This is a genomic window from Metabacillus malikii, assembly GCF_030813355.1.
Classification (GTDB): Bacteria; Bacillota; Bacilli; order Bacillales; family Bacillaceae; genus Metabacillus; species Metabacillus malikii.
Genome location: NZ_JAUSUD010000002.1, coordinates 173,015 through 230,685 on the forward strand (window position 1 = coordinate 173,015; position 57,671 = coordinate 230,685).

Annotated in this window: 50 protein-coding genes, 1 other RNA gene and 2 riboswitches (2 of these 53 running past the window's edge); of the genes, 33 read left to right on the top strand and 18 right to left on the bottom strand. The window is 35.6% G+C overall.

All coding sequences use genetic code 11. The annotated features are described in order from the left end of the window. The 7 genes from araB to ssrS all read left to right on the top strand — a co-directional run. Positions 1 to 96 carry the 3' portion of a ribulokinase gene (gene araB / locus J2S19_RS03055; protein WP_307337032.1) on the top strand. The gene continues 1,575 nt to the left of window position 1, outside the view, so 96 of the gene's 1,671 nt are visible here — the last part of the coding sequence; its start codon lies beyond the left edge, outside the window; the stop codon is at positions 94 to 96. A 55-nt stretch (positions 97 to 151) separates the two neighbouring features. Then, positions 152 to 853: an L-ribulose-5-phosphate 4-epimerase gene (gene araD, locus J2S19_RS03060; RefSeq protein ID WP_307337034.1), complete on the top strand. Its 702-nt coding sequence runs from the start codon at positions 152 to 154 to the stop codon at positions 851 to 853. 40 nt (positions 854 to 893) lie between these two features. Further along, entirely contained in the window at positions 894 to 2,378 is a 1,485-nt protein-coding gene (gene araA / locus J2S19_RS03065) for an L-arabinose isomerase (protein ID WP_307337036.1), read from the top strand. Positions 2,379 to 2,539: 161 nt separating this feature from the next. Further along, a complete protein-coding gene (locus J2S19_RS03070; protein WP_307337039.1) occupies positions 2,540 to 4,027 on the top strand; it encodes an alpha-N-arabinofuranosidase in 1,488 nt (495 codons plus the stop codon). A 20-nt stretch (positions 4,028 to 4,047) separates the two neighbouring features. Then, positions 4,048 to 4,305, top strand: a complete 258-nt coding sequence (locus J2S19_RS03075) for a DUF6171 family protein (RefSeq protein WP_307337042.1) — start codon at positions 4,048 to 4,050, stop codon at positions 4,303 to 4,305. Positions 4,306 to 4,810: 505 nt separating this feature from the next. After that, positions 4,811 to 5,764, top strand: coding sequence for an arabinan endo-1,5-alpha-L-arabinosidase AbnA (gene abnA / locus J2S19_RS03080; protein ID WP_370875043.1), 954 nt, complete (start codon positions 4,811 to 4,813; stop codon positions 5,762 to 5,764). 51 nt (positions 5,765 to 5,815) lie between these two features. Next, a non-coding RNA gene (ssrS, locus tag J2S19_RS03085) (6S RNA) lies at positions 5,816 to 6,003 on the top strand. 296 nt (positions 6,004 to 6,299) lie between these two features. Here ssrS and J2S19_RS03090 read toward each other — a convergent pair. After that, complete coding sequence (locus J2S19_RS03090; RefSeq protein ID WP_307337048.1) at positions 6,300 to 7,163, bottom strand: YitT family protein; 864 nt, start codon at positions 7,161 to 7,163, stop codon at positions 6,300 to 6,302. Positions 7,164 to 7,987: 824 nt separating this feature from the next. After that, positions 7,988 to 9,151 (bottom strand): ROK family transcriptional regulator, encoded by a 1,164-nt coding sequence (locus tag J2S19_RS03095; RefSeq protein ID WP_307337051.1) that lies wholly within the window; start codon positions 9,149 to 9,151, stop codon positions 7,988 to 7,990. A 351-nt stretch (positions 9,152 to 9,502) separates the two neighbouring features. Between J2S19_RS03095 and J2S19_RS03100 the strand changes: the two genes are divergently transcribed. The 3 genes from J2S19_RS03100 (at position 9,503) to J2S19_RS03110 (ending at position 12,516) form a co-directional block, all read left to right on the top strand. Next, positions 9,503 to 9,724, top strand: coding sequence for a hypothetical protein (locus J2S19_RS03100; protein ID WP_307337054.1), 222 nt, complete (start codon positions 9,503 to 9,505; stop codon positions 9,722 to 9,724). 277 nt (positions 9,725 to 10,001) lie between these two features. Further along, positions 10,002 to 11,501, top strand: coding sequence for a xylulokinase (gene xylB / locus J2S19_RS03105; RefSeq protein ID WP_307337057.1), 1,500 nt, complete (start codon positions 10,002 to 10,004; stop codon positions 11,499 to 11,501). Positions 11,502 to 11,523: 22 nt separating this feature from the next. Beyond that, positions 11,524 to 12,516 carry a Gfo/Idh/MocA family protein gene (locus J2S19_RS03110; RefSeq protein ID WP_307337060.1) on the top strand — a complete coding sequence of 331 codons (993 nt, stop codon included), beginning with the start codon at positions 11,524 to 11,526 and terminating at the stop codon, positions 12,514 to 12,516. A 110-nt stretch (positions 12,517 to 12,626) separates the two neighbouring features. On the opposite strand, the gene J2S19_RS03115 is transcribed toward J2S19_RS03110, so the two are convergent. Beyond that, entirely contained in the window at positions 12,627 to 13,484 is an 858-nt protein-coding gene (locus J2S19_RS03115) for a VanW family protein (RefSeq protein ID WP_307337064.1), read from the bottom strand. A gap of 786 nt (positions 13,485 to 14,270) precedes the next feature. Here J2S19_RS03115 and J2S19_RS03120 point away from each other — a divergent pair. The 7 genes from J2S19_RS03120 to J2S19_RS03150 all read left to right on the top strand — a co-directional run bounded on the left by J2S19_RS03120 (position 14,271) and on the right by J2S19_RS03150 (position 20,945). Next, a complete protein-coding gene (locus J2S19_RS03120) occupies positions 14,271 to 15,251 on the top strand; it encodes a bile acid:sodium symporter family protein (protein ID WP_307337067.1) in 981 nt (326 codons plus the stop codon). Between the two features lie 168 nt (positions 15,252 to 15,419). Next, a riboswitch (TPP riboswitch) is annotated at positions 15,420 to 15,522 on the top strand. Between the two features lie 169 nt (positions 15,523 to 15,691). Next, a complete protein-coding gene (locus J2S19_RS03125; protein WP_370875044.1) occupies positions 15,692 to 16,945 on the top strand; it encodes an acetylornithine deacetylase in 1,254 nt (417 codons plus the stop codon). A gap of 25 nt (positions 16,946 to 16,970) precedes the next feature. Then, positions 16,971 to 17,645: a thiaminase II gene (gene tenA, locus J2S19_RS03130; protein WP_307337069.1), complete on the top strand. Its 675-nt coding sequence runs from the start codon at positions 16,971 to 16,973 to the stop codon at positions 17,643 to 17,645. Beyond that, positions 17,638 to 18,408, top strand: a complete 771-nt coding sequence (locus tag J2S19_RS03135) for an ABC transporter ATP-binding protein (RefSeq protein ID WP_307337072.1) — start codon at positions 17,638 to 17,640, stop codon at positions 18,406 to 18,408. Before tenA ends, J2S19_RS03135 begins: the two co-directional genes overlap by 8 nt. Continuing rightward, the gene (locus tag J2S19_RS03140; protein ID WP_307337075.1) at positions 18,405 to 19,157 is read left to right on the top strand and encodes an ABC transporter permease; all 753 of its coding nucleotides are present in this window, start codon (positions 18,405 to 18,407) and stop codon (positions 19,155 to 19,157) included. Before J2S19_RS03135 ends, J2S19_RS03140 begins: the two co-directional genes overlap by 4 nt. Beyond that, positions 19,154 to 20,170: an ABC transporter substrate-binding protein gene (locus J2S19_RS03145; protein ID WP_307337078.1), complete on the top strand. Its 1,017-nt coding sequence runs from the start codon at positions 19,154 to 19,156 to the stop codon at positions 20,168 to 20,170. The genes J2S19_RS03140 and J2S19_RS03145 overlap by 4 nt, the downstream gene beginning before the upstream one ends. 97 nt (positions 20,171 to 20,267) lie before the next feature. Beyond that, entirely contained in the window at positions 20,268 to 20,945 is a 678-nt protein-coding gene (locus J2S19_RS03150) for an SAM-dependent methyltransferase (RefSeq protein WP_307337524.1), read from the top strand. Positions 20,946 to 21,054: 109 nt separating this feature from the next. On the opposite strand, the gene J2S19_RS03155 is transcribed toward J2S19_RS03150, so the two are convergent. Beyond that, positions 21,055 to 21,819: a SurA N-terminal domain-containing protein gene (locus J2S19_RS03155; RefSeq protein WP_307337082.1), complete on the bottom strand. Its 765-nt coding sequence runs from the start codon at positions 21,817 to 21,819 to the stop codon at positions 21,055 to 21,057. Positions 21,820 to 22,592: 773 nt separating this feature from the next. Between J2S19_RS03155 and proC the strand changes: the two genes are divergently transcribed. The 3 genes from proC to J2S19_RS03170 all read left to right on the top strand — a co-directional run bounded on the left by proC (position 22,593) and on the right by J2S19_RS03170 (position 25,914). After that, entirely contained in the window at positions 22,593 to 23,444 is an 852-nt protein-coding gene (gene proC / locus J2S19_RS03160) for a pyrroline-5-carboxylate reductase (RefSeq protein ID WP_307337084.1), read from the top strand. 61 nt (positions 23,445 to 23,505) lie between these two features. Beyond that, on the top strand, positions 23,506 to 24,636 hold the full coding sequence (proB, locus tag J2S19_RS03165) for a glutamate 5-kinase (RefSeq protein ID WP_307337087.1): 1,131 nt from the start codon (positions 23,506 to 23,508) through the stop codon (positions 24,634 to 24,636). A gap of 15 nt (positions 24,637 to 24,651) precedes the next feature. Next, positions 24,652 to 25,914 carry a glutamate-5-semialdehyde dehydrogenase gene (locus J2S19_RS03170; protein WP_307337090.1) on the top strand — a complete coding sequence of 421 codons (1,263 nt, stop codon included), beginning with the start codon at positions 24,652 to 24,654 and terminating at the stop codon, positions 25,912 to 25,914. A gap of 109 nt (positions 25,915 to 26,023) precedes the next feature. Here the strand turns inward: J2S19_RS03170 and bcaP are convergent, their stop codons facing one another. Next, positions 26,024 to 27,409: a branched-chain amino acid transporter BcaP gene (gene bcaP / locus J2S19_RS03175; protein WP_307337093.1), complete on the bottom strand. Its 1,386-nt coding sequence runs from the start codon at positions 27,407 to 27,409 to the stop codon at positions 26,024 to 26,026. Positions 27,410 to 28,351: 942 nt separating this feature from the next. Here bcaP and J2S19_RS03180 point away from each other — a divergent pair. Continuing rightward, on the top strand, positions 28,352 to 29,005 hold the full coding sequence (locus tag J2S19_RS03180) for an SGNH/GDSL hydrolase family protein (RefSeq protein WP_307337096.1): 654 nt from the start codon (positions 28,352 to 28,354) through the stop codon (positions 29,003 to 29,005). A 217-nt stretch (positions 29,006 to 29,222) separates the two neighbouring features. Here J2S19_RS03180 and J2S19_RS03185 read toward each other — a convergent pair whose 3' ends face one another. Together J2S19_RS03185 and J2S19_RS03190 are read right to left on the bottom strand one after the other, a co-directional pair. Beyond that, positions 29,223 to 30,305 carry a CopD family protein gene (locus J2S19_RS03185; RefSeq protein WP_307337099.1) on the bottom strand — a complete coding sequence of 361 codons (1,083 nt, stop codon included), beginning with the start codon at positions 30,303 to 30,305 and terminating at the stop codon, positions 29,223 to 29,225. A gap of 3 nt (positions 30,306 to 30,308) precedes the next feature. Then, on the bottom strand, positions 30,309 to 30,899 hold the full coding sequence (locus J2S19_RS03190) for a copper resistance CopC family protein (RefSeq protein WP_307337101.1): 591 nt from the start codon (positions 30,897 to 30,899) through the stop codon (positions 30,309 to 30,311). A gap of 221 nt (positions 30,900 to 31,120) precedes the next feature. On the opposite strand from J2S19_RS03190, the gene J2S19_RS03195 reads away from it, so the two are divergent. From J2S19_RS03195 to J2S19_RS03205, 3 genes are all read left to right on the top strand, one after another. Then, positions 31,121 to 31,219 (top strand): YjcZ family sporulation protein, encoded by a 99-nt coding sequence (locus J2S19_RS03195; protein WP_307337104.1) that lies wholly within the window; start codon positions 31,121 to 31,123, stop codon positions 31,217 to 31,219. 70 nt (positions 31,220 to 31,289) lie between these two features. Next, positions 31,290 to 31,448, top strand: coding sequence for a YjcZ family sporulation protein (locus J2S19_RS03200; protein ID WP_370875032.1), 159 nt, complete (start codon positions 31,290 to 31,292; stop codon positions 31,446 to 31,448). A 327-nt stretch (positions 31,449 to 31,775) separates the two neighbouring features. Further along, on the top strand, positions 31,776 to 32,201 hold the full coding sequence (locus J2S19_RS03205; RefSeq protein ID WP_307337110.1) for a GreA/GreB family elongation factor: 426 nt from the start codon (positions 31,776 to 31,778) through the stop codon (positions 32,199 to 32,201). Between the two features lie 182 nt (positions 32,202 to 32,383). On the opposite strand, the gene J2S19_RS03210 is transcribed toward J2S19_RS03205, so the two are convergent. Continuing rightward, positions 32,384 to 32,605 carry a hypothetical protein gene (locus J2S19_RS03210; protein ID WP_307337113.1) on the bottom strand — a complete coding sequence of 74 codons (222 nt, stop codon included), beginning with the start codon at positions 32,603 to 32,605 and terminating at the stop codon, positions 32,384 to 32,386. Between the two features lie 324 nt (positions 32,606 to 32,929). Here J2S19_RS03210 and J2S19_RS03215 point away from each other — a divergent pair, with 324 nt between their 5' ends. Then, the gene (locus J2S19_RS03215; protein ID WP_307337116.1) at positions 32,930 to 33,724 is read left to right on the top strand and encodes a tyrosine-protein phosphatase; all 795 of its coding nucleotides are present in this window, start codon (positions 32,930 to 32,932) and stop codon (positions 33,722 to 33,724) included. A 33-nt stretch (positions 33,725 to 33,757) separates the two neighbouring features. After that, positions 33,758 to 34,810: a M42 family metallopeptidase gene (locus J2S19_RS03220; RefSeq protein ID WP_307337119.1), complete on the top strand. Its 1,053-nt coding sequence runs from the start codon at positions 33,758 to 33,760 to the stop codon at positions 34,808 to 34,810. A gap of 180 nt (positions 34,811 to 34,990) precedes the next feature. Here the strand turns inward: J2S19_RS03220 and J2S19_RS03225 are convergent, their stop codons facing one another. From J2S19_RS03225 to J2S19_RS03235, 3 genes are all read right to left on the bottom strand, one after another. Continuing rightward, positions 34,991 to 35,161, bottom strand: coding sequence for a hypothetical protein (locus J2S19_RS03225; RefSeq protein WP_307337122.1), 171 nt, complete (start codon positions 35,159 to 35,161; stop codon positions 34,991 to 34,993). 82 nt (positions 35,162 to 35,243) lie between these two features. Next, complete coding sequence (locus J2S19_RS03230; protein WP_307337126.1) at positions 35,244 to 35,534, bottom strand: YxcD family protein; 291 nt, start codon at positions 35,532 to 35,534, stop codon at positions 35,244 to 35,246. Then, a complete protein-coding gene (locus J2S19_RS03235) occupies positions 35,522 to 35,959 on the bottom strand; it encodes a hypothetical protein (protein WP_307337129.1) in 438 nt (145 codons plus the stop codon). The genes J2S19_RS03230 and J2S19_RS03235 overlap by 13 nt, the downstream gene beginning before the upstream one ends. 550 nt (positions 35,960 to 36,509) lie before the next feature. On the opposite strand from J2S19_RS03235, the gene J2S19_RS03240 reads away from it, so the two are divergent. The 3 genes from J2S19_RS03240 to J2S19_RS03250 all read left to right on the top strand — a co-directional run bounded on the left by J2S19_RS03240 (position 36,510) and on the right by J2S19_RS03250 (position 41,557). After that, positions 36,510 to 39,302 carry a bifunctional diguanylate cyclase/phosphodiesterase gene (locus J2S19_RS03240; RefSeq protein ID WP_307337132.1) on the top strand — a complete coding sequence of 931 codons (2,793 nt, stop codon included), beginning with the start codon at positions 36,510 to 36,512 and terminating at the stop codon, positions 39,300 to 39,302. A 107-nt stretch (positions 39,303 to 39,409) separates the two neighbouring features. Next, positions 39,410 to 41,056 (top strand): thiamine pyrophosphate-binding protein, encoded by a 1,647-nt coding sequence (locus tag J2S19_RS03245; RefSeq protein ID WP_307337135.1) that lies wholly within the window; start codon positions 39,410 to 39,412, stop codon positions 41,054 to 41,056. 33 nt (positions 41,057 to 41,089) lie between these two features. Next, positions 41,090 to 41,557, top strand: a complete 468-nt coding sequence (locus tag J2S19_RS03250) for a YmaF family protein (RefSeq protein ID WP_307337526.1) — start codon at positions 41,090 to 41,092, stop codon at positions 41,555 to 41,557. A 62-nt stretch (positions 41,558 to 41,619) separates the two neighbouring features. On the opposite strand, the gene thiC is transcribed toward J2S19_RS03250, so the two are convergent. The 5 genes from thiC to J2S19_RS03275 form a co-directional block, all read right to left on the bottom strand. After that, a complete protein-coding gene (gene thiC, locus J2S19_RS03255) occupies positions 41,620 to 43,359 on the bottom strand; it encodes a phosphomethylpyrimidine synthase ThiC (protein WP_307337140.1) in 1,740 nt (579 codons plus the stop codon). Positions 43,360 to 43,483: 124 nt separating this feature from the next. Then, positions 43,484 to 43,599, bottom strand: a riboswitch (TPP riboswitch). 152 nt (positions 43,600 to 43,751) lie between these two features. After that, a complete protein-coding gene (locus tag J2S19_RS03260; RefSeq protein ID WP_307337143.1) occupies positions 43,752 to 44,411 on the bottom strand; it encodes an MOSC domain-containing protein in 660 nt (219 codons plus the stop codon). 405 nt (positions 44,412 to 44,816) lie between these two features. Next, on the bottom strand, positions 44,817 to 44,984 hold the full coding sequence (locus J2S19_RS03265; protein ID WP_307337146.1) for an aspartyl-phosphate phosphatase Spo0E family protein: 168 nt from the start codon (positions 44,982 to 44,984) through the stop codon (positions 44,817 to 44,819). Positions 44,985 to 45,743: 759 nt separating this feature from the next. Beyond that, a complete protein-coding gene (locus J2S19_RS03270) occupies positions 45,744 to 46,088 on the bottom strand; it encodes a MerR family transcriptional regulator (RefSeq protein ID WP_307337148.1) in 345 nt (114 codons plus the stop codon). A gap of 168 nt (positions 46,089 to 46,256) precedes the next feature. Then, positions 46,257 to 46,514, bottom strand: coding sequence for a hypothetical protein (locus J2S19_RS03275; protein ID WP_307337151.1), 258 nt, complete (start codon positions 46,512 to 46,514; stop codon positions 46,257 to 46,259). Positions 46,515 to 47,324: 810 nt separating this feature from the next. On the opposite strand from J2S19_RS03275, the gene fbpA reads away from it, so the two are divergent. Then, entirely contained in the window at positions 47,325 to 47,519 is a 195-nt protein-coding gene (gene fbpA, locus J2S19_RS03280) for a Fur-regulated basic protein FbpA (protein ID WP_307337154.1), read from the top strand. On the opposite strand, the gene J2S19_RS03285 is transcribed toward fbpA, so the two are convergent. Then, complete coding sequence (locus J2S19_RS03285) at positions 47,516 to 48,292, bottom strand: DNA polymerase beta superfamily protein (protein ID WP_307337157.1); 777 nt, start codon at positions 48,290 to 48,292, stop codon at positions 47,516 to 47,518. The two genes, fbpA and J2S19_RS03285, sit on opposite strands and share 4 nt — an antisense overlap. A 137-nt stretch (positions 48,293 to 48,429) precedes the next feature. On the opposite strand from J2S19_RS03285, the gene J2S19_RS03290 reads away from it, so the two are divergent. Beyond that, on the top strand, positions 48,430 to 48,888 hold the full coding sequence (locus J2S19_RS03290) for a MarR family winged helix-turn-helix transcriptional regulator (RefSeq protein ID WP_307337160.1): 459 nt from the start codon (positions 48,430 to 48,432) through the stop codon (positions 48,886 to 48,888). A gap of 96 nt (positions 48,889 to 48,984) precedes the next feature. On the opposite strand, the gene J2S19_RS03295 is transcribed toward J2S19_RS03290, so the two are convergent. Then, a complete protein-coding gene (locus J2S19_RS03295) occupies positions 48,985 to 50,826 on the bottom strand; it encodes a DNA ligase D (protein WP_307337164.1) in 1,842 nt (613 codons plus the stop codon). Positions 50,827 to 51,105: 279 nt separating this feature from the next. On the opposite strand from J2S19_RS03295, the gene J2S19_RS03300 reads away from it, so the two are divergent. Next, positions 51,106 to 51,639: a D-glycero-alpha-D-manno-heptose-1,7-bisphosphate 7-phosphatase gene (locus tag J2S19_RS03300; RefSeq protein ID WP_307337167.1), complete on the top strand. Its 534-nt coding sequence runs from the start codon at positions 51,106 to 51,108 to the stop codon at positions 51,637 to 51,639. Positions 51,640 to 51,782: 143 nt separating this feature from the next. Further along, positions 51,783 to 57,671 carry the 5' portion of a type I pullulanase gene (pulA, locus tag J2S19_RS03305; RefSeq protein WP_307337170.1) on the top strand. 726 nt of this gene lie beyond the right edge of the window, so 5,889 of the gene's 6,615 nt are visible here — the first part of the coding sequence; the start codon lies at positions 51,783 to 51,785; its stop codon lies off the right edge, out of view.

The window sequence follows — 57,671 nt, forward strand, 5'->3', positions numbered from 1 at the left end:
TTCACTGAATATGCTCGCTTGTATGATTACTTTGGACGTGGTGCAAATGACGTCATGAAAAACTTAAAGCAAATCAAAAAGAAAACTCGATTTTAATAGTAAATTGGGCAAATATTGAATCTAATTGAAGATGAAAAGGGAGATACTTAGAATGCTTGAATCATTAAAACAGCAAGTGTTAGAAGCAAATCTGCTATTACCAAAATATCAAATGGTAACGTTTACTTGGGGAAATGTAAGTGGTATCGATCGCGAACATGGGCTTGTTGTCATTAAACCAAGTGGAGTTCCATATGATGAGTTGAAAGTAGAAGATTTAGTTGTTGTAAATTTAGATGGTGAGATAGTGGAGGGTGATTTAAGACCATCATCAGACACTGCTACACATCTAGCTTTATATAAGGCTTTTCCAAACTTAGGTGGGGTTGTCCATACACATTCACCATGGGCTACTAGCTGGGCACAGGCTGGCAGACCAATACCAGCATTAGGGACAACTCACGCAGATTATTACTATGGTGAAATACCATGTACTCGTCCATTAACTGAAGACGAGATCACTCGTGCATATGAATTAGAAACAGGGAATGTCATCATTGAGACATTCACAAATAGAAACCTTGACCCGGTTGCGATGCCTGGTGTTCTAGTATCTGGACATGCACCTTTCTGTTGGGGTAAGGATGCTATGCAAGCGGTACACAATGCCGTAGTTTTAGAGGAAGTTGCTAAAATGGCATTGCATACGTACCAACTAAATCCTAGCATTCAACCAATTGACCAGTTTTTACTTGATAAACATTATCTACGTAAACATGGTGCAAACGCGTACTATGGTCAATCAAACAAATAATTACAAAAAAAATTATTCATTATAAAATGGGGGAATTTCAATGTTAACAGTAAAACCATATGAATTTTGGTTCGTAACAGGTAGTCAGGATCTTTATGGAGAGGAAACAATCCGTGAAGTTGAAGCAAATTCACGAGTGATTACAGAAGGACTTGACCAAGATTCATCTGTTACTTATAAACTAGTATTTAAAACTGTACTTAAAGAAGCTGACTCAATTCGTCGTTTATGCTTAGAAGCGAACGCTGATGAAAATTGTGCAGGTATCATCACATGGATGCATACGTTCTCACCTGCTAAAATGTGGATTGCTGGATTATCGGCATTACAAAAACCAATGTTGCACCTTCACACACAATTTAATCGTGATATTCCTTGGGATAGTATTGATATGGATTTCATGAATACTAACCAATCTGCACACGGTGACCGTGAATTTGGTTTTATGGGTAGCAGATTAAATGTTAAACGTAAAGTAGTTGTTGGACATTGGGAAAACGCTGAAGTAAGACAAACAATTGGTAGCTGGATGCGTACAGCAGTTGCATTCTCAGAAAGCAAGCATTTAAAAGTGGCACGTTTTGGCGACAATATGCGTAACGTTGCAGTTACTGAAGGTGACAAAGTTGAAGCACAAATAAAACTTGGCTGGACTGTTGACGGATTTGGAATCGGTGATTTAGTTCAACGTGTAAACGATGTAACAGAAGAACAAGTTGATGAATTAATGAAAGAATATGCAGAACAGTATGACATCGTACCAGAAGGACAAGTAGATGGTCCAGTACGTGATTCGATTCGTTACCAAGCTAGAATTGAATTAGGAATGAAAGCTTTCTTAGAAGCTGGAAACTATACTGCATTTACGACAACATTCGAAGATCTACATGGGATGAAGCAATTACCAGGTCTTGCAGTACAACGATTAATGGCACAAGGCTATGGTTTTGCAGGTGAAGGTGACTGGAAAACAGCAGCACTACTTCGTCTTTCAAAAATAATTGCAAATAATGAAGATACTTCATTCATGGAAGATTACACATACCACTTTGAGCCAGGTAATGAATTAGTGCTTGGATCACATATGCTTGAAGTATGTCCGACAATTACTGCAACAAAACCAAAAATTGCAGTACATCCATTAGGTATCGGTGGTAAGGAAGATCCAGCTCGTTTAATATTCAATGGTAAGGGTGGAGCAGCATTAAATGCATCGATTATTGACATCGGACATCGTTTCCGCCTAATTGTTAACGAAGTAGATGCAGTTCAACCAGAAATTGATATGCCAAACCTTCCAGTAGCACGAGTACTTTGGACTCCACAACCTAACTTAAGTGAAGGTGCGGAAAACTGGATCGTTGCCGGTGGCGCACACCATACTGTTTTCTCTTATAAAGTAACAGTTGATCAATTAAGAGATTTTGCCGAGTTAGTTGGTATTGAATGTGTCGTTATCAATAATGATACAAACAAGCATGCCTTTAAAAATGAATTACGTTGGAATGACGTAGTTTATAAATAATTATAAAAAAAATGAGGTAGATGGATTTAGCAATGATTCAGTTGTTCTACCTCATTTTTTCTAATCTAGAAATGTAAGGGCTTTATTTATTTTGTTGGATTTCTTGTATAACGATTTTAGTAGTTTTCTATTTTAATATAAATCAAAGGTTGGGATGAGTAATGACAAATACTGTTGTTGTGAATGCAGATGTTGAAAAAGGAAAAATAAATAAAAATATTTATGGTCATTTTGCTGAACATTTAGGGCGTTGTATTTACGAAGGTATTTGGGTTGGAGAAGACTCAGCAATCCCTAATACAAAAGGAATTCGTAACGATGTATTAGAGGCATTAAAGCAAATAAATATCCCGGTGCTTCGTTGGCCTGGTGGTTGTTTTGCAGATGAATATCATTGGAAAGATGGGGTTGGACCAAGAGAAAATCGTAAACGTATGGTTAACACGCATTGGGGTGGCGTTGTAGAAAATAACCACTTTGGTACCCATGAATTCATGCTTCTTTGTGATTTATTAGGTTGTGAACCATACATATGCGGAAATGTCGGTAGTGGAACTGTTCAAGAAATGTCAGAGTGGGTTGAATATATGACGTTTGACGGTGAATCACCGATGGCAAATTGGAGACAAGAAAATGGCAGAGAAGATCCATGGAAATTAAAATACTTTGGTGTTGGCAACGAGAACTGGGGCTGTGGGGGCAATATGCGTCCAGAATACTATGCTGATCTTTATCGTCGTTATCAAACATATGTAAGAAACTATGGTGATAATAAACTATATAAAATTGCTGGTGGCGCAAATATCGATGATTATAACTGGACAGAAGTGTTAATGCGTGAAGCTGGTCATTTCATGGATGGCTTAAGCTTACACTACTATACGATACCTGGAGACTTCTGGTTAGGCAAAGGTGCTGCTACAGGATTCCCAGAAGATGAATGGTTCATCACTATGCAAAAGGCGTTGCATATGGATGAATTAATCACAAGACATGGTACGATAATGGATAAATACGACCCTGAAAAACGAATTGGTATGATCGTTGATGAATGGGGTACATGGTTTGATGTTGAGCCTGGTACGAACCCAGGGTTTTTATATCAGCAAAATACGATTCGTGATGCTTTAGTTGCTGCAATACATTTTCATATTTTCCAAGAGCATTGTGATCGTGTTCAAATGACGAATATCGCACAAACAGTTAATGTACTACAAGCAATGGTGTTAACTGAAGGTGAAAAGATGCTATTAACACCAACATACCATGTGTTTGATATGTATAAAGTACACCAAGATGCAACACTTTTAGCCGTCGATGTGAACGTAGGAAAGTATAAATACAATGACCAAGAAATCGATCAAGTAACAGTTTCTGCTTCAAAAGATAAAGATGGTAAAGTTCATATTAGTTTATGTAACATTGACCATAAAGAGGCAGCTTCATTATCAATTAATCTTCGTGGGCTTAAAGATACAAACGCAAATGTAACAGGAACTATTTTAACAGCAGATACAATGGATGCACATAATACTTTTGAAAATCCTGATGCTATTAAACCAGTTGCTTTCACTGAAGCTGCACTAGAAAATGAACAATTAAATGTAACGTTACCTCCAATGTCAGTGGTTATGTTAACGATTGAGTAAGGAAAAGGGCTGATAGTCTTATGACGACAAAAGTATGTAAAGGCTGTTCAAATAATGTCATCGTAAAACGTGACGAAATGAATCATATTCTTTCAAAAATAGATATAGATGACAATCAAATTGTTTCGGATGAGGAATATGCTAATCGGCTAAATACATGCAATAGTTGTGAGTCGTTCATGTATGGCTCAACGTGTGCGCATAGTGGCTGTCTCGTTGAATTTCGTGCGAAGTTTTCAAATAAGCTATGTCCTAGCCCGTCTGGTTCTAGATGGTAAATTTCGCTACTATGTTTCATACTGATTTTCGTACACTATGTTGATTGGAGCGGATGCACTTAAAATTTTTAATAGAGTAGTATGCATAGGAGAGTTATTATAGAAGCACTTCTCTATCGATCCCGGACCACCGTCGGAAGAAAAATGCATTCGTCTACCAATCAAGTTTCAGTTTTGACAGAGTCATATGAATGTATAAAGTAATGTGGTGTACATGTTAAATTGGTAACAGGAAATTAGAAATATAAAAGTATTTCATGATATATGGTTGTTCTCTCAGTTGTAATAAATGAGGGAACGCTGTATATCATTTTTAATGTCTGTTAATGTAAGCGTTTTCTACTAGGTGAAAGGAGGTGATGATAGGTTAATATAACTAGAAATACGGTTTATTTTACATTTCTATTAGAAATTTTGGTAGTTTTGTAGAAAAGTCAAACAATGTGAACCCGCAAGTAACAAATGAGCAATGGGTAAGACAAAAAGAGGAGGAATGACAATGAAAATGGTAAAACCATTTGTATGGGTAATGATTATTTTTCTAATGTTAGCTATTCCACAGCCAGCTAGTGGAGCTTTTTGGAATGTAACGGGTGAGAAGATGATTCACGACCCTTCGTTAATAAAGGAAGGGAATACATGGTATGTGTTTGGAACCGGTGAAGCTAATAAAAATGGAATTCGTGTGTTACGGTCAGATAATGGGACAAATTGGTATACGACTCCAGTGATTTTTCCTACAGCCCCGTCATGGTGGAAAACGTATGTACCTAATCATGAATCGAATCAATGGGCTCCAGATATACAATATTATAATGGTAGGTACTGGCTTTACTATTCAGTATCTAGTTTCGGGTCTAACAACTCGTTAATAGGTTTATTATCTACACATAGTATCTCATCAGGTCAATGGCGGGATGATGGTTTAGTTGTACGCTCTACATCTTCAAGTAATTTTAATGCAATTGATGGGGATTTAGTCATTGATAAAGATGGGAACCCATGGCTCTCATATGGGTCTTTTTGGAGTGGGATCAAATTAACTCGTTTAGATAAAAATACTATGAAGCCAACAGGATCAGTCTATTCAATTGCATCAAGACCAAATATACCAAATAATCCAATTGAGGCACCAAGTATCACATATCGAAACGGCTATTACTACCTATTTGTTTCATTTGATAGATGTTGTAACGGTGTTAATAGTACGTATAAAATTGCCTATGGTAGATCAAAAAATATTACTGGTCCGTATGTAGATAAAAATGGCGTAAGTATGATGAATGGCGGAGGGACAATTCTTGATGCAGGAAACGATGTTTGGAAGGGTCCGGGACATCAGGATGTATACAATAATAACATCATCATAAGACATGCTTACGATGCTACGAACAATGGAATGCCGACAATGTTAATAAATGATTTATATTGGGATTCTCAAGGATGGCCTTCCTATTAATGGATGTAGATTACCACTTGCATTATAGAAAAATTTTTAGTATTATAACACTACAAGCTGCGCTGTACGCAATCTTTATAAAGTTTTAACCTTTAAGCTGAAATAGGGAGTTTTATATTGAAGACGGAATATCATGCCTTCATTGCGTAGAGGACGATATGAAAGCTTCTGCAAACACCCACTTGTAGGAGTGGTGGTTTAAAACTCTATAATTATGATGCGGCAATCGCGGCACCCTATTTAAACGATAAACCCGTTTCTCTTTCTAGAGGATCGGGTTTTTATTGTTTTAAAATATTTATTTAGATTGTAGTAGTTTGACTGGAACTGAGTTTTGAAAATGCTGCTTTAGGAAAATTTTGCAGATAAATATTTAAGGATAAAAATTAGGCTGATTTCATAATTGTTTGGTAAACGTAGGGGGGAATCGAATTATCGGAAATAGATTTAACGAAAAAACAAGAGGTGACTCAAATGAGAGCATTAATACTTTGGGTTTTGAGTCACATAACTATATTTCATAAATCCTTTACTTTTAGTGAATCGCTGATTTAAATCGTCCGCCATGTGACTCCTGTGTATCCATTATCGTAGTAAAAGCTTTTCCGTCAATTTCGGATACGATAGATTTTAATTTAGCAACCTCTAAGCGTGTCACAACAACGTAAATAACCTCTTTGTCCATATCATGGTAACCACCTTTACCATATAGCTTCGTTACTCCACGCCCGAGACGTTGTGTGATAGCATCAGCAAGCTCATCATATTCATCTGAAACGATTATAGCGGCTTTTGTTTCATCGAGACCTTGGATTACTGCATCAATCGTTTTTGCGGCAATATAGTACGTGAGAATCGAATACATTGCTTGTTCCCACCCTAAAACAAATCCTGCCCAGCCAAAAACAAATACGTTAAAAATCATAACAAATTCTCCAACTGAAAAGGGTATACGCTTTGATAATAATATACCTAATATTTCAGTACCATCTAATGCTCCCCCATTTCGGATAACAAGTCCAACACCTGCGCCTAACAACAAACCGCCGAATACAGTAGCGAGTAACGGCTCTTTCGTGAATGCAGCAAAATGATGTAAGTTGGATTCAATAACTGCTAATAAGATAATGCTGAAAATTGAGGAGATAAAGAAGTTTTTTCCGATATTTTTATAGCCTGCATATAGAAATGGTATATTAATGATTAATACGAGTATACCGAAGCTAATATCAGTTAAATAATTTATTAATAATGAAATTCCGATTATTCCACCGTCAATAATTGAGTTTGGAACTAAAAATAATTCAATTGCTGCAGCTGCAAGTGTTGCACCGACCATCATCAAAATGTAACGCATCATCAAATGTGACTTGCTTTCATGTTTATGTTGTTTCCCCATATAGTAACACCTTTCTAATATAATCTTGATTCAAAAATGAAATGGATTAAGATGGATTTTTTATTCATGCAAATGCAAGTATAAGCGAAGAAAGATAGAAGGATGATTGGACACCATTTATATTATATTCCTTTATCCATTTATTGTCTATTTTAGATAGTTAGCGGTGGTGTAGCACTTTTTCCTAATGAATACAGCGATTCATGACAAAGTTAGAGTAGATTTAATTTTTCAATTAATTAGGCAATTTTCGTAAACATTATTGCTTTTAACTGAGTTGTCGTTTAGGCTTTGTCTCTTGCAGTACTCACGGGCAGCGGGGTGGGTGGTGAGCATCATAGCTCCGGCAGCACGAACAAGCAAACTTCAGGTCATCTCCCTACAATAAGTCATCTTCGATTCGCCATACGGCTCATCGTGATTCCTTTGGTCTTAGTCGATGCCCGTCTCTAGTTTGTACGTCGATGGGCAATCCGCCTACGCTTTTCGTTCTCCTCAGCGTAAACGCTTGCTCACGTCTCATTTCTCCCACGCATCCCGCAGGAGTCTCTCAGGTCAGCTCCAACAAACCCTTAAAAAGGTTAGTGCAAAAAGCCACAATCTTTTAGAAAACAGCCATTAATTAAGAGTGGAAAATAGATGAATAATAGAAGTGAAGATAGATGAGGCTTAGCTAATATTTAAGTAATAAAGGTGACTTATTGATGCCTGTCTCTCCAACAATCACCGATAGAAATGTGATAGATTTAATCTATAGTGTGTGGAGGACTGGCTCTTAGGTATTGAGTCACCTCTATTTGTGTATTTATTGAATTTTAGATGTACTAACCTTCATTTATTTCATTTTGAAGGAATTCTTCGAATGCAAAGGCTGCAACTCCTAATGCTGCAGAATGCGTTAAATGTTCAGAAAAGTTAATTTGTAAGTTTTTTTGTTGAAAGGCAAGTGCATGTGATTGTACGATTTGTTGAAGCGGTTCTTCAATCCAGTTTTTCGCAGTTGCTAGGCGATTACCGATAATGATTTGTTCTGGGTTAAAAGTATTTATAATATTATTTATTCCGTAACCTAAATACATTCCGATTTCCCGAAACAGTTCAATTGCTTTATCATCATTGCGCTTAGCTTGAGTGATAATCGATTCTAAAGATGGATTGTTTATATCTTTTGCTTTATCGATGAGAGCATGCTCAGAAGCGTAAACCTCCCAGCAACCTTTACTGCCACAACTGCAAGGAGAACCATCAATTTGAATGACCATATGTCCCATTTCTCCGGAAAAACCGTTCAGACCTTGGTAAAGTTGGTTATTTAATATTAAACCGACACCGATCCCTATTCCGACACTTACATAAATGATATCTTTATAATTTTTACCAATTCCAAATTGTTTCTCTCCATATGCACCTGCATTAGCCTCGTTTTCTACATAAACAGGGATGCGAAATTCTTCTTCAAGCGGCTGTTTAATCTCACAATTTTTCCAACCTAAGTTTGGTGCTAATAATATATTTCCTTGTTTGCTGACAATACCCGGAATCCCAATTCCAATCCCTACTACGCCGTATGGGCTATCAGGTAAACGCTTAATAAGTTTCGAAATGATTGACTTTACATGTTCTAATACATTTGAAAAGATCGTGTCTTTAATATGAAGTTTTTGCTCACTGATAATTGTACCTTTTAAATCAGTTGCTACCCCTAAAATATAGTTAACACCAATGTCAATCCCAATTGAATAGCCAGCTAAATTTTGATAATGAAGCAGTAACGGACGGCGACCACCGCTTGACTCTCCGGGACCAGATTCATATATTAACTTTTTTTCCAATAGTTCATTTACTAGAGAAGATACTGTTGCTTTATTAAGACCTGAGACTTGTGCAATATCAGCTCTAGAGATTGGTTCTTTTTCGATGATTGTTTGAAAAACAAGGGAAGTATTGTTTTTCTTCACTACCTGTTGGTTCCATGTTATTCTTTCCAAAAAAATTCACCCATTTTCTTTAGCTTATAAATCATGTAGATAATTCTCATTATTTTTATTTTCTTTAGTGGTTGTTATTTTACCTTCTGTTAACAAATGTGACTGTTAAATTAGCTAGATTCATTCTCTTGCCGAAACAGTATGTGCTGCTTGAGTACTAATGCATAATGAAATAAGTAGGTCATTCCTTAAGTAATAATTATATTAATTACCTCATATTTGATTAATACTACTAAATTACCATGACCAAGAAAAGATAGAAAGAAGTTTCTCCTGATATCTTAAATTATAAACTTTGTTTAATGGATAGACAAACATTTTTCCCGGTGCTATAATTTTTATAACGTTTACATGATTCCTATTTTAGGCTCATTTCTAAAAGATTGTGGTTTATGTACGAGCTTTATTAAGGGTTTGTGGGAGCTGATTGCAAGATTCCTACAGGATGCGTGGAAGGGGAAAAGCGTAGGCAACTTGCCCATCGACGTACAAACTGAAGGGGCATCGACTAAGACCAAGGAATCAATGATGAATTATCGTATGGGAGATGACCTGAAGTTTGATATCGGGTAGCCTCCGGAGCTATGAGGTTCACCACCTTCGTAGCGGAAAGAAAGTACCCGCTACCCTAAGCGATAACTAAGTATATAGCAACAATTCTTACGAAAAACAGTCTTATTTTATGAAGTAGATTGTGTAGATATAGTTTTTTCGTTTAAATAAAATGTCTCATTAGTTGTCTCTTTTTAATAGGTTGTCATGTATTCACAAATACTAAAACAGATTAGATTGATGAACCATTCATGACCAGTTCAAAAACACTTTTAATATAAGATTGGAGAGTATAAAAATGAAATATGTCATTGGTGTAGATTTAGGTACAAGTGCAGTAAAACTAATATTAATTAATCAAGAAGGCTCGATAGTTGAAGAAGTATCAAAATCATATCCACTTATTCAAGAAAAATCAGGTTATAGTGAACAAGAGCCAGAACAATGGGTAGAAAAAACACAATCTGGGCTAGCTGAATTAGTTGCAAAATTTAATGGTAACGTAGAGGATATCGAAGGTATTAGTTTCTCAGGACAGATGCATGGTCTTGTCTTATTAGATAAAGAAAACAACGTATTGCGGAATGCAATTCTTTGGAACGATGTTCGGACAACACCACAATGTCAGGAAATTTATGATGTAGTCGGTAAAGAGAAATTATTAGAAATCACTAAAAATCCTGCTTTAGAAGGATTTACTTTACCTAAAATTTTATGGGTAAAGGAAAATGAACAAGAGCTATTTGAAAAAGCAGCAGTATTTATGCTTCCAAAAGATTATTTACGATTCCGAATGACTGGACAAATACATGCTGAATATTCTGATGCAGCTGGAACACTTTTATTGAATGTAGGAGAGAAAACTTGGAGTAATGAAATTTGCCAACTATTCAATCTTCCTGAAACGTTATGTCCTCCACTTGTAGAATCACATGATTTTGTTGGCACAATTACTGATGAATTTGCTGCATCTACTGGATTATCTAATAAAACAAAAGTTTTTGCTGGTGGTGCTGATAATGCCTGTGGTGCAATTGGTGCAGGCATTCTTTCAGAAGGCACAACGTTATGTAGTGTAGGTACATCAGGTGTTGTTTTATCTTATGAAGAACGAAATGACCGTGACTTTGCAGGTAAGGTTCATTACTTCAATCATGGCAAAGAGAATGCTTTTTACACAATGGGTGTTACACTTGCAGCAGGCTATAGTTTAAGCTGGTTTAAGGAAGTGTTTGCAGAACATGAATCGTTTGAGGCTTTATTAGATGGTATTGAAAATGTACCAGTTGGATCAAATGGCTTATTGTTTACACCATACTTAGTAGGTGAAAGAACACCATATGCAGATCCAAAAATACGTGGCAGCTTTATAGGAATGGAAGGATCACATACGAAAAAGGATTTCGCACGTGCAGTGTTGGAAGGAATTACTTTCTCATTAAATGAATCAATTGAAATATTCCGTGAGAGTGGTAAAACGATTGATTCAATTACATCCATTGGTGGCGGAGCAAAAAATGAAACATGGTTACAAATTCAAGCTGATATCTTTAATGCGAAAATTATCAAATTAAAAAGTGAGCAAGGTCCAGGAATTGGTGCGGCTATTCTTGCTGCATATGGTGCTGGATGGTCAACATCACTTCAAGAGATCGCAAATCTTTTTGTAGAACCTGCTAAAGTATACGAACCTATTGCAGAAAATGTTGAGAAATATAAAGAGATTTTCTCACTTTATAAAAAAGTTTATGTTCAAACAAAGGAATTAAATGAAGAATTGTCGAAATTTAGAAGGTAGTTAATTATAAGGGGGTTGGCCGATGTCTGTAGTTCGTTGGGGAATATTAAGTACAGCCAGAATCGGAAGAGAGCAAGTAATACCTGCTATTAACCGTTCAAAGCTGGCTGAGGTAGCTGCTATTGCAAGCGGGAGAGAAACTGTTAAAGAGGTAGCTGCTGAATTGAATATCCCAAAAACTTACTCAACTTATGAGGAGCTTTTAGCAGATCCCGAAATCGATGCAGTCTATATACCTCTACCAAATCATTTGCATAAGCAGTGGGTCATTGAGGCTGCAAAGCATGGGAAGCATGTCCTTTGTGAAAAGCCTGCAACTTTAGATTCGGACGATACGGCTGAAATGACAGCCATCTGTCGACAAAATGATGTGAAGTTTATGGAAGCATTTATGTATCAGTTTCATCCGATGAATCAACGTGTAAAAGAGATTATTGCAAGTGGTGAAATAGGTGATATTAAGATTGTACGCTCGAGCTTTTCTTTCTATTTGAGTGACCGTGAAACAAACATTCGAATGAAAAAAGAAATGGGGGGCGGAGCTTTATATGATATTGGCTGCTATTGCATTCATGCAATTCGCACAGTAACAGGTTCAGAGCCTGAGCGATTAAAAGCAAGTGCGAATATTTGTCCAGAGTCTGGTGTTGATTTAACAACGACAGTACAGATGACGTTGGAAAATGGTATCCAGGCTATCTTCGATTGCAGCTTTGATATGTATGGTGGTCAATTTTATGAGGTTGTCGGTACGAAAGGGAAAATACGAGTTCCGTATGCATTTCGTCCGGATCAGCACGGAAATGGTGAAGGAATTGTCATCATTGAATCAAATCACGAGGAACGCACAGAAACGTTTCCAGCTGATATTTATGTATTAGAAATAGACCATTTATCTGGCGCAATTATCGAGGACAAAGATCCGATTTATACTGGTGAACAAGCTGTTCTAAACATGCGTGTCATTGAAGCATGTTTAGAAGCAATAGAGTCCGGTAAAGAAGTAGTTCTATAAATGAAGAAAAAGGATGACTAAGTTAGGCTCCAAAATTCACGATATGAATGTTTTTGGTTGGAGCAAATACTACCAGTCATCCTTTTTTGTTTACTCGATATATGTTTTGTTTATTCTCCAACTTGTAGTAAATCGGAAGAGAAAACTTCAATTAACAGTTGCCCCTTTTTTACTGTGGAACGAATTAATAAAGGATATTGATAATTGTTTTTAAAAGAAAAGTCTGGTCCATACCAGCTTACAGTTGCATCACGCTTTGGTGGTACATAATGAACTTGTTTACTGTGTGAATAACGTTCGAGAATTTTCGCTCCAGCATAGTCTACTGCATTGAACAAAGTCGATGAAACTTGACAAATCCCTCCACCAATTCCCTCAGTTAATTCTCCCTTTACAATAACAGGAGCTGGTAAGTAACCTTTATCAGTAGTCCTCTGCCCAACTACTTCATTAAATGAAAATCTTTCACCGGGAAATAACACGTAATTATTTATTGCATTTGACGCTAATAATATATTTTGTGTTCGCGTTTTATTATGTGGATTAAAATATGTTTTGTACTCTCCAATCTTCTTTTGTTTTATTGATTCAAGTAATTCACTGCTTACATTTGGATAAAGTGTTTGTAGTGGTATTTCAAGATCAGCTTGTTTATCTGAATAATAGAGTGCAATTAATTTTTCTTTAAAACGTGTTCTATTTAGTTTATATCCGTTTTTCCCACTTACTATTTGATGATGCTCATCCAAGATTGCATTTTTAGGAAGTTTATAAACTTTTGATTCTATATCAGTGGCCAGTTTCTCAAGCTTGCTTTCATCTAGGAACGACGGATCAATTGATGATAACGAAAGCTCAGAACGCGTTATAGTTTGTATATCCTCACCCTTGTTGGTCAAAGTAATCTCTTGGGACATGAATTGCTGCGGATGAATGAATAATAATAGTGAAAAAATGATTGAATACATATACTCCACCTCATGTATAGTATTGGTAACAATAAAATAAACATGAAAGTGAAATAATGGTAGTTTTTTTAAAACGAATTGACCAAGATATATTGAGGTAGTCACTACTTATTTGAATGAGAAATGGCAAATCGAGTAGGCTAGTAATGATATAATAATAATATTAACAAGTTGGGTATCATCTGTTATAAAGTAAGGTACAGTTAACGATTTTTATTGGCTGTTTTCGCAAACATTGTTGCTTCTTACTTAGTTGTATTTTTGGGTTGGTCTCCTCTTGCAGTACTCGCTTTCCGCGGGGTGGGTGCTGAGCCTACTAGCTCCTTGCGGCACGAACAAGCAAACTTCAGTTCATCTCCCTACGATAAGTCATCATCGATTCGCCGTTCGGCTCATCGTGATTCCTTTGGTCTTAGTCGATGCCCATCTCTAGTTTGTACGTCGATGGGCAAGCCGCCTACGCATTTCGTTCTCCTCGGAGTAATCTCCTGCAAAAGTCTCACATCTCCCACGCATCCCGCAGGAGTCTCTCAGGTCAGCTCCAACCAACCCTTCATAAAGTCATTGCGAAAAGCAACAATCTTTTGAAATAAGATAAACAGTTACAGTACGATGGCTTTTATTATTTTGTTACTTCTTTATTACAAGCTTTTTATAATCGCTAAAATGTTAACAATTAGCTGTTTAACTGTTAACTTTAAATTAATTTCAACCTATATTCTTCAATTGAATACAATACGTGTGATTTTGAAGTTAACCAGTTGGACATGAATAGGAGAATAAACGATGTTGCAACGATTAAATAAACAACTTGAGAAATTTATGCCATTGATTACACCTACAAGTGTCATTATTGGTGTGTTGTTTGCACATTATTTTACAGAACTCTCATTTTTAATTTCTTGGATATTTGCATTTATCACTTTTTCTGGAAGTTTAAATTCAAGCTTTTCCTCATTAAAAAACGCACTAAAAAGTCCGCTCCCTTTACTTCTAGTATTCCTTTTATTACATATAATCATGCCAAGTATTGCATGGTTAATGGGGCATCTATTATTCCAGGATGATCAATTAACGGTGACTGGGTTCGTATTAGCTTCAGTTATTCCAACTGGAATTACAAGTTTTTTATGGGTAACAATGTACAAAGGGAATATAGGTTTAGGTTTAGCGATTATACTATTCGATACGCTACTCTCTCCCTTTTTAGTACCCCACACACTTGCCGTGTATGTAGGCCAGAATGTAGAAATAGATACAATTTCAATGATGAATGGTTTGCTATGGATGGTTGTTATTCCTTCACTTTTTGGTATGCTCATGAATCAATTAACAAAAGGGAAGAGTAAAATTGTTGGCACTACATTAGCACCGTTTTCAAAGCTGGGTCTTGGTTTCGTAGTGATGATTAATGGAGCTGTTGTAGCACCGTATCTTGTAAATATTTCTAACAAATTAATTATCATTGCAGTGATTGTATTTATTCTTGCTTTTATTGGATATTTGTTAGCTTGGCTTTTCGGTATCTTTTTTAAACAAGACCGTGATTCGATTGTTGTCATGATTTTTACTGGTGGTATGCGCAATATAAGTGCAGGAGCAGTCATTGCTGTTCAATATTTCCCAGCAGCTGTCGCTGTACCAGTAATAATCGGAATGTTATTCCAACAAATACTTGCTTCGATTTTTGGAGCACTTTTTAAACGATTTGAGACAAGAACATTTCGAAATTCACAATTACGTCATGAAAGTAAACATGTTTCATAAAAGAAGTCTCTGAAAGGGAGTCATCTAGTCTATCTAGTCATTCTAATAAATGATGATAGAATAATTGATTGTTAATATTATGTTGCCAAATATAGAAGAATGTGTTAATAATATGATTAATTAGTTATTCGATTTTTTAAAAATGTTTTTGTTAATAATTTAATAGATTTTTCACCCTAGGGGAGCTTGTAGAAGCTGAGAGAGACAGTGGTCTTGACCCTTATTACCTGATCTAGATAATACTAGCGTAGGGAAGAGGTGTTTTGAATAGACAATGAAAGCTCCTTTTGCGTGTTTAGTAATGTTCGTTGTCAATATTAAGATTCAAACCACTTCTTCTTACGAGAGGAAGTGGTTTTTTATGTTTAGAGATAATCCAAGTGTAATAGCTGAACTTTTATATAAAGGAGGAGAAGATAGTGACTGATATCGGTAAGATAATGAACGAAGTCGATAGTAGGCAGGATGAATTAGTTTCCTTATTAATGAAACTAATTCGTTATGAGACTCCAGCACCACCTGCGCGAAATACGTGTGAAGCACAGCGATTTGTTGCAGACTTTTTACAGCAACGTGGATTTTCTATCGATATGTGGGATGTATATCCGAATGACCCAAATGTCGTAGGAGTTCTAAAGGGAACAGATAGTGAGCATTACCAAAGCTTAATCATTAATGGTCATATCGATGTCGCTGAAGTCGGTGCTGATGAATGCTGGGAAACTGACCCGTTTAAACCTATTGTGAAAGACAAGTCAGTAATCGGGCGCGGGGCAGCAGATATGAAAGGCGGGTTAGCTGGGGCAATGTTTGCAATCCAATTATTACATGAAGCAAAAATAGCATTGCCAGGTGATTTAATCTTTCAATCAGTAATTGGTGAAGAGGTTGGTGAAGCAGGTACATTAGAGTGTTGTAATCGAGGTTATAAAGCAGATTTTGCGATTGTTGTTGATACGAGTGATTTACATATACAAGGTCAAGGTGGCGTAATTACAGGCTGGATAACTGTAAAAAGTCCAGAAACATATCATGATGCAACAAGAAGAAACATGATACATGCTGGTGGAAAGATGTATGCTGCAAGTGCTATTGAAAAAATGACCAAAATTATACACGGTTTACAAGAGTTAGAGAATCATTGGGCAATTATGAAAAGCTACCCTGGAATGGAGCCGGGTTCTAATACCATAAATCCAGCCGTTATTGAGGGTGGTAGACATGCAGCGTTCATTGCTGATGAATGTAAATTATGGATAACGGTTCATTACTATCCAAATGAAACCTATGAACAAGTCATCAAGGAGATTGAGGATCATATTTTACAAGTTGCAAAAGCGGATCCGTGGTTAAAAAAGTATCCACCACATTTTAAATGGGGTGGGAAATCAATGATTATTGACCGAGGTGAGATATTTCCATCATTGGAAGTGAATCCGGATTACCCAGGTGTTAAACAGCTGAAAAAATCACATCAATTCGTGATAAGTGAAGCACCTATCGTCGATGTTTCACCAACTGTAACAGATGGAGGATGGCTTGGAAATGCAGGTATTCCAACCGTCATCTACGGACCAGGTAAATTACAGCATGCACATGCAGTCAATGAGCAAATTTCAATAGAACAATTAGTCAATTATACAAAAGTGCTCATGACATTTATCTATGAATGGTGTCATACAGAAACAAACTAAAATTACATTAAGAGGAGGAAGTATCATGAAGTTTACTGAAAGATTGTTAGAACATGTTCGACCGATCTGGCATGAAAATCATAGGCACCCGTTTGTACAAGGAATTGGTTCTGGGACATTAGATAAGGAAAAATTCAGATTTTATATGATTCAGGATTATTTATATTTGATTGAATATGCAAAAGTATTCGCAATTGGTGTTCTAAAAGCAAGGGATCTTTCAACAATGGGGAAGTTCGCAAAACTGTTAGATTCAACTATAAATGAGGAAATGTCTCTACATAGACAGTATGCCGCACGGTTTGGCATCTCACATGAAGAGTTAGAAACGGCAAAACCTTCGCCCACAACACTTGCTTACACCCATTACATGCTCCATGTTAGTCAAAACGGAACATTAGCTGAAACAGTTGCTGCCGTTCTGCCTTGTGCCTGGAGCTATTGGGAAATTGGCAAAGCACTTAATACAATTGAAGGAGCAAGTGAGCACGAATTTTATGGTGAATGGATACAAATGTATGCTTCAGAAGAGTTTGGTACGTTAGCAAAATGGTGTATAGATTTAATGGATGAATTAGCAGAGGGAAAATCAGAAACAGAATTGCATGATTTGGAAGAGATTTTTCTAAATACAACGAGGTTTGAGTATATGTTTTGGGATATGGCTTTCAATGAAGCGATGTGGCCGATTGATGAATAAACCTGCTGTGCAATTACAAGAGGTTTCTTTTCATTACGAATCAGATAAAGGAAAAATACCTATTTTGCAAGATTTTAATTTTCAAATAAATGAAGGGGAATTTGTTACTATTATTGGACCGAGCGGGTCGGGGAAAAGTACACTTTTTAAGCTAATAACAGGTTTGGCACAACCAAATGAAGGCGATATCTTTTTAAGAAATCAATTGCAAGCAAAGCGACTGGGGCATGTTGGCTATATGCCCCAACAGGATTTGTTGTTACCGTGGCGGACAATCATTGAAAATGCTGCATTACCTTTAGAAATAAAAGGTATGCGAAAACAAGATGCCTATCAGCAAATTCAATTATTATTGCAAGAGTTTGGATTAACAGGAGTTGAAAATTGCTATCCACACGAGCTTTCAGGGGGAATGCGACAAAGAGTTTCGTTTTTAAGGACTATTTTAAGTGGCGCTAGTATTCTACTATTAGATGAGCCGTTTAGTGCATTGGACGCAATAACAAAAATTTCAATGCAAGAATGGTTACTAGCACAGTGGCAAAAACGAAGTGAAACAATACTATTTATCACTCATGATGTAAATGAAGCGTTGTTCTTGTCGGACAGAATTTTCATTTTCATCGATAAGCCAACAAGTTATTTAGAAGAAGTAAACGTCCCATTAAGTAGGCCAAGAGTTTTGAAGGATTTAGACGAACCATTACTCCTTGAACGTAAAAATTACTTAATCAATTTGCTTAAAGCGAGGGTTTCTTCATGAGCTTTGCAAGAACATATGGGCCAGCCTGCTTACTTGTTTTTCTATTATTAGGAGTATGGGAGGCTGTCGCAAGGATAGTTAATTTAGGGTTTATATTACCATCACCAACAAGTGTGATATTAAAACTATTAGAATTAAAGGATGTACTCTTTTTAGAACATTTACCTGCAACAGTGTCGATTATCATTCTCGGCTTAACTATATCAATCATCATTGGAGTAGGCATCGCAGTATGGATGAATCTAAATAGGACAATTGAAAGAACATTCTATCCGCTTCTCATCTCATCTCAAACGATTCCGATTATTGCATTAGCACCTATTTTTGTGCTTTGGTTTGGGTACTCGATTTGGAGCAAGGTTGTCGTAACTGTATTGATTACTTTCTTTCCAATTACGGTAAATACATATGATGGACTAAAGAGAGCAAGTAAAAATTATCAAGACCTTTTGTTGACAATGGGAGCAAATAAACGGCATATCTTTTTTAAGCTACAGGTTCCAGCGAGCTTGCCTTATTTCTTCTCAGGTTTAAAAGTAGCCGTTACCCTTAGTGTAATTGGTGCAGCAATTGGTGAATGGATTGGCTCTCAAGCAGGGTTAGGGTACTTCAGTCGGAGAATGATGACACAATTTGATGGCGCAGGCGTTTTTGCTCCAATCGTACTTCTCTCTTTACTAGGGATTAGTTTATTCGTAATTGTTATATTATTAGAAAAAATGTTATTAAAATGGAGGAAATTTGATTGAAGAGAACGTTAATTATTTTATTATTGATTGGCTTTAGTTTCATAGCAGCATGTAGTAATCAAGAAGTGTCAAAACAAGCAGAAGGAAAAAGTGAAAAAACAAATGAATTCAAAAAAGTAAGCATTATGCTAGATTGGTATCCCAATGCGGTACATAGCTTTTTATATGTTGCTAAAGAGAAGGGGTATTTTGAAGATGAAGGAATTGAGGTAGATATTCAGTTCCCGGCAAATCCAACTGACCCAATAAATTTAGCTGCTGCTGGAAAAGTTACTCTTGGTATCTCCTATCAGCCGGATGTGATTATTGCCCGAGCAAATCAAGATGTCAATATCAAATCAATCGGAGCGATCGTTCGTTCACCATTAAATCGGATTATCTTTAAGGAAGACAGTTCTATACAATCACCTAAAGACTTAGAAGGAAAAACTATCGGTTATCCAGGGATACCACTAAATGAGTCACTTATCCATTCAATGGTCAAAGCTGATGGCGGTAATCCGGAAAAAGTAAAGATGGTTGATGTAGGATTTGAATTAGGCTCGTCATTAGTTACTGGGAAAGCAGATGCGGTGATTGGCGCGTATATTAATCATGAGGTACCTGTATTAAAGCATGAAGGACATCATACACGTAATTTAAATCCAACAGACTATAAGATACCTAGCTATTATGAACTTATTGCTGTGACAAGTGACAAAACATGGGAAGCAGAACAGGAGACAATTCAAGCCTTTTGGAGAGCAGCATCAAAAGGTTATCAATTCACCGCTGAAAATCCTCAGGAAGCATTAACGATATTATTAAATCATCAAGATGAGGCAAACTTTCCACTAGTAAAGGAGGTTGAGGTAGAAAGCCTTGAAATACTTTTACCGTTAATGAAATCTGATGATGGATTTGGTAGTCAAAGTCAAGATCAATGGGATGAGACCGTTAGTTGGATGATGGATTCGAACTTGATTAACAAGAAACCAGAAATTAGTGAACTTTATGTAAATATAGTAGAGTAATCAATTTTTTAAGAAATTGCCTTGTTTTTTTTAGAGAATATTTATATTATAAATTGTATATGGAAAAAAATAGAAAGCGCGGTGAGCCGAGTTGAGTATGTTGAGCTTAAGTAGAGTAGTTTTTATTGGAAGATCATATGACGAGTATATGAGGATGTTCTCGTTAAAGGAAGAGGACATTGCAAAGAAAAAAATATTGGATTGTCCTGCTGGTGCATGTTCGTTCACTGCAACTGGTTCGGAAAAAGGAATTGACATTACGGCCAGTGATATTGCGTATCATTTTCCAGTTGAACAACTAAATGAAAAGGGTTCAGAAGATATTTTGCATATAGATGAGACGATGAGTAAAGTGACAGAGGCATATAATTGGGATTTCCATGAAAATATAGCTGAATTAGTAAAACATCGTAAGAGAGCGTTATATACATGTACAAACCATATGAGTAAATTTCCTAGGCAATACGTCGCAGCGACGCTTCCTAGCTTACCGTTTACGGAAGAAGAGTTTGATATTACTTTGTCAGCACATTTCTTATTCACATATAGTAATCAGTTAGACTTCAAATTCCACCTTGACACAATTAAAGAATTGTTACGGGTAACAAAAGAGGAAGTAAGAATTTTTCCTCTAGTTGATTTGGAGGGAAAGAAGTCTAGGTATCTTAATGTTTTGCGTGAAGAATTAAAGAATGATGCCATTTGGATCGAGGAAAAGGTTGCTTATGAATTTCAAAAAAATGCTCATACTATGTTAAGGTTAAAGAAAGTTTAATATAGTAAGGAGTGCGCAGCTTTTGTGGAATACTCGGTGTTGCGATATAAGTAAAAAAGAAAAGACTGTCATGGAAAAGTAATTTCCTTCGACAGTCTTTCTTGTGTATTTATATTTTTAACTCGACCTCGGCATTTTTACGAAGCTCTTCGATTTTAGTTCGAATAGCTGCAGCTGTTTTATCTTGGACAAGCTTTTCTTTTAAGCTTTCTTTCACATCTTCATATTTAGGTGTTTCTGATGAATCATCCAAGTTTTTTGTTAATGAAGTGTAAAGTTCTTTTACTTCCTCTTCCTTAACTTCATCCACCTTCATATCTTTTTCTAGATATTGACTGATAATGACATTTTCTTTAATTTGCTCTTTTAAATCATCAATTGTTAATTTACTACTTTCAAGAGCCTTTTCAAAATCTTCTTCTTTTTCAAAGCGTGCTTTTTCTGTTTCGAGTTGTTTATTTATCTCATCTTCTGAAGCAGTATAACCCTTTTTATTAATCTCTTGCATGAGTAATTCTTGTCCTACAATTGAATTAAGTGTTTCTTCTTTTAATTGCTTGGCGGTTTCTTCGCTCGTAGGGTCAAGTCCGTTTTGGTACGAGGATGTTTGTAAGCTAGTTAATATTTGATTATACTCGGTTCCTTTTATTTCCTTGCCATTTACAATCGCGACAACAATATCTTCCTCAACTTTCTGTTTATCAAGCTTCTTTTGTAATTCCTCTGCTTCAGCAGCTAATTCCTCTTCCGATTTTGTGTTTTCTTCTGTTTTCGTACTGTTTTTTGCTTCTTTATCTTCCTTTTTCCCATCATTACATGCAGCAAGTGTGAAGGCTAGCACTGATATTAAAAGTACCATAATCATCTTTCTCATATTTAATCCCCTTTCGTTTGTGACCCTTTTTTAGTAACAGCTATTTCTTAAAGCTTGTTGTTTTTGATTTTGTAAAGTTAGCTTAGGGCTACTTGCAATCTTTCTCCGCAATACGAAGAAAATTAGAACCAATAGGTATTTACCTTCTGGTGGTGACAAGCCCAGCATCATGAGTGTTCATATCGGGGACACCATTAACATAGTAAAAAGCAACAAAGTTTATGAAGAAGCTTAGATGGACATAGTCGAATTGTATAATATTTTTGGGGAAAATGAAAGAACGATAAGACTCAGGTAAATGGATAGCAAATTCATTCGTTAAATCAAAAAGGGTCGCTTCTATTAGTTTAAGGTGATAAAACATCTAAATAAGCAACAGTGATGACGAAAGCAAAAAAATAAATGAAAAAATGAGTAAACGCTATGATAAATAAAACATACGAAAACCCTAAATATTATTCATACTTTTGTATTGTTTTGTAAAGGAAATGTATTATCTATGTTTAAGCATACCGAAGCCTCAATTTAATAAGAATTAGAAATATTAGAAAAAGTTCGTTAATTAATTCTCTAAAATTAAGGATAAGACCGGATTAACACGTATGAGACGTCTTATAAACAATATAACAGTCGTTGTTAACGCTTACACTTACTAATTGGCAGAAATGCTTACAACCTCACACTAAGACCTTGAATAATATATTGAGCATGTTACGATTAATTTGTTAATAAAAAGGGTGACCTTTTTAAAATTTGCAAATTGGAGAGATGAGATGCTACACGATAAAAAGATTGTATTTTTAGGTGCAGGCTCAATGGCAGAAGCAATGATAGCTGGAATGGTGAAATCATCTAACATTGTTCCAGAACAAATCATCGTTACTAATCGCTCAAATGAAGAACGGTTAGCTTCTCTAGAAGCCAGGTATAGAGTAAAAGGTATTAAACAAAGTCACTTAACCTTTGATGATATAGATGTTTTTATATTAGCAATGAAACCGAAGGATGTCTCAAAGGCTTTACAAAGTTTGAAAAATCATATTCGTTCTGATCAACTCATATTATCTGTCTTAGCAGGGATAACAACAACATACCTTGAGGAAAACCTTCATAAAGACCAACAAGTAGTAAGAGTGATGCCAAATACATCAAGTATGATTGGTGAATCTGCTACTGCAATATCCCCAGGTCTAGCAACAATCGACGAATCAATACAATTAGCAACTCAATTACTCGAATGTATCGGTATGGTATATACAATAGAGGAAAAAGAGATGGATATTTTTACTGGAATAGCAGGTAGCGGCCCGGCTTATTTTTACTATTTAATGGAGCACATGGAACAGCAAGCATTGCAAGGTGGTTTGCAAAAAGAAGTTGCAAGAAGCATTATTTCACAAACAATTTTAGGTGCGGCAAAAATGATTCAAGAGCAAGCTGATTCTCCGACTACACTAAGAGAGAAAGTGACATCCCCAAATGGTACAACTGCGGCAGGTTTGAATGCACTCGATGAAAACGGCGGTGGTATTGCCATTATGAAAGCAATCGAACATGCAGCTAAGCGATCAGAAGAGATTAGTACACAAATTCAAGATAGTCTATTAGTAAGCTCTACAAAATAAATATAGAAACTCGTCATCTAAGCAAGCAGAATTTAGAAATTAATTATTCAGGAGTGATACAATGGCGACCCTAGAAACTGAGAAAAAACGGGTTGTAATAAAAGTAGGAAGCAGTTCCTTAACTAGTCGGCACGGAGAGATTAGTCGACGTAAATTAGAAAAATTAGCAGATGAAATCGCCTTATTAAAAGATGAAGGTCACGAAATAGTCTTTGTCTCATCAGGTGCAGTTGCAGCAGGATATCGGAAGCTAGGTTGTATCGACAGACCTACTTCATTACCTGAAAAGCAGGCGGCAGCATCTATTGGCCAAGGATTATTAATCGAAGCCTACTCGGAAATTTTCTTGTCACATGGGTATGTTGCATCACAAATTTTAATAACACGTAGTGATTTCTCAGATGAGAATCGGTATAACAATGTACGAAATACATTAAATGTGTTGCTAGAGCGTGGAATCATCCCAATTGTGAATGAAAATGATACAGTAACTGTTGACAGGTTACGTTTTGGTGATAACGATACATTGTCTGCCAAAGTTGCTGGATTAATTGAAGCAGATCAATTAATTATATTATCTGATATAGAAGGTTTATATGACTCTGATCCACGTAAAAATGAGGAAGCAAAATTACTAGATAAAGTGTATGAGATAACACCGGAAATCGAAGCAGGTGCTGGTGAGTCTGGTAGTAATGTTGGTACAGGTGGAATGAAGTCAAAAATTGATGCCGTGAAGATTGCAATGGCTTCTGGAATATCAACATTCCTAGGTAAGGCAAGTATTCCGAATATTTTAGGTGATGCAGTTAAAGGTTTAGCAAAAGGAACGTATTTTGAGGCAACAAACGAAACGATTAACTTGAACCAAAAACGTCAATGGATTGCATTTCACTCCGGTCCTAAAGGTGAAATTGTAGTTCGCCAACAAGTGAGAATGTCACTAGCAGACCATAAACATAGTATTTACACATCGGACGTGAAAGAAGTCAAAGGGAAATTTGAAAAGGGCTCAGTCATTCGGATTATCGACCATAAAGGGGAACGGATTGGCCTAGGTGTTGTCAATTACTCGAATGAAGAGTTAACAAAGCTTTGTCAACTTACTGGAGAGAACCTTAAAAAGCTAGAAGTTGTCCATTTTGATGATTTAGTTTGTGAACTTGAATTATCGTTACCTGTAGGAATCTAATGAAGGAGGAGAAACATGCCAGTTACAAATGAAGAAACAAATGTAGAATTACAAGCACTTGCAGCAAAAAAAGCATCTAGAAAACTAAGTTTACTTTCGACAGAAGATAAAAATGAAGCACTTTATATTTTAGCCAACCATTTAGAAGAAAAGGCTCAACATATATTAATTGCAAATGACCAAGATTTAAAAGCTGGTCAAGAAAAAGGTTACGACGCTGCATATATGGACCGACTAGCACTTTCAAAAGAACGTATTAGTGATTTTGCAAATGGGCTTAGACAAGTTGCCGAATTAGAAGACCCTACTGGAAAGACCTTATCGAGCTGGACTCTTGAGAATGGATTGTTAGTTGAGAAGATTACAGTTCCGCTAGGTGTTATCGGTATGATTTATGAAGCCCGCCCTAATGTAACTGTTGATGCTACAGGATTAGCACTTAAATCCGGAAATGCAATTATTTTAAAAGGTGGTTCTTCTGCATTATTTTCTAATAAAGCAATTGTTAAAATTATGAAGGAAGCTTTAAACGAAACGAAAATACCGTCTGATGCAGTCCAATTTATTGCTAGTACAAATAGAGAAGCAACACAACAGCTATTTACGATGAAAGATCATATCGATGTACTAATACCTAGAGGTGGAGGTGCACTAATCCAGGCAGTTGTAAACAATGCAACAGTTCCAGTTCTCGAGACAGGTGTTGGGAATTGTCATTTATATATTGATCGAGAAGCGGACGTAACAAAGGCTTTGAAGATTCTTATTAATGCGAAAACTGACCGGCCAGCAGTTTGTAATGCTCTTGAAACAGCGATTATTCACGAAGAGTGGCTTGAAAAGAATAAAGAAGCATTAAGCACAGCATGTAAAAGTAATCACATTCAACTTCATGGTGATGATGTAGCACGAACTTATTTACCTGAAGCAATCCCAGCAACAGAAAGTGATTGGGCAAATGAGTATTTAAGTTTAGATCTTGCGATTAAAACCGTAAAATCTGTTGAAGAAGCGATTGATCATATTGATAAATATGGCACAAAACATTCAGAAGCAATCATAACAGAAAATAAACAAACCGCACGAACATTCTTAAATGAAGTTGATGCATCAGCAATTTATCACAATGCATCAACACGATTTACGGATGGTGGAGCATTAGGCTTTGGAGCAGAAATCGGGATTTCTACTCAAAAACTTCATGCTCGCGGTCCAATGGGGCTCCCGGCACTAACTACTGTCAAATTTATCATGTCAGGGAATGGGCAAATCCGCTAATACCCATATACTATTCAAAGATTTATAGTTTGTGCAACTTTCGTTGTCATTCTATTATTATGTACAGTGAGGTATAGCTTCGTACCTCACTGTTTTTTTTAGTATTAACCTATTTATTTAAATGACTATGTTTTCTTGAATAAGTAAAGTAAATGATGATTCCTATACCTATCCATATAGAAAATGCCTTCCATGTAACGGCTGGTAAACTTGTCATCAAATAAAGACATAACGCTGCACTTATTGCAGGTAACAATGGTACGAATGGTACTTTAAATGCTCGCTTTAATGATGGGTGTGTATGTCTTAATACAATGACTGCGATCGATACTAACATAAAAGCAGCTAACGTTCCGATATTAACTAAATGTGCTAGTGTTGTAAGATCAATAAAGCCAGCAATAATAGCTGCAATAACTCCGGTTAGCCATGTATTAGCAAAGGGTGTTTTAAGTCGAGGATGGACACTTGAGAGTTTTTTCGGTAATAATCCATCACGGCTCATTGCAAATGAGACACGGACCTGAGCATACATCATTACGAGGAGGACCGTTGTTATCCCGGTTATCGCTCCGACTGAAATGATTCCTGCGAGCGAACTTTGTCCAACAAATTGGAGCGCAAATGTAACAGGATCTGCGACATTTAACTGTGAGTAAGGGACCATACCAGTTAAAATCAGTGATACAGCAATATATAACAGTGTACAAATCGCAAGTGAAGAAATAATGCCAATCGGCAAATCTCGCTGAGGTCGCTTTACTTCTTCTGAGGCTGTTGCGACAGCGTCAAATCCGATATATGCGAAGAAAACTGTTGCCGCTCCGGTAATAATCCCTTCAAAACCAAAGGGTGCAAAAGGTGTCCAGTTATCAGGCTTTACATAAAATACTCCTGTTACGATAAATAGTATTATGATTGCAAGCTTTATAACAACCATAATATTATTAACTTGCTTGCTTTCCTTCATTCCCTTTGATAAAAGGGCAGTAATAATAAGAATGATAATCATGGCAGGAAGGTTCACGAGTCCACCCTCACCTGAGCCTGGAGCAGACGCAAGTATTGTTGGTAAATGTATACCAAATCCTTCGAGCAAAGTTTGGAAATAGCCTGACCATCCTGTAGATACGGCTGCAATAGCTATGATGTATTCAAGCATTAAATCCCAACCTATTAAGAACGCAAAGAATTCTCCTAAAGTTGCATATGTGTATGTGTAGACACTTCCGGAAATTGGTACTGTCGAAGCAAATTCAGCATAGCAAAGAGCTGATAATGCACAAGCAATCCCCGAAAGGATAAAGGAAATGATAAGTGCTGGACCTGCAGATTCAGCAGCAACAACTCCTGTTAACACAAAAATACCTGTACCAATTACTGCACCGATGCCTAACAATGTTAAATCAAATGCACTAAGTGTGCGCTCTAACGTTTGTTGACGGCTCTGTTGTAGTAATTGTGAAATTGATTTTTTTCTAAATAATGAACGCATAATTCCTCCAAAAGTTTTATTACTTAAGTGATAAAAGCGACGTTGGCTTTTTGCATTAAACTTGTATTAGTCTTAGTTTATTTCTGATTATTACTACCTATGTAATGCCCGAAACAGCAACAAGTAATTTAAAAAAATAAATAATTAAAATAGCATACTAAATATTTATTCGAAAATAGGAAAGAAACAAGATTTTTTGATGGTGAATCCATGTATAATTCGACTAAAGTCTACAAATAACGCAAATTTTAGTATATTTATATAATTTATAAAAGTCAATAATACATCAGCATTTGGTCATTTAGTTTTGAAGAACCAGGAGGCGGGACATAACAAATAATGTTAAACACGAACAAGGCTGGGACATAACAAAAAATCCATAGTTAAATACGAACATTGTTTTTAGGGGTTCAATGTTCAAATTCTGTAAAGGTTGATTGGAGCGGAAGTGCGAGACTCCTGCGGGATGCGTGGGAGAGGTGAGACCCCACAGGAGTTTACTCCGAGGAGGCTCACCACCCACCCCGCGGAAAGCGAGTACTGTAGCGGAAATCAACCAGAACGTCAACCCTGTAAAAACAACACGAAGGTTGTATTGAAATCTCATCTAATAGTTCGTATTTTTCTTGTCTTTAAAACCTTTTGTCTCAGTCTCATGTTGCTAATTTTATATAGGTTGATTGGAGCTAGTACTGTAGACCAACCATAACGTCAACTAAGTAAAAAGCAACAATGTTTACGAAAACAGCCCTTGGTAAAAAGCTTATTGGCAAATCTCATTAATGTTTATATTGTTTATATAGAGAATAGACGAGACCTACAGAGATGTAATAAACTATAATTAATCGTTTACTTTTAAATGCTTATTTCTAGAGGATATGCTTCTACAGAATTTAAAAAAGAAAAAGTCTTTTATTATCATTTGATAGGTGGGAGAATTTTATGGAATTGAAAAAGAATCAAAAATTGTTATTTATAGGAGATTCAATTACTGATTGTGATCGCGCTAAGCCAGAAGGAGAAGGCTTATTTGGTGCATTAGGAAAGGGCTATGTTTCTTATGTAAACGCATTCCTTACAGCAACTTATCCTGAACTAGGCATACGTGTCGTTAATAAAGGGGTATCGGGAAATACAGTTCGTGATTTAAAGGATAGATGGAAAGAGGATGTACACAATCAGAATCCAGATTGGTTATCAATAATGATAGGGATTAATGATGTATGGAGACAGTATGATTTACCTTTTATGAAGGAAACACATGTATACATTGATGAATATGAAGAAACTTTACGAAGCCTCGTTGTAAACACGAAAGAAACCGTCGAGCAAATTGTTTTAATGACACCGTATTATATAGAGGGCAATGCAGAAGACAGTATGCGAAAAATGATGGACGAATATGGAAAAGTCGTTCAGAATATTGCCAAAGAATATAATTGTTATTTTATAGATACACAAGCAGAATTTAATAAATTGCTAGATAAAATGTATCCAGCCACATTAGCGTGGGACAGAGTACATCCTAATGAAACAGGACATATTTTATTAGCACGGGCTTTTCTTAATAAAGTAGGCTTTGATTGGTCGAAGTAATGCAATATACATACACTAGTTAGATTGAAGTGTAATCTTAAAACATCAGAATCCGTTTCAAAAGAAACGACATGGTCGTGCTAGCGGTTATAGATAAGCGTATATTCATGCAGAATTTATTTAAATGCCTACAGCAAAAACAATACAAGTATTTAAAAAGAAAGGTGAAACCTAGAGTTTGCTAATAGACTCTAAAGCTCACCTTCTTTTTTTACAATTAATTAATTTGAATCGACAACATTAAACCTAAGTAAACAGCAACAATGAATAATAATCCAAAACATAGCGCCAACCATGGTGTTAATCTTTTATAGAAGCTTACGATAATTAATGCTAAAAAGATAACCCCAATGATTAGTAAAAGACTACCTTGAAAGACCGGAGTTAACGTAAATGTAAATGGTGCTGTAAGTTGTTGGCCTAGCAATACATGTATCCAAGCAGCAGGCCCCTCCTGAAGTACGGTTGCATTTACTTGATGTGGAGGCGGTAAAGTACCGAGCACTCCTGTTACAAAGAAAATGACCATTAAGATAATTGTTTCAGCTTGAATCCACTTTTTTGGGTCATAATCCTTATCAATTTTTACTTTCCTCGATAGAAAGCCATTAATAAATGCGAAAGCAAACACAGGAATAATACTTATATGTTTTAATAACAGCATTTGTCCATATGGTAATGCCCATGAATTCATATAATCACGAGGTGTCATCACAAACAGCATGAGGTAAATCCCGCTCGCTATTGTAATCATTACGAAAATAATTGAGAGTGGTGTAAACCATCTTAAAAAAGAATGCCAATGAGCCGATGACTGTGAAAGCCAACCCACATGCAGTAGAATCCCTACCCATAACGTAATCACTAAAAAATGTGTCGAATGGGAGAGTAATCCAGGCCAAAAGCTAAGTGCAGATGAATGACTAGCATATCCTATTGAAATAATCATGATGAATAATAGGACAGCCTGAATATATTTAGAACCTTCTACATATAAGACCATCCATAAAAAAACTGCAAAAAAGCTACCATATAACCAGGCGATACCAATCTGGAACTCTGTCAATATAGAGTAGGATGTTAAGGTAAAAAGGCCTTCAGGTGAGAAAAACGTAATTACCTGTAAGGTTGGAAAAAAGGAAAACACGATAATACCTAAAACAGCCAATAGTAGACTTTGTTTAGAAACCTTAAGTTGAGGTTTCTTCGTTTCAGGTACAAATTGGAGCGCAACATGCCCGACTAAATAAGCAAATAACATGTATGTAATATATTCTGTCAGTGGAATAATTTGGTCCATAGATTACCTCTTCTTGCGGAACAGAATACCGATACCAATGGCTAACAATATAACTAATACGATAATTGAAATTGTAGATATAAGTGAACGATTATTATTTGTTGTTTCCTCTTTTTGTTCAGTCTCTTCCTTAGAATTGGTTAATTCATCTTCAGCTACCTGCTCCTGTTCAGAATTAGTATTTGCTTGATTTTGTTCCTGTTCTTCATTTTCAGTCACATCTTCTACTACTTTAGCTTCTTCCTTTTCAATGTTCACTGTAAAAGGAATATCACCTGATAATAAGTGGCCGTCTTTTGCGACAATATTCCATGTTAGTGTATAGTCACCATTTTCTAATGGTTCCGCAATATGGCCTGTTAAGGTTGTGCCTTCAACGCTAATTGATTCAACAGTTATTTTTTTCTCACCGGTTGTCAACGTTAAAGTACTTTGTTTTTCAATTTCTCCACCAAATTCTAACGTCACCTCATGTAATTCACTCGTAATCACTTCACCTTGACTTGGAGTTGACGAGGACAATGTTGTATGTGCAGATGTCACAGTTGGGATTATTAGCAAGCAACTTATGAATAGTATAATTAATTTTTTCATTTTCTCACCCTTAATTCTTAGTTTTTATATCAAATTCCATTTTAACATGTCGGCTTTATCATTTTACTTTTATTTATAACAATTTAGCAAACTCGATATAACGATTAGAAACAAATGAGGATAAGTGTCTGAAAAAAAATTCTAGAAACTGTGCGAATGCCCTTACGTACAAGTGCCTTATCACATAATGTATTAGTACAACGAAAGGGAGGTGTTGTTTTATGGGTAATGCAACTCCAGGTTATGGCGCAGGCTTCGCGTTAATTGTCGTATTGTTTATATTATTAATTATTGTCGGTTCAGCTTTCGTTGGATACTAAATATAGTGGCAAACTATTAGATTGATTTAAATGGTTTCGTCTCTACAAATAAAATTTTTAAGGAGGAATTATGATGGGTTACGGATATGGATTCGGTGGCGGCTACGGTTACGGTGGTGGCTGCGGTGGATATGGTTACGGTGGCTATGGCTACGGTGGCGGTAAAGGTTTTGCGTTAATCGTCGTATTATTCATCTTATTAATCATCGTTGGAGCAGCTTGGTTATAATCAATAGGTAACAGGGTGACTTGAGCAAAAGTATTAGACCCATGAATATAGGGAATATAGAATTGTATTCTAATAATGTATGTTTTGAGGGGAGGATGCTTTCGAGTCATCCTCTTTTCTTTGGTGGATATATCATTTTATCAAATAAACAAGCTAAAACTAGTCATACTATTATACAAATTTCAATGGATAGAATGTTATAGATTGCTATGATATGATAATTTGGAGATTACCAGATTATCTCATGATTAAATATAGGAGGGACTCATATGAAGCGTGAAATGAAAGAATGCAAAGGCTTACAACATGGAGAGGGGGTTATCTACTATGAACCATAATATAAAACGGCCAATAAATGAAGAACTTTTGAGTCAACTCGTCTATTTGGACGAACAAGGTCAGGAATTGATGGAAACGTATTTCGCAAACGATCGGATAAAATTCAAGGAATTTTATCACTTATATACTACTGAGGTAGAAGCATATATCTCAAATCTACATGCTCAAAAGAAACAGACTAACAAATTGGAAAAAGTATTCATTGGTTGTAAGGTTATTGTAAAATATGAGGATGATGATGAAACGGAAGAGTACATAATTTGCTTTCCAGAACAGTCAAATCCAGATGAAGGGTGCATATCGTTTTTATCACCAGTTGGAAATCAACTTTTATTGCGTTCCGTTGGGGAACATATGAAGCTCAACACACCTGGTGGCGAAATAGGCATTGTTATAACTGATATTCAATTTTAAAAAAATTCATTTTACTTGTAGATTGAAGAAAATATATATTTCATACAATAAGAAATTGTGAAAAGACGTAGTCGCTTTTTAGTTAAAGCATGCCGGGATAGGTCGCAGAAAGCGAAGCCACTTTGCACAATTAACAACAATGAAGATGAAGAAAGGGGACTTATAGAGAAGTCCTCTTTTTATCATGAAGTTCGTTTTTCAGAGTGATCGATTTGAATAAGCGAGTTTCGTTTAATCCAATATTCAAAACTATCTAAAGGGAATACTCCTCTACGTTTTGAATTATTCATTTGTATGACGATGCTTTGGTCTGTTATCTCCAATATTTTCAATCGGTTAGAATTACTTATATTCGGAATAAAGCTCCCTCTCAATTCAAATTCCATATTGCTTCGTAGTTCCATCTTAAGTATTTCCTCCTTATTATTTTCATAAGGCTCTTATTAAAAATTGTCAAATAAGGGTATATCGAGGCTGATAAAAAGTGATCGCTACAATGATGTTCGAACCTATAGACTAGACGGTTATACTGCCCAGCATATTAATACTAAAACCAACCCCAGATAACAAAACAATCTAAATAAAAGAGACTTATCTTTAATAGTTATATCCTTTTATGGTTTTATTATCCAACTGCTTATAAATGTACACTGTTCAAAATGGTTGAATGTCTTTACAATAAAGAAAGATATTGTATTGAAGGTGAAGAGAATGAGAGGAAATACTTTATGGCAAATAATATATCATTTGAAAAATTATATAATTTTCGAGATATTGGCGGGATGCAAACAAAAGATGGAGAAATTATAAAAAGGAATTTGTTATATCGTTCCGAAGATATTTCGCGTTTATCAAAAAGGGACCAACTCACCCTCAAACAAACAGGTTTAAAGCTAATATGTGATTTAAGGACAATAAAAGAGAGAGAATCAAAGATGTATTCGTTCCCAGAAAAATGGGGCACTATTATCATGCATATACCAATTAATCACGGCAGTCAAGAGTTAACGTATCGCGATTTTTATCAAATGTTAAAAGAGCAAGGTAAACAAGATAATTTTGAAAATTGGATTCATGATTTTTATCAATCGATTGTATGTGAACGGAAACAAGAGATTAAACAAGTAATTGAAGCAATTGCAAATCATAATAATACACCAGCATTAATTCATTGCACAGGTGGAAAGGACCGAACAGGTTTTATAAGTGCTCTTATCCAACTTTATTTAGGTGTAGACTATAATGTCGTTGTTAAAGAATATCTACTTTCTAATCAATTAATCTACCCTAAAATGAAAAAGACTGAAAAGATGATACGACTATTTAGCCTATATCGTATACCCACTCATAAGATTAAACCATTATTAATCGTTGACAAATCTTACTTAGATGGGGCATTAAAGCAAGTTTTTTCACAATATGAATCGGTCGAAAGGTTTTTTGTCGAGGGGTGTGGTATTTCAAACCAGACATTGTGTCAACTTAAATGTATGATGCTTGATCAACCAGGTAATAAAACATAATAAGCTATGTAAGCATATAAAGGAGAGGTACATATGAAAACAAACACCGAGGTCCTACACTTAATTAAGCAATTAGTCGAGATTCCCAGTCCTTCTGGAAATACGCAAACAATCATTTCTTTTGTTGAAAGCTATTTATCAAATTTAAATATACGAATAAAACGTAACCGCAAAGGCGGCTTAATTATATCTCTTCCTGGTAAAGATGATTCACAACAGAGAATGTTAACAGCGCATGTTGACACATTAGGGGCAATTGTTAAAGAAATAAAAGAAAATGGACGCTTAAAAATAGATTTAATTGGTGGCTTTCATTTCCATTCAATTGAAGGTGAGTACTGTCAAATCGAAACAGCTTTAGGAAAAAAGTACACAGGAACGATACTTATGCATCAATCATCTGTTCATGTATATAAAGATGCTGCGAAACTGGAACGTAATCAAAGTAATATCGAAGTAAGAATTGATGAACTTGTCAAAAATGCCAAAGATGTTCGAAATTTAGGGATTGAGGTTGGAGATTTTATTTCATTTAACCCGAGAGTGGAGATAACTCAAAATGGTTACATTAAATCAAGACATCTAGATGATAAAGCAAGTGTTGCATTATTGCTTGAATTAATTAAGCGAATTGTTGAAGAGGGCATACAATTACCGTATACAACACATTTCCTCATCTCTAATAATGAAGAAATAGGATATGGCGGGAACTCGAATATAACAGCAGAAACAATTGAATATCTTGCGGTTGATATGGGGGCAATTGGTGATGGTCAGGCAACCGATGAATATACGGTATCAATTTGTGCAAAAGATGCAAGCGGTCCTTACCATTATGGCTTTAGAAAGAAATTAATTGAACTTGCTCGTCAAAATCAAATTGACTACAAAGTTGATATTTATCCGTACTACGGATCTGATGCTTCAGCAGCGATTCGTGCAGGCCATGATATTGTGCATGGATTAATCGGCCCAGGCATTGATGCTTCACATGCATATGAACGGACACACATTTCGTCGCTAACAAATACAGCAAATCTACTTTATCACTATGTACAATCAGAAATGACAAATATTAATGAGTAGAACTGACAGGACTGACTTACAATTACAGATTATTAAGGGTCTTATTTTCTAATATTTAGACACAAAATTACTCCTCGGAGGAAGCTAGTATATTTGAGACAATATAAACTTTTTCCGAGGAGTTTTGTATTTTTATGTGGCTACCATTTAACTATCAATTGTAGGTTCCATACAAGCATTCTATTTATTCCTATTCATAAAGTAGGCAGAAATAAAGGTAGCACCTATGAGCAATAATGACAGTAGTAGTATGACACCTAAGCCGACTTTTTCATGTAATGTAAAGAGATATGCAATTAATATGATATCAATTACAAACGACCAAATTATATACCCTTTAAATGAACGCATTAAAAACCCTTCTCTCATCGAAATATAGAAGTATTGTATTAAAAAATTGATGAAAAAACGAGAGGCATGACAAGCCTCCCGTTTACTCTACATATGCGATAATCCCTTCCTCATCGTCTAAAATAAGTTCAATTGCTGCTCGAAAAGGATCGATATTCATTACTGTTTCTAGCCAAAAACGTAATGCTTCTATTATATTGGCGGTAATTAATATTTGCTTACGTTCCCCAATAAATGCTTCTGCAGAGAATCCGTAATCATCATCATAAATTAGCTCAATTTCTACCTCTTGAGGTTGCATTTGGCGTTTATGAGCAATATGGAGACATAAGGCATTGACTATATCTTGTTCAGAAACCTTTATCTTCCCCATGCAGAATCTTCCTCAGTTTTACGCTTGTTTTTAAAATACGTAAAGATTTTTCTTATAATCATAATGACAACCACAATTGCAAGTACATTAATAAATAATCCAATAATTGACCCTAAAATTCCAAGATTGCCCAATAATCCACCTAATAACAATCCAGCAAGTCCACCTAATAGGAGACCTTTCATTAAGCCGCCAGCTTTTGGTTTATTATTTGTTGCTTTGCTTTTGGTCATTGTTGAAGACTTCTGTTGAGTATCGTCTTTCTTAATAAATGAATTATTGTTCGTATTGGAATTAAATGACTTCTTACCAGATTTATATCCCTTTGCACTAACTGTTGATACTTGGTCCCCAATTAAGAAACCTCCAACAGGTGTAAATAATAATGTTGTAACGAGCAATGCAGAAAAGATCTTTTTTAACATGAAAGTAATCCTCCTCAAAATTGTAAAGCTCTCTATTCGATGGAATTTTATAAGGATAAATTGTAACGAAAAAAGAGAGTGCTATATTATACGTTTATATAGATGAAAGGTTTCAACTTTATATTATCAAAGTTTTGAAATTAAATCGAGTTTTAATAGAGTTCACTTATATGATTGTACAGGTGATCTCTGCAGATTACTTTGCTCAGAGTTTATAGCGATAATGAAACGAAAGCGTAACGAAAGGTCTTTTACATATATGAGTAGATAGACATGTTTCTTAGTAACATTATGAAATATTAGTTTCTAGCTCGCGAAATTCGTGTTTTTGTAGGAAGAAATCCCCTAATTTTTAGTAAAATTAATAGTTTCGAAATTAGAAAATTTTGGTCCTTAGGACCTTTTTTTAAGTCCAATTAATATAATATGCTTGATGTGATGCGTCAGATGAATTTGTCAGTTTTTGCAACGGGCAATAGGAATTATGTAGTTTATTTTTTGGATAGGTACAAACTGGTCTGTATGTAAAGCTAGATTTGGAGGGTAAGGTATGATTAATGAGCATACGAGGTATTCACGACTAGCGCAAATTACAAAATTAATAAACTCGAAACTTGAACTAAAGGAATTGTTGGATCATGTGGTGATTGCGATTTCAGAAGAAGTGTTTCGATGCGATTCAGTAGGAATTTATTTACCTCAAGAAGATGGTACATATCGAGGTTATGTCGGTAAACCTTATTATTTAAATGGTATGACACTTGATACTTTGGTCATTGACCCTAAAAGTGATCTATTAGCTAGAGAAATACTTGATACGAAAGATAGCATCTATATACCTGATACCTCTATTGATGAACGTCCAGATTTTAACCCGATTCAAAAATTTAATATTAATTCATTATTCGCATTACCTATTAACTATGATAATGAAGTTTACGGGCTAGTGTTTCTATTTAATCAAGGAAAACATATGGATTTAACATTAATAGAAATGGAAACAGTTGAAGCATATGTTAATATGGCTGCGGTTGCAATTCGCAACGCGAAACTATTGAAGAGAAAAGAAAGTCTTATTACTGAAAAACAATTAATGTTAGACATAACGAAGGAACTTTCTTTATGTTTAACTAAGAACGACTCAATAGAAAAGTGCTTTACATATTTAGGGAAAATATTAAAAAATACCAACATTGCAGCACACTTAGTAGACCCGCTATCCCCTTGTCATCCATTTAAGCCATTGAGAATATATAACGAAAGTCAGTGGACTCAAGCGATATGGAAAAAGGCACATAAGGAAATTATAATAAATGAATGTGAAGATGACCTTATTCAACTTGTATTACAGACGAAAAAGGCAATCTATATTCCGGATGTAAATATTGATACAAGACCCAACAAGGAAATATGTAAATATTTTAATATTAAAGGCTTGTTAATGTTGCCGATTGTTACGATGGGGAATGTGTTAGGCATTATCATTATATGGACTGATAATAACAATCATACGATATTTAGTGATACAGATATAGCATTAGCACAATCAATTGTTGAAGCGAATGCAGCTGTCTTATCCCACCTTACATACATGGATAAACAAGAGCAAATTATTAATTATCGGACGAAGCAATTAACGAATAAAAATAATGAACTGAAGACAGCTGTACAGAAATTACAGCAACTAAGCAGGGAAAAAGAATTGATTTTAAATTCTGTCGGAGATGGGATTATTGGTATGGATATAAAGGGGAGTGTTATTTTCTGTAACCCTGCTGCTGAAGCATGTTTAAGGTACAAGCCCAATCAATTGATTGGAAAATCTTATAAAACGTTTTTTTCAAGATCTAATACTAGCATCCAACAGTTATCATTTCTTAAAAATGTTGAACAAACGACATACTTCACAGATGAGAAGTTTATACGATTTGATAATACTGAATTTCCTGTGGAATATGGTATAACGTCCATTAAAGACAAAGCGGTTGTTGTAGGTTATGTATTAACTTTTAAGGATGTCACGTATCGGAAGCAAATGGAGGAGCAAATAAACTATCATGCTTATTATGATAGTTTAACGGACTTACCAAATCGGCTCCTTTTTCAAGATCGGTTAGAACAAGGACTAGCATATGCTCAATTGCATAATGAAATGCTCGCTATCTTATTCCTTGATATTGACCGATTTAAAACGATAAATGATACTTTGGGTCATAAAAACGGTGATTTACTTTTGCAAAAAGTTGCCGAGAGATTAGTCAACTGTTCGATTAAAGGAAGCACTGTTGCAAGGCAGGGCGGAGATGAATTTGCTCTTATATTACCACTAATAACGAGTGAAGAAGAAGTTGAAAGAATTACTGGGAAAATATTAACAGCATTTAAGCAACCAGTTTATCTAAAGGGAATTGAAATATTCGTAAAAATAAGTATTGGAATAAGCTTATTTCCCCAAGATGGACTAGATGCCGAGGAATTAATATCAAAGGCTGATATGGCTCTTACAAAATCGAAAGAAATGACGGGGATAGAATATCATTTCTACAGGTCAACAATGGTAAAGCATTCACTTGAGACAGTTAAGCTTGAACATTCACTATATCGAGCTCTTGATTTGAACGAATTTCAAATCTATTATCAGCCTCAGATTGATACTAGACAAAATGAACTCTTCGGTGTGGAGGCATTACTCCGTTGGAGACATCGGGAAAAAGGAATGATTTCACCTGCACATTTTATTCCGATTGCTGAAGAAACCGGATTAATTATTCCAATAGGAGAATGGATGCTACAACATGTCTGTCATCAAATAAAAGCCTGGCAAGATAAAGGTTATCCTTCAGTTACAGTATCCTTGAATATTTCTGCCAGCCAGTTTAATAAAACAAACTTTGTTGAGACTGTAAAAAAAGTGATAGTAGAAACAGATATTACACCTAGCTTATTAGAGTTGGAATTGACAGAGTCTTTAATCATTCACAATTCTGAGGATACACTGAATAAAATGTCAGAGTTGCGTGAACTGGGGGTTCATTTATCTATTGATGATTTTGGGACAGGCTATTCATCGTTAGGTTATTTAATGCATTTTCCAATCCATACATTAAAGATAGATCGCTCCTTTTTAAAAGATATTTGTACGAATAAAAAGAATGCTGCAATAACGAATACAATTATTTCATTAGCTGAAAATTTAGAGGTGCAAGTTATTGCAGAAGGGGTAGAGACTAAAGAACAATTAATTTTCTTAACTTCAAATAACTGCTATCGGATACAAGGCTTTTATTTTTCTGCTCCTTTAAGTGTTGATGTACTAGAAGAGAAATACTTTTATAATGTTTAGTTTCTATTAACCACTTCCGTTGAGGGTATAAATTGATATGAAGTTTTTGCAGAGGATATTAAAATGATAGTTAATTTAAATCAATAATAATAGGAGGCGTTGTTAAAATGAAAGCAATTCGTGCAGTATTAGATTATTTAAAAGCAGGTGGAGTGGAGGTTGTTTTTGGCATTCCAGCAGGGTCAGTAAATGCATTTTTTGATGAGTTATATGATATTCCTGAAATCACCCCGATAATTGTTAAACATGAAGGAGCTGCATCTTACATGGCTGCTTCCTATGCGAAATACTCAAAATCGATGAGTGTCTGCATTGGTTGTAGCGGACCAGGAGGCACAAACTTGATTACAGGGGCGGCAAATGCAATGCGCGAACATCTGCCAATTTTGTTCTTAACAGGGGCGGTACCTGTTCATACGAATGGATTGAATGCTTCGCAAGAGTTAAATGCTCAGCCCTTATATGAATCGATAACAAAATATAGTGTAACAGTTAATCATGCAGCAAATCTTCTTGATGAAGTTGTAAAGGCAGTCGAAATAGCACACTCGGGGATACCTGGTCCGGTTCATGTGGCAATTCCAATTAATGTACAGCTCGAACTAATTAACCCAGATACTCCAATTCCTCACTTCCCACAGCTAAAAGTATACGAGCCACCTATGGAATTAATTCATGAGACTGCTAACCATCTTCTTAATCATCAAGATGGCATAATTTTCATCGGGCAAGGTGCAAGTAATGCAGTTGATGAAGTAATTGAACTTGCAGAAAGATTGAATATGGCCATTATAACGACTCCACAGGCAAAAGGGCTAATAATGTCAAACCACCCATTAAGTAGAGGGGTGTTTGGTTTTGCAGGTCACGAACAAGCATCAAATATGATTAATAATGGCTTCGGAGAGACTTTGCTTGTTATTGGTTCAAGCCTCGGTGAAACAGCAACGAATAATTGGAACCCCCATTTAACGAACAGTCGATTTGTCATTCAAGTTGATATTGATGAAACAGTTTTTAACCGTAAATATTATGTAAATATACCTATTAAATGTGATGCAAGGCTCTTTCTAAAAGCATTGCTTGTAGAAATTAATAATAGAATGAAAGATGAGCACTATTATTTAGAGAGAGAGGATGAATCAATTAGGAACCCTCACATTGATGCTGACTATAATAGTCAGCAAGTCCTTAGAAAACTCCAAACCCTTTTACCAACCTCTACAAGATATACAGTTGATATCGGCGAATTTATGTCATATGTCATTCATTATATGGATGTTAAAGAACCTCATACATTTGATATTAACGTACATTTTGGTGCTATGGGGACTGGTATAGGAGCTGCAATTGGGAGTAAACTTGCAGAACCTGGACGAGAGATTGTATGTATTACCGGTGACGGATGCTTTTTCATGCATGGTATGGAAATCTTAACAGCAAAGGAATATCAGTTACCGATCCTATTTGTCGTCATGAACAATTCCAGACTAGGAATGGTGTATCATGGTCATAATCTGCAATATAAACGTTCTCATCAGAGATTTGTTCAAACTCCTGTCTCCATTTCCGCAATGGCTGATAGCTTAGGAATTCCTAGTGGTTGTGTGCAATCAATAGCAGACCTAACCCCGGAATTAATGAATGCCCTACGTACAGAGAAGGGTCCTTCGTTATTAGAAATCCAATTAATTGACGAAAATATTCCACCGATGGGAGACCGTGTGAAATTTCTTTCTTCATTTGGAAAATAGCCTAAAACAACTTCCGGATTTAACACTAACAGCATAGATAAGAGTAACGTAAAAAGGAGGGGAGTTATGCTCTTTAATATTAATATAAGACCCCACCACGCACACCGTATTTACGCTAAAACAACGAATGAAAATGGTCATACGCATATGATAAAGGGATTTACACGGAACGTAAATGGCAATAGTTTTGATAAGCATGTCCATCGTTTTCAAGGAATTACGACATTTGAAAATGGACATAATCATCGTTTCTATGGAGTAACAGGACCGGCAATACCTTTACCTGGCGGTGCCCATTACCATAAGATTGAAGAAAGAACATATTTTAATTACGATGAACCACTCGAAATAAAACATGGTGGTGTTTGGTATGCAAATGAGGAACGCTCTAAACATGATCATCGCTTTAAAGGTCGAACGTATGACCGAATTGGTGTTGACCCATTCTTTTATGAATCGAATAAAGATAATGAGAGTAATTCGTTAACGTCCTTTAAATAATCGAAAGGGGATCTGAAAACCTACAGATCCCCTTCTTTAAGTTTGAGCAGGATGAGACATTCCTATCGATAAATAGAGGAGCCGCCCTTAACAAATTCATCCGCTTTTTCTTTTAAGCCTGTTTCAATTGTTTCCGTAGTGTTCTCTCTAATATTGTGTGAGATCCGCATGGAACAAAATTTAGGTCCGCACATAGAACAGAAGTGTGCTGTTTTAGCTCCTTCAGCAGGTAATGTTTCATCATGATATTCGAGTGCACGTTCTGGGTCAAGTGATAAGTTAAATTGATCATGCCAACGAAATTCGAATCGGGCTTTAGATAATGCGTCATCCCGAGTTTGAGCTCCAGGATGTCCCTTGGCAAGATCAGCTGCATGAGCCGCGATTTTGTATGCAATGACACCTTCTCTTACATCTTCTTTATTCGGTAAGCCAAGATGTTCCTTTGGTGTAACATAACAAAGCATAGCGGTACCAAACCAACCGATCATTGCTGCCCCAATAGCAGAAGTAATATGGTCATATCCTGGAGCAATATCAGTCGTTAATGGACCTAATGTATAGAAGGGGGCATCATGACATATCTCTTGCTGTTTGTCAACATTTTCTTTAATGAGGTGCATCGGAACATGTCCAGGACCTTCAATCATCACTTGAACATCATATTCCCAAGCAATCTTTGTCAATTCACCTAATGTTTGTAGCTCTGCAAATTGTGCTTCATCATTAGCATCGGCGATTGAACCAGGACGGAGGCCGTCACCGAGTGAAATTGATATATCATATTTTGCTAAGATTTCACAAATATCACGGAAGTGCGTATATAAGAAATTTTCCTGATGGTGAGCAAGACACCACTGAGCGAGTATTGAACCGCCTCTTGATACGATCCCTGTCGTTCGACCGACAGTTAACGGAATATAGCTTAGCAAAACACCTGCGTGTATCGTAAAATAATCGACACCTTGTTCAGCTTGTTCAATTAGTGTATCTCTATAAATTTCCCAAGTTAAATCTTCAGCGATGCCACTAACCTTTTCTAATGCTTGATAAATTGGTACAGTTCCGACGGGGACAGGAGAATTACGGATAATCCACTCACGTGTTGTGTGAATCTCTTTACCAGTTGATAAATCCATGATTGTATCGGCACCCCACCGTGTTGCCCATGTCATTTTCTCTACCTCTTCTTCGATGGAAGACGTTACAGCAGAATTTCCGATATTTGCATTGATTTTCACGTGAAAGTTTTTCCCGATAATCATCGGTTCACTTTCTGGGTGGTTAATATTAGCAGGAATAATTGCCCGACCTGCAGCGACTTCTTGACGAACAAATTCAGCTTCCATTTGCTCTCTTATCGCAATAAACTCCATTTCAGGAGTAATCATACCGTTACGTGCATAATGAAGTTGAGTAACACGTTTTCCCTCTTTCGCTACAAGTGGCTTATACCCTTGATCTGGAAATTGTTCTACATGTGATTGTTTGTTAGAGGAAGATTTATAGCCGTTATCCTCGGGTTTAATAATTCGCCCATCATAGTGTAAGACATCTTGACGGTTTATAATCCATTGTTCTCTTAACCTGGGTAATCCTTTGCGGATATCAATTGCTGAATTGTTATCAGTGTATGGTCCGCTCGTATCATATACTCGAACAGGATGATTATCCTCTTTTCGATAAGAAGTTACTGTTGGACTCTGACTAATTTCCCGCATCGGTACTTTTACCGTTTCATTACTACCTTGAATATAAACTTTTTTACTTCCTGGAAATGGTTTGTGAGTGGCAATCTTCATTATTATCCTCCTAAAATTTAAGATTGATAATCTATCAGAAAACCAGCATGGGGAAAATAAAAACGGGTTCTATTATTAGAACCCGTTAGAAGACAATAGAGAATTGGAATAGAAAAGTACTCTATTACAATATTCGCTACTTCCCTACGCTGGTATCATCCAGATCAGGTTCGAAGGGTCAAAAAACTTCAAACGCGTTTTTCTCTCAGTCCAAGCTAATGGACTCCCCTAGTAGAAATTGGAATTTTTTCATTTCATTACTAACTATAAAGAATACTAGCTGATTTCGTCAATAGTCTATTTTTACATACTTAAAATATGATGAAAATTACCTATAGTTGCTACAGAAAAGTTTATAAAACTACTCTATATTTAGCTATAACAATGAAAAGTTAAAAATGTCTATATTTTTTTAATTGTTGATAAAGTTTCTCTAAACGTATTTTCCACTCGAGGGATAGCTCGTTTACAGACAATATTTCTTCAATAAGTTCGGGATTCTTATCATGAAAAAACGTATGATGAATATCGGCGATAGATATTTGTTTTGGATGCTGTTCGATTTGTGTTATTGTTGAATCTCGATTTATCGTACCCTCTTCAATAACGCGAAAGAAATATCCCGTATATCCATATTCAATGATTTTACTAAGCAACGTATTAATATGTGTATGTTTATTTATTGTTGCACATGGAAATCTTCCTTGAGAAACTTGTACAACTGCCGTACCGATTTTGAAGATATCTCCTACGCAAATATCTTCCTCTTTCATACCAATTACTGTTAAATTTTCACCGAAAGCTGCTTTTGGTAATGGTTGATGATAGAGATTTTCCCATACAGTATAATGTTCGTACGGATAAATACATAAAGCCCTTTCTTTTCCACCATGATAGTCATGGTTCTCAACATCATCATCAATAATTCGCTCATATGTTACTTCTAGCTGGTCGGCTTGTGATTTTGATATACCTGAGCGATACTCTATTCCTTTGTATGTAAGTGTTTTTGGTTTGCCTTTACTTAGCCAAATAATATCTCGTTCTGCCAATCATCTCACTCCAATATAAAACTTCTACTATTTTAAGTATATATGTACAATCATAACCAAAAAAGTCGAATAGGATATCCCTAAATGTAAAACATTTTCCTTTTAATGAGAGAGATGTTTATATTTCTACCTATTAGCCGGGAGGGATTATCTATCTATTCTTCATCAGGAAGTTGAAAAATATATAAAACGATTTACACCAATTGAAGTATATATATAAGGGGGAAGCAGCCATGAAACAGAAAAAAACGACAAAGATCAATGTATACATTAACGTAGTCTGAAAAATGTTGTGAAAATGTAAGAGTCTCAATGCATATGCCTTAATTTCGTATTCCTTGTCCTCTATTAAAAAACATCAATAATGAAAGCATTATTGATGTAAAGTGAAACCACTTATTTATATTATTTTCTAATTTGTAAATTTGTTTGCTGTTCTGACATTTTCATCGTAATTAGCTGGTCAAGGTTTTGGCTTGCAATGAGTGTTTGATGCGATTCAATACCGTTTTCCTTTGCAATATGAAACATTTTTTTTCGGTACTCCTCAATTTCAACATCAATAGATTTCACAAATACCACCTCGCACTTAGCTTTACAGGAAAAAAGTTCCTAGTAATTCTATTATCGGATATTTTTTCCTAATGTAAAGGGTTAGGTGATAAATTTTTTACAAATTTCATATTTTTTTCTATTTGACACAATATTTTGTGTGTAGATGTTTAAATTAATTCAATATTTAGTCATACAATCTTTACATGTGTGTAAAGATTGTAAAATAATGTCGAACTTTCTGATTAGTGAAAATTGCAAAGTGAAACTATTATTATTGTAATAAATCGATACATGCAAATTATACACTTCTTATCACACACACACGGAGGTTCATTGAGTTAGAGTTTTTTGGAAGGGTCATTCTTACACTTGTTGTTCAATTCAAAATATTGAGTGTCGATTAAAGCTAAGTGCGAAACTTTAGCGGGAAATAGGAGAGTGGAGAAACTTTTTCCTACACAGCGTTTTACAAAAGAGGAGCAAGAACAGCAGAGGCGGCTGCTCATCATCGGTCAAACTAGAGATGAGCATCGACATGAAAATAAGAGATCGCAAAGTTCAAAAGGCGAATGATGATGTGTAATCATAAGGAGATGACTAGAAGTTTGCTGTTTGTGCCGCCATAACTATGAGGACAGCAACCACTTCGTTTTTTGCTGTGTACTCTTACTGTAATCAACCTAATTGACAACTAAGGAAAAAGCATCAACACATACGTAATTAGCTTAAATATAAAGAGTAATCCCTTTGTTACAAGCAATAATTACGATTCAGTTGTTACAACTGACCACGTCTATTTCTAAATTGCGCATTCAACTGACCTTGTAACATTTTTTTCTTGATATCATCCTTACTCTCGCGTTCACGCTTTCTTTCCTGCAGACGCATTTCTTTTAGGATTTCAGTTGTTTGTACACCATCTTCACGTTTATCTGCAATATCCATCAAAGTTTCAATATCGTTAAACGAATATTTTCTAGTTCCGTGGTCATTTCGAAAAGGTGCGATTAATTTTCGTTCTTCATAATAACGAATTTGTCTTAATGATAATCCAGTCAATTCACTAACTGTTCCGATAGAAATTACTTTCTTATCTTTATAAGAGCGTTCTTGTTTGTCCATACCTCCACCTCTTTAAGAAACGTTGTTACAAATAGTATACTCGAAGATGTGAAGAATCGCTCTATAAATGTTATATAATCTAACATTAAATGTTATAAATAGTAATATTGTGTGAGTGAACATAACAGAGGGGTAGGCTAATTACACTATTTTGTAGTAAATAACAGGTTATATTGCACGAGATTGTGTTGAGGATTGGAAATCTTTTGTGAGCATACTTGCAAGATTTTGTAGAAACTGTTCGTGAAACATACATGTAACATCTTCGAACTGATTTGTGTCTAAATTATAAATAGTTAATGTATTTAGTGATAAATCACTCAGAATTGCCATATATAACTGTAATGGCTTTGGTTCAATTTCATTTAGAAAATACACTTTCTTACTTCTATCATGTTTTTCCACAGCAATTACTCGAGTTTTCATCATTTCACTCCTATCATTCATTGAAAATATTCTCGACTAAATTGTCATTTTTTAAACATGTAATATTACATGTTACTTTAGGAATCTTTCAAAAAGATTGTGGGTTTTTTCACGAACCTTTATAAGGGTTTGTTGGGGTTGATTGCGATGCATGCGAGGGAGCCTCTGCATCCGTCCAAATAGGAGGCTCACCACTCACAATGCAGAAAGCGAATTACTGCGAGAGGTGACTAACCGAAAATGATAGTTCAGTAAAAAAAGCAACGATGTTGACAAAAACAGTGGTTTTGGAATTCACATCCGCAGGGATGAGTCTGCCACACAAAGCGAAATGCTATACAAGGCTAATTCGTGAACATTATTTTAGTGAAGTCATCTACCAGATGTCTCTAGTAATATCTATTAGTTCCTAATTTTAAAGATGTTTGTATATGACTAACGTATATAATGAATGATTGCTGAAGATGACAAGAAGCCTATAGTATGTGTGGGACTGATGTGGACGATTTTTAATATCGAGGGAATTGAGCATGTAGGAGATTGGACCATCGATTCACAAGTGGACGAATGGCTTCGATTTTACACGACATATTTGCTCTAGTTGAAATCAAAGAAAGCAGCATTGTATGTTAACGAATGTTATATGTTTCAAGAGGTGTTTATTGAAATGAAATGTTACAAAAAAACTAGCGTAGTGCTTCATGAAATTTTAATATGTTGCAAGAAAATCTTAACATTAGCTTAATTGTCTACTAACAATTATAAGGTAAAGTAAAAGTTAGAAAATATATTCATATGGAGTTGAAAGCAATGAGTAAAATGTTACAAAATGCCCTTGAGGAACAGCGTAATTATTATTCTCAAAAATTACTTGCTATCGGTGTATATAATCAGCAGGTGTTAAATCAAATGACACTTACAGAATTAAAGGAGGAGTACCAATATTTTTATCATACGAAGACACAAAAGAAAGTACGAGAGCCAAAAGTGAAAAAGCAAAATTAAGAAGAAAAGAAGGCAGGATTTGTTTTTTTTAGGACACTTAAGAAAAACTGATTTAGTTCTTCCTCGATTTGTAATGGTTGATGACTTAGTGTATGCGCATGATTTTCGATTTGCGGGATTGCTTCCTCTATAAATTGAAGTAACATATCGGATGAAAAATTGGGTTGCCCTTCCTTTTTTGCATCGTGAAGTAATTGAAGTTGTTTGTAAACTACTTCGTCTTTAATTACCTGTCTACACATTGTTATAAAATCATAATTAGGTCTCTCGTTATGCTGTATAAACGTAAAACAAATAAGTATTGGTCTTATACAATTAATATAACGTTTCGTTGTATTGTTCGATTCTTTTTTCATCGAGAGATAACTTTTTTTTGCCATATTCACATAATGATAAATTGTTGTTCGTAAAGAGAAGGCTTTACTTGTCAATAGCTTAAGTGAATCTAAGATATTGTCGTCAAGTTTATAGTGTAGTGGAGAGGAAACCCATTCTTGTAAGGATGGATTGGATTTTTTAATTAGTTTTAACGTCTTTTTTAAATCCCAACCAACGATTTCAATATTAGGTGATAACTTCACTTCAATTACATCACGCTCTTCATTGATTTTAAGATAAGAATGAACTTTTCTCACATAAATAAAGCGGACGTCATAATCACTATCGGGAGAATCAGTTCCCCAAAAACGACTCCCTGCTTCACAGGAATATAAAATCTGAATATTTTCTTGAAGCTCTATTCGATTTAATTCTTTAAGAATAATGGATTTCATAATTACCCGCCAATCTTGTTATTTATCGGTACTCATATATATTTTACTCTACAAACACGAAAAAACCTTCAAATATTGATAAAATCATAGTAAAATTAAACATAATCGAAAGAATATGAGTATAAGAGGGCGATAATATGAAGTCATATACAGAAGAAGAGTTACAAAATGCTTTAGATTTGTTTCGAATTTTTGCAAGGGCTTTCAAAAGTGTATCTGAGCATTCGATTCGCGATAGTAAAGAACATGGCTTTAATCCAACGGAATTTGCAGTATTGGAATTACTTTATACGCGAGGTCCGCAAAAACTACAGCAAATTGGTTCAAGATTGTTACTCGTTAGTGGTAACGTTACGTATGTGATTGATAAGCTAGAGCGAAATGAATATATTTATCGTGAGCAAGACCCTAAGGATAAACGGTCTGTCTATGCAAAATTGACTGATAAGGGACAACAGTATTTAGATGAAATATATCCAATCCATGCTATACGTATTGCACGAGCTTTTTCTGGGTTAACGGATGAAGAACAATCCCAATTGAAAGCGTTATTAAAAAAAGCTGGTGTTCACAGTCAACATTTATTGTTTCGTTAAAAATATTGTAACCGTTTTCTGAGTGGAGAGTTATGGGGCTCTGTTATGTGTAGATAAACATACATAGGAAGTGCCCCAATTATTATTTTAATCGGACTATGTATTTGTTAAATTGATAAGGTCATGGATAATTGTTTTTAGTATTTCATCTTGTGGTGATGAATAATATTCTTTAAACGGACAACCAACTGTTTCTTTACGATTGAGAACATAGTCCATTGTAAATTTATTTACCGTTAATTCTTCGTTTACTTCCTCCCAAAATAATGGTGCTGCAATAAATGCTCCGGCTTTTTTTCCTCTTAATGAATATGGCGCGATAATTGTTTTGCCTTCTGCATGTTGAATGTAGTCTACATATAATCGTTGACTGCGATTTTTCTTTAATCTTTCAGTAGTAAAATGTTCTGGAAAACTTGTGATTAAATAATTCGCGAGAAATTCAGTGAAAATTCTTGTTTGCTCATAAGTTAATGAATTTTTTGACAAAGGAATGTGAATTTGCAAACCTTTATTCCCTGATAATTTCGGAAACGTTTTTAAGTGAAACCGATCAAAGACCTTTTTCATTTCTCGTGCAGCTTTAATTGCTAAAGGAAAGTCTTCTCTTGATGGTGGATCTAAATCAAAGACAATTTCAGTCGGCATCTTTGTATCATATGTTTGGAATGGTACATGAAATTCAAAGGCTAATTGATTACCTAGCCAGAGTAAAGTTGATAAATCATTGCAAACGATAAAATCAATATCCTCTTGGCGAACTGTTTTAATAAAAGCTGGTGCGTATTCAGGACAGTTTTTTTGATAAAATGCTTCTCCAAACATGCCATGCGGAAAACGAATGACAGTTAATAAACGGTTTTTAATAAAGGGAAGCATATAATCTGAAATCTGATATAGATAACTAATAAATTGTTCTTTTGAAACATCGTTTGTTTCCCACAATGGTTTATCTAAATGAGTAAATTGGACCTCATTGTGTACAGGAGCAATTCCTATCATTAATTGCTCCCATGTGCAATCATCAGGTTTTATATCAAATTGAAAAGAAACAAAAGATGGCTCTCGTAATTGTCCCTTATATAATGATAAAAATTGAACAGTTACAACAATAGCTGGGTCTATATCGATTTGTGTATGAGATTCAGAACGTTTATTTTCTTTCATAATCGAAACTAATGCGGCACGCTCTTCACTTGAGATCCCATGTGAAAAGCCACCAACAGACAATAATTCGCCTTTTTTATATACAGATAAATGGAAATAACCATTTGTCTTGTCGTACCCAGATATAATAAAGTTGCTTTGCTTGTAGTTTTTTATTTTTAACCATTGTTTTGTTCGTAGTCCACTATCCCATTTACTTTGTTTTTGTTTGGCTATGATACCTTCTCCGTCTTCCATTTTAATTTCTTGCCATAATGAAGCTGAATTCTCATATTTGGGTACAAACTGTAATCGATTCTGAAGATCTGGACTTACGTATAATGGTAATTGGAGTTTTTTAAAAAGTTGTTCAAGTTCCTGTTTACGTGTCATATATGACTTTGATATGAGCGATTCCCCGCCTATAGTGAGCAAATCAAAAGCAACAAATGAACATGGGAACCTTTCTGCTTCATGAAGTATTTTATCACTGCTCTTTAATCTTCCTCTCATTTGCATTCGCTCAAAATCTGAATAATGTTTTGAAGTAAGTGAGACGATTTCGCCATCTAAGGTTAATGGAAGATAAGGTAATAGTTTTTGACGGAGCTCTTTAATATCATTTTTAATTTCAGGAAATTGGGTTTCTAAAGGCTTTTCATTTCGACTCATTAATTGTATCGTTGTTTCAGTAATTGTTATGATACATCTAAAACCATCATATTTTGTTTCGTAAGCCCACTCTTCTCCATTTGGAATGTCGTTATGTAAAGTTGGTAGCATGGGCTTCATATATTTTCACCAAACATATTTACTCATCCTTTGTTATATCATAGTGTCAGTAAGAATTATAATGACTTGATAATAGTATAGTCACATTAAAATATGGTCATTCTTCTATTATTGATTATTTCTTTTAAGTATTGATTTTTAGTATTTGTAATTGCTGTAACTTTTTATTAAGATGTGGGTGCAGTAGATTATTACTAAATTTATTTGCGTTTATTTCATAGTGATTTAATAATGCTTATTAGTAGGTACATAATTTTACGAAAAGTCAGGAGAGAGTTTATGAATCGTGCTGTGTTTTTAGACCGTGATGGCGTTGTTAATGAAGTATTATCAAATCGTGTAAAATTTGTTAATAAACCAGAACAATTTTATTTACTCGAAGGTGTTGGAGAAGGAATTAAACGATTAAAAGACGCTGGCTACTATATATTTGTTGTAACCAACCAAGGCGGGATTGGGTTGGGCTATATGAAAGAGGCGATGCTTCATAAGGTTCATAAAAAAATGGTCCGCCTTATTGAGGAAGAAGGCGGACACGTTGATGATATCGTATATTGTCCACATAAACCACATGAAGGGTGCGTATGTCGTAAGCCTGAACCAGAAATGATAAATAGGCTTGCTGAAAAATATGATATCCAATTAAATAAAAGTTATATGATAGGGGACCGTGACGTAGATATTTTAGCAGGAAAGAAAGCAGGCACGAAGACAATAATGATTGGACCAAAGGCTGAAGATGCAGATTATCGCTTTTCTTCACTGTTGGAGGCAGCAATATGGATTATTGCACAGGAAAGTATTAATGATTAAACGCTTACATTTTCTATTGCCATAAATTTCTGATAATGATATTCTATTAGAGTAAACACTTTGAAAACGTTATCAAAAATTTTATGCAACATTGTGCAATCGTTTTCCTAATGTTTGAAAGAATTATAGGGAGGGAACAGAGATTGAGTAGAAAAAAGAGAAAAGCTCTATCGCTCATCATGTTGTTAACGTTACTTGTCCAGCTATTATCAAGTACGGTCATTAATGCAAACGTTAGCGCAGAATCAACAAGTCCACGGATCAATGAAGATGGGACTGTAACATTTGTCTTCAAAGGAGCAGCAAAATCGGTAAAACTTGCTGGGAGCTTTACCGATTGGGAAACAAATGCAATTGATATGAGTGAACAGCCCGAAAATGTTTGGGAAGTCACAAAGCAACTTGATGCAGGTGAGTATGAGTATAAGTTCATTGTTGATGGGACATGGCTTACAGACCCATTGAACGGTGAAATACGAAATGACAACTCTTACTTTAAAGTTAGTCTAAAATCTGACCATGAGGAAGAAGTACAAAGTCCAATCTTCAATGAAGATGGAAGTGTAACATTTCAATATGTTAGCAAGGGAGAGAAGTCACTTTATCTTATAGGAGATTTTGTAGACTGGGATGTTAACAAAGCATATGAGATGACTGAGAAAGATGGAGTCTTTTCAGTCACAGTAAAAGATTTAAAAAATGGGGATTATCAATATAAATTTCTCCAAAATAATCGCACGTGGGACGAGTCAATCACAGACCCTAGCAATGAAAACTTAAAAGATGGCAACTCAGTTTTCACTGTAAATAAATTATCTAGCCCAACGATGAATGAAGATGGATCAGTTACATTCACTTATAAAAAGTCAAATGAAAGCGCTGTATATTTAGTAGGTAGTTTCAATGATTGGGACGTATCACAGGCGATCCAATTGGTAGAAAAGGACGGTTTTTATACAACGACTCTCACTGATTTACAACCAGGAACATATGAATATAAATTCATCTTGAATAATCGCAATTGGGACGAGTCTACAACAGACCTGTTAAATGACGTAGCAGCAAATGGTAATTCAGTATTTACAATTGAAGGAGCAGAGGATATTACGGTTGTATCAGCATTAATGGATGCAACAGATGAAATACTTGTGACAACAAATAAGCCATACAAAGAACAGGTTTTTACTGTTACAGATCGAGCTGAAGGCACGACAGTACCGGTAGAAATTCAAGCGATTAACGACAAAAAAGTAAAACTAATACTTAAAAAAGATTATCAGGTGGATGTTCGCAAAATCTATGATGTGAAGGTAGGCAGTTCACCTGAAACGAGTGTAATCATGCGCAATATTTTAAATGATGAAGAATATTATTATGAAGGTAATGATTTAGGTTACACATATACAAAAGAGAAAACTACGTTTAAATTATGGGCCCCTACCGCATCAAATGTTAGTCTAGCAATCTATGACGAAGCTGGTAAATATGAGGGTGCTTTCGTTAAAAATCATACAGATGGTCAAGAGACAAAAATGACTCGTGCTGACAACGGAGTATGGTCAATCGAAATTAATAAAAATCTTAGTAATAAATACTATATGTACAAGGTTGAATTTGCTGATGGTACGATGCATTATGCAGTTGATCCGTATGCAAGGTCAACGTCTGCTAATGGTCAACGAAGTGCGATAGTAGATTTAGCTAGTACGGATCCTGAAGGATTTAATCCGTTTGATAAGCCTGCTGCCGTATCAATGAATGATGCAATTATTTATGAGCTTCATGTAAGAGACTTTTCTATTGATGAACAGTCCGGAATGAAAAATAAGGGTAAATATTTAGCGTTTACAGAAACAGGTACGACAGGTCCTAATGGTGTTAAAACAGGTGTAGATTCACTTAAGGAGTTAGGGGTAAATTACGTACATCTATTACCGACATATGATTTCGGCTCCGTAAATGAACGAACGGTTGATGATCCAAATTCTTCTGAAGCAAAATTTAATTGGGGCTATGATCCGGTACATTTTAATGTTCCAGAAGGTTCATATTCGACAAACCCACAGGATCCAACGGCTAGAATTAAAGAATACAAGAAAATGGTGCAATCGTTACACGAACAAGGAATTCGAGTTGTAATGGATGTTGTCTACAACCATACATATATGAATGAGTCAACACAACTAGAGGGCAGCTCCCCGTTCGACTTAATTATTCCAGGCTATTACTACCGGACTGATGATACTGGAAAGATTACTAATGGTTCAGGAACAGGTAATGAAGTCGCATCAGAAAGACCAATGGTTAGAAAATATATTAAGGATTCTGTATCTTACTGGGCAAATGAGTATGGAATTGATGGATTTAGATTTGACTTAATGGGTTTAATCGATAAGCAAACGATGCAAGAAATTACAACTGAATTAAAGGAGAAGGTTGACCCGACAATTATCGTTTACGGTGAACCTTGGACAGGTGGGTCTACTAGCTTACCGCAAGCATTGCAAAATGTTAAAGGCAGCCAAAAGGACCAGGGCTATGCAGTGTTTAACGATAATATCCGTAACGCAATAAAAGGAGATAGTGATGGTGCTGGAACTGGCTTTGCAACAGGTGCTAGTGGAAAGGAAGCAGATATCGTTAAAGGAGTAGAGGGTTCGATTCATGATTTTACAAACCGCTCATCTGAATCGATAAACTATGTGACAGCACATGATAACCTAAATCTATGGGACAAGATGATGAAAGTTGCTGGTGAGGACAGTAATCATACTGACTCAACTTATAATCCTCATGCAGTCATAACTGAGGAGAATGTACTAGATAATGAATGGGTAAAACGTAGTTTACTAGCGAATGGTATCGTGTTAACTTCTCAAGGCGTGCCATTTATCCATGCAGGCGAGGAAATGCTCCGTAGCAAATATGGTGACCATAATAGCTATAAAAGTCCTGATCGTATTAACAAAATTCGCTGGGAATTAAAAGACGAACATGATTCAGTATTTCAGTATTATAAAGGCTTAATTAAATTACGAAAAGCACATTCAGCCTTTAAAATGGACGACAAAGTAAAAATTGAAAAGCATTTACAAGTTTTCAAGCAATCTGATAATCTTGTAGCCTATCAATTAAAGGACAATGCAAATCAAGATACGTGGAAAAATATTATTGTTATTTATAATGCGAACAAGGAAGCGAAAGATGTCACGTTACCTAAGAGCGGAAACTGGAATGTTGTAGTTGACCATACAAAAGCCGGTACAGATATCATTCGTTCAATAAATGGTGACGAAGTGAAAGTTGAAGGACTTTCGATGATGGTGCTATATGATGAAGCAGAGGCTGTATATACCCCTGTAGCTACAACAATTGATGTAAATCTAGAAAATTTAGCAATGAATCCAAATGAGTCTAAAAGAATTACTGCAATCGTAAAGGATCAAAAAGGCCGTGTTATGCTTGGGGAAGATATTACATGGACCTCATCGAATGAAAAGGTAGCAACAATAAATAATGGTCTTATTGATAGCTTGAACAAAGGTGAAACGGTGATAACGGCAAAGGCAGGGGGCGCAACAACTACTCTCAATGTAATTGTCGACAAACTCATACCTACATCTATAGTGATTTCAGGGAATGAGTCCGTATTTGCTTCTTATTCAACACAATTAACATCATCTGTGAAAGATCAATATGACCAACAGATGCTCCATGCCAAAGTGATGTGGTCATCGTCTGATAGAAACATCGCAACGGTTGATAATACAGGAAAAGTAACTGGAATAAAACCAGGAACTGTAACAATTACTGCTAAAGCAGGCGATGCAATTGAAACGTTTGATGTAACAATTAAGAAAAATGTAAAACGCTATGTTCAAATAAAGTATGTACGACCTGATGGGGACTTTACTGGAGACTTTGGCTCGTGGAATGTATGGGTCTGGAATACTGGCGTTAAAAATGACCAAATCGATTTTGAAACAATTGAAGGAGACACAGCGATTGCGAATGTTGAAATCGCGCCTGAAACAGAATCAATTGGCTTCCTACTTCGAAAAGGGACTGATTGGGATACGGCAAAAGTATCGCCAGACAGTGATGACCATAATGTGTCGATTAACCCGAATGATATTGTCACAAAAGTCATTGTTGAAACAGGGAAACAAGGTCAAGTTGTTATCCCATCGGTAAATGGACCTGTACTAGAGGATGGAGATGTAACCTTCTTCTATCGTGATGAAGACTTATTCCAAGCAGATGAAATGAATACGATTGATGATGTAAAAGTAAAAATTGCTGGTAAAGAATATGAAATGGACTATAGTGATGAAAACGAGTACTTCTCATATAAGCTTGATGGCTTAGAAGAAGGAACATATGAATACACCTTCTTAGTCACTAAAGATGGAGAAACAAAAGAAATATCTGACCCGAAAAATACGAAAAATGGTATTTCTAAAATAACATATAATCGTCCCAAACTGAATATTGAAGCAAAACTAAATACAGATGAAATAACCTATGGTGAACACGCTGTCTTATCTGTAAATACGTCATCGGAACAAGCTGTAGGCATACGTGAGATGTTTGTTAATTTGGCGCCATTAGGTGGAAAAGAGAAAGTGGTAATCGATAAATCGGTTGGTGCTATTTCGATATCACCTAGTGACACAGTTACAACAGGAGAAAAGGAGCTTATTGTCACTGTTATTGATGAGTTTGGCAATACACATAAGCAGACAGTTGTGGTTCATGTCCTTACGAAACAAGCTGTCGGTGATGAGCTAGCATTTGATTGGGATGAAGCCAGAATCTACTTTATGTTAACAGACCGCTTTAAAGATGGTGACCCATCAAATAATGGTGGAAAAGAATATGATCCGAATCATGCCGAAGCATATCACGGCGGTGATTTCCAAGGTATTATTGATGAACTAGATTATTTAGATAACCTAGGCATTAATACGATATGGATAACACCAATAGTTGATAATATTGATTTTAATAAAGGACTTGATTTTCATACTGCAGACGGACTTGAAGCAAAACAATATGGATACCATGGATATTGGGCTAAAGATTTCACTGAGCTAGATGAACATTTAGGTGATATTGAAACGTTCCAAAAATTAATCGAACAAGCACATGATCGTGGCATAAAAATTATGCTCGATGTTGTGGTCAATCATGCAGGCTATGGTATGGATGGCGAGATACTCGAATCATGGAAAGAAGATGCCGAGAATCTACCTACTTCAGAAGAGATTGCAAAACTGGAAGGAATGTTAAGAACGGTTGATGAAGATCCAACTGTTCGTGGTGAATTAGATAATTTACCAGACTTTAAAACAGAGGATCCTGCAGTAAGAAAACAAATCATTGACTGGCAAACAGCGTGGCTGGAAAAGGCAAGAACTGATCGAGGAGATACGATTGATTACTTCCGAATCGATACGGTAAAACATGTTGACCCTGCAACATGGCAAGAATTGAAAAATGAATTGGCAAAAATAGATCCTAACTTTAAAATGATTGGTGAATATTGGGGTGCAAGTGTCACGAATGATGGTGGTTATTTAGGTACAGGGCAAATGGATTCACTGTTAGACTTTGATTTTAAAGAAAAAGCAAAAGCGTTTGTTGATGGTGATATCGATGCGGTTGAGCAATATTTACAAGAACGAAATAGCCAATTAACGAATACTGCTACATTAGGTCAATTTTTAAGTAGTCATGACCAAAATGGTTTCTTAACAGAATATGTAAACGGTGATGTAGGTAAACTTAAAATTGCCTCTGCCTTGCAAATAACCTCTAAAGGTCAACCAGTCATTTATTATGGAGAAGAGCTCGGAAACTCTGGCAAATCTGATTGGGAAAAAGATGGAGAAACTGTTCTGAAGTTTGGACAAAATCGTGATGACATGCCATGGGAACTATATAAAGAGAAGGACCCACAGGCAATGGAAATACACAAACACTATTCAACATTACTAAATATCCGTGCTGACTATTCAAAGGTATTTTCA

Excerpts from the sequence above, each read along its gene's own strand:
- araD (WP_307337034.1), top strand. The coding sequence starts at position 152 with ATGCTTGAATCATTAAAACAGCAAGTGTTAGAAGCAAATCTGCTATTA.
- araA (WP_307337036.1), top strand. The coding sequence starts at position 894 with ATGTTAACAGTAAAACCATATGAATTTTGGTTCGTAACAGGTAGTCAG.
- J2S19_RS03070 (WP_307337039.1), top strand. The coding sequence starts at position 2,540 with ATGACAAATACTGTTGTTGTGAATGCAGATGTTGAAAAAGGAAAAATA.
- J2S19_RS03075 (WP_307337042.1), top strand. The coding sequence starts at position 4,048 with ATGACGACAAAAGTATGTAAAGGCTGTTCAAATAATGTCATCGTAAAA.
- abnA (WP_370875043.1), top strand. The coding sequence starts at position 4,811 with ATGGTAAAACCATTTGTATGGGTAATGATTATTTTTCTAATGTTAGCT.
- J2S19_RS03090 (WP_307337048.1), bottom strand. The coding sequence starts at position 7,163 with ATGGGGAAACAACATAAACATGAAAGCAAGTCACATTTGATGATGCGT.
- J2S19_RS03100 (WP_307337054.1), top strand. The coding sequence starts at position 9,503 with ATGATTCCTATTTTAGGCTCATTTCTAAAAGATTGTGGTTTATGTACG.
- xylB (WP_307337057.1), top strand. The coding sequence starts at position 10,002 with ATGAAATATGTCATTGGTGTAGATTTAGGTACAAGTGCAGTAAAACTA.
- J2S19_RS03110 (WP_307337060.1), top strand. The coding sequence starts at position 11,524 with ATGTCTGTAGTTCGTTGGGGAATATTAAGTACAGCCAGAATCGGAAGA.
- J2S19_RS03115 (WP_307337064.1), bottom strand. The coding sequence starts at position 13,484 with ATGTATTCAATCATTTTTTCACTATTATTATTCATTCATCCGCAGCAA.
- J2S19_RS03120 (WP_307337067.1), top strand. The coding sequence starts at position 14,271 with ATGTTGCAACGATTAAATAAACAACTTGAGAAATTTATGCCATTGATT.
- J2S19_RS03125 (WP_370875044.1), top strand. The coding sequence starts at position 15,692 with ATGAACGAAGTCGATAGTAGGCAGGATGAATTAGTTTCCTTATTAATG.
- tenA (WP_307337069.1), top strand. The coding sequence starts at position 16,971 with ATGAAGTTTACTGAAAGATTGTTAGAACATGTTCGACCGATCTGGCAT.
- J2S19_RS03135 (WP_307337072.1), top strand. The coding sequence starts at position 17,638 with ATGAATAAACCTGCTGTGCAATTACAAGAGGTTTCTTTTCATTACGAA.
- J2S19_RS03140 (WP_307337075.1), top strand. The coding sequence starts at position 18,405 with ATGAGCTTTGCAAGAACATATGGGCCAGCCTGCTTACTTGTTTTTCTA.
- J2S19_RS03150 (WP_307337524.1), top strand. The coding sequence starts at position 20,268 with ATGTTGAGCTTAAGTAGAGTAGTTTTTATTGGAAGATCATATGACGAG.
- J2S19_RS03155 (WP_307337082.1), bottom strand. The coding sequence starts at position 21,819 with ATGAGAAAGATGATTATGGTACTTTTAATATCAGTGCTAGCCTTCACA.
- proC (WP_307337084.1), top strand. The coding sequence starts at position 22,593 with ATGCTACACGATAAAAAGATTGTATTTTTAGGTGCAGGCTCAATGGCA.
- proB (WP_307337087.1), top strand. The coding sequence starts at position 23,506 with ATGGCGACCCTAGAAACTGAGAAAAAACGGGTTGTAATAAAAGTAGGA.
- J2S19_RS03170 (WP_307337090.1), top strand. The coding sequence starts at position 24,652 with ATGCCAGTTACAAATGAAGAAACAAATGTAGAATTACAAGCACTTGCA.
- bcaP (WP_307337093.1), bottom strand. The coding sequence starts at position 27,409 with ATGCGTTCATTATTTAGAAAAAAATCAATTTCACAATTACTACAACAG.
- J2S19_RS03180 (WP_307337096.1), top strand. The coding sequence starts at position 28,352 with ATGGAATTGAAAAAGAATCAAAAATTGTTATTTATAGGAGATTCAATT.
- J2S19_RS03185 (WP_307337099.1), bottom strand. The coding sequence starts at position 30,305 with ATGGACCAAATTATTCCACTGACAGAATATATTACATACATGTTATTT.
- J2S19_RS03190 (WP_307337101.1), bottom strand. The coding sequence starts at position 30,899 with ATGAAAAAATTAATTATACTATTCATAAGTTGCTTGCTAATAATCCCA.
- J2S19_RS03195 (WP_307337104.1), top strand. The coding sequence starts at position 31,121 with ATGGGTAATGCAACTCCAGGTTATGGCGCAGGCTTCGCGTTAATTGTC.
- J2S19_RS03200 (WP_370875032.1), top strand. The coding sequence starts at position 31,290 with ATGATGGGTTACGGATATGGATTCGGTGGCGGCTACGGTTACGGTGGT.
- J2S19_RS03205 (WP_307337110.1), top strand. The coding sequence starts at position 31,776 with ATGAACCATAATATAAAACGGCCAATAAATGAAGAACTTTTGAGTCAA.
- J2S19_RS03210 (WP_307337113.1), bottom strand. The coding sequence starts at position 32,605 with ATGGAACTACGAAGCAATATGGAATTTGAATTGAGAGGGAGCTTTATT.
- J2S19_RS03215 (WP_307337116.1), top strand. The coding sequence starts at position 32,930 with ATGGCAAATAATATATCATTTGAAAAATTATATAATTTTCGAGATATT.
- J2S19_RS03220 (WP_307337119.1), top strand. The coding sequence starts at position 33,758 with ATGAAAACAAACACCGAGGTCCTACACTTAATTAAGCAATTAGTCGAG.
- J2S19_RS03225 (WP_307337122.1), bottom strand. The coding sequence starts at position 35,161 with ATGCGTTCATTTAAAGGGTATATAATTTGGTCGTTTGTAATTGATATC.
- J2S19_RS03230 (WP_307337126.1), bottom strand. The coding sequence starts at position 35,534 with ATGGGGAAGATAAAGGTTTCTGAACAAGATATAGTCAATGCCTTATGT.
- J2S19_RS03235 (WP_307337129.1), bottom strand. The coding sequence starts at position 35,959 with ATGTTAAAAAAGATCTTTTCTGCATTGCTCGTTACAACATTATTATTT.
- J2S19_RS03240 (WP_307337132.1), top strand. The coding sequence starts at position 36,510 with ATGATTAATGAGCATACGAGGTATTCACGACTAGCGCAAATTACAAAA.
- J2S19_RS03245 (WP_307337135.1), top strand. The coding sequence starts at position 39,410 with ATGAAAGCAATTCGTGCAGTATTAGATTATTTAAAAGCAGGTGGAGTG.
- thiC (WP_307337140.1), bottom strand. The coding sequence starts at position 43,359 with ATGAAGATTGCCACTCACAAACCATTTCCAGGAAGTAAAAAAGTTTAT.
- J2S19_RS03270 (WP_307337148.1), bottom strand. The coding sequence starts at position 46,088 with ATGGACAAACAAGAACGCTCTTATAAAGATAAGAAAGTAATTTCTATC.
- J2S19_RS03275 (WP_307337151.1), bottom strand. The coding sequence starts at position 46,514 with ATGAAAACTCGAGTAATTGCTGTGGAAAAACATGATAGAAGTAAGAAA.
- fbpA (WP_307337154.1), top strand. The coding sequence starts at position 47,325 with ATGAGTAAAATGTTACAAAATGCCCTTGAGGAACAGCGTAATTATTAT.
- J2S19_RS03285 (WP_307337157.1), bottom strand. The coding sequence starts at position 48,292 with ATGAAATCCATTATTCTTAAAGAATTAAATCGAATAGAGCTTCAAGAA.
- J2S19_RS03290 (WP_307337160.1), top strand. The coding sequence starts at position 48,430 with ATGAAGTCATATACAGAAGAAGAGTTACAAAATGCTTTAGATTTGTTT.
- J2S19_RS03295 (WP_307337164.1), bottom strand. The coding sequence starts at position 50,826 with ATGAAGCCCATGCTACCAACTTTACATAACGACATTCCAAATGGAGAA.
- J2S19_RS03300 (WP_307337167.1), top strand. The coding sequence starts at position 51,106 with ATGAATCGTGCTGTGTTTTTAGACCGTGATGGCGTTGTTAATGAAGTA.